The sequence below is a fragment of the Longispora albida DSM 44784 genome (assembly GCF_000379825.1).
Classification (GTDB): domain Bacteria; phylum Actinomycetota; class Actinomycetes; order Mycobacteriales; family Micromonosporaceae; genus Longispora; species Longispora albida.
Genome location: NZ_KB903837.1, coordinates 221,136 through 278,806, shown reverse-complemented (window position 1 = coordinate 278,806; position 57,671 = coordinate 221,136). Strand labels below are relative to the sequence as shown.

General features: G+C 70.4%; 46 protein-coding genes and 1 riboswitch (2 of these 47 cut by a window edge). Of the genes, 30 read left to right on the top strand and 16 right to left on the bottom strand.

From position 1 onward, the window contains the following. Positions 1 to 226: the start of a glycoside hydrolase family 36 protein gene (locus A3G1_RS0129480; RefSeq protein ID WP_018353109.1), read on the bottom strand. Its footprint begins 1,427 nt before the window's first position; only the first 226 of its 1,653 coding nucleotides appear in the window; its start codon is at positions 224 to 226; its stop codon lies off the left edge, out of view. A 1-nt stretch (position 227) separates the two neighbouring features. Next, entirely contained in the window at positions 228 to 2,231 is a 2,004-nt protein-coding gene (locus A3G1_RS0129475; RefSeq protein ID WP_018353108.1) for a S9 family peptidase, read from the bottom strand. Between the two features lie 141 nt (positions 2,232 to 2,372). Between A3G1_RS0129475 and A3G1_RS0129470 the strand changes: the two genes are divergently transcribed. Then, positions 2,373 to 2,768 carry a DoxX family protein gene (locus A3G1_RS0129470; RefSeq protein WP_018353107.1) on the top strand — a complete coding sequence of 132 codons (396 nt, stop codon included), beginning with the start codon at positions 2,373 to 2,375 and terminating at the stop codon, positions 2,766 to 2,768. Between the two features lie 73 nt (positions 2,769 to 2,841). Then, positions 2,842 to 2,976, top strand: coding sequence for a hypothetical protein (locus tag A3G1_RS42205; RefSeq protein ID WP_018353106.1), 135 nt, complete (start codon positions 2,842 to 2,844; stop codon positions 2,974 to 2,976). Positions 2,977 to 2,988: 12 nt separating this feature from the next. On the opposite strand, the gene A3G1_RS0129460 is transcribed toward A3G1_RS42205, so the two are convergent. Both A3G1_RS0129460 and A3G1_RS37420 read right to left on the bottom strand, forming a co-directional pair. After that, the gene (locus tag A3G1_RS0129460) at positions 2,989 to 3,438 is read right to left on the bottom strand and encodes a peroxiredoxin (protein WP_018353105.1); all 450 of its coding nucleotides are present in this window, start codon (positions 3,436 to 3,438) and stop codon (positions 2,989 to 2,991) included. 49 nt (positions 3,439 to 3,487) lie between these two features. Continuing rightward, positions 3,488 to 4,648 carry an alpha/beta hydrolase-fold protein gene (locus A3G1_RS37420; RefSeq protein ID WP_018353104.1) on the bottom strand — a complete coding sequence of 387 codons (1,161 nt, stop codon included), beginning with the start codon at positions 4,646 to 4,648 and terminating at the stop codon, positions 3,488 to 3,490. A 135-nt stretch (positions 4,649 to 4,783) separates the two neighbouring features. Here A3G1_RS37420 and A3G1_RS0129450 point away from each other — a divergent pair, with 135 nt between their 5' ends. After that, on the top strand, positions 4,784 to 6,205 hold the full coding sequence (locus A3G1_RS0129450) for a WGR domain-containing protein (RefSeq protein ID WP_018353103.1): 1,422 nt from the start codon (positions 4,784 to 4,786) through the stop codon (positions 6,203 to 6,205). 136 nt (positions 6,206 to 6,341) lie between these two features. After that, the gene (locus A3G1_RS0129445; protein WP_026212654.1) at positions 6,342 to 8,678 is read left to right on the top strand and encodes an immune inhibitor A domain-containing protein; all 2,337 of its coding nucleotides are present in this window, start codon (positions 6,342 to 6,344) and stop codon (positions 8,676 to 8,678) included. A 170-nt stretch (positions 8,679 to 8,848) separates the two neighbouring features. Here A3G1_RS0129445 and A3G1_RS0129440 read toward each other — a convergent pair whose 3' ends face one another. Continuing rightward, complete coding sequence (locus A3G1_RS0129440) at positions 8,849 to 9,190, bottom strand: DUF952 domain-containing protein (protein WP_018353101.1); 342 nt, start codon at positions 9,188 to 9,190, stop codon at positions 8,849 to 8,851. Between the two features lie 178 nt (positions 9,191 to 9,368). On the opposite strand from A3G1_RS0129440, the gene A3G1_RS0129435 reads away from it, so the two are divergent. The 4 genes from A3G1_RS0129435 to A3G1_RS0129420 all read left to right on the top strand — a co-directional run bounded on the left by A3G1_RS0129435 (position 9,369) and on the right by A3G1_RS0129420 (position 13,070). Further along, complete coding sequence (locus tag A3G1_RS0129435; protein WP_157641483.1) at positions 9,369 to 9,608, top strand: hypothetical protein; 240 nt, start codon at positions 9,369 to 9,371, stop codon at positions 9,606 to 9,608. A 191-nt stretch (positions 9,609 to 9,799) separates the two neighbouring features. After that, a complete protein-coding gene (locus A3G1_RS0129430; protein WP_026212653.1) occupies positions 9,800 to 11,107 on the top strand; it encodes an ABC transporter substrate-binding protein in 1,308 nt (435 codons plus the stop codon). Further along, the gene (locus tag A3G1_RS0129425) at positions 11,104 to 12,279 is read left to right on the top strand and encodes an ABC transporter permease (RefSeq protein ID WP_018353098.1); all 1,176 of its coding nucleotides are present in this window, start codon (positions 11,104 to 11,106) and stop codon (positions 12,277 to 12,279) included. Before A3G1_RS0129430 ends, A3G1_RS0129425 begins: the two co-directional genes overlap by 4 nt. Next, a complete protein-coding gene (locus A3G1_RS0129420) occupies positions 12,276 to 13,070 on the top strand; it encodes a carbohydrate ABC transporter permease (protein ID WP_018353097.1) in 795 nt (264 codons plus the stop codon). Before A3G1_RS0129425 ends, A3G1_RS0129420 begins: the two co-directional genes overlap by 4 nt. Before the next feature lie 33 nt (positions 13,071 to 13,103). Here the strand turns inward: A3G1_RS0129420 and A3G1_RS37415 are convergent, their stop codons facing one another. After that, positions 13,104 to 13,979, bottom strand: a complete 876-nt coding sequence (locus tag A3G1_RS37415) for an EamA family transporter (protein ID WP_018353096.1) — start codon at positions 13,977 to 13,979, stop codon at positions 13,104 to 13,106. Between the two features lie 77 nt (positions 13,980 to 14,056). Between A3G1_RS37415 and A3G1_RS0129410 the strand changes: the two genes are divergently transcribed. From A3G1_RS0129410 to A3G1_RS0129400, 3 genes are all read left to right on the top strand, one after another. Next, the gene (locus tag A3G1_RS0129410; RefSeq protein WP_018353095.1) at positions 14,057 to 14,539 is read left to right on the top strand and encodes a MarR family winged helix-turn-helix transcriptional regulator; all 483 of its coding nucleotides are present in this window, start codon (positions 14,057 to 14,059) and stop codon (positions 14,537 to 14,539) included. Positions 14,540 to 14,756: 217 nt separating this feature from the next. Continuing rightward, a complete protein-coding gene (locus tag A3G1_RS0129405) occupies positions 14,757 to 17,234 on the top strand; it encodes a DEAD/DEAH box helicase (protein ID WP_018353094.1) in 2,478 nt (825 codons plus the stop codon). Continuing rightward, positions 17,227 to 17,754, top strand: coding sequence for a DUF1990 domain-containing protein (locus tag A3G1_RS0129400; protein ID WP_018353093.1), 528 nt, complete (start codon positions 17,227 to 17,229; stop codon positions 17,752 to 17,754). The genes A3G1_RS0129405 and A3G1_RS0129400 overlap by 8 nt, the downstream gene beginning before the upstream one ends. Here A3G1_RS0129400 and A3G1_RS0129395 read toward each other — a convergent pair. Both A3G1_RS0129395 and A3G1_RS40950 read right to left on the bottom strand, forming a co-directional pair. Continuing rightward, a complete protein-coding gene (locus A3G1_RS0129395) occupies positions 17,693 to 19,003 on the bottom strand; it encodes a radical SAM/SPASM domain-containing protein (RefSeq protein ID WP_018353092.1) in 1,311 nt (436 codons plus the stop codon). The genes A3G1_RS0129400 and A3G1_RS0129395 overlap by 62 nt on opposite strands. Before the next feature lie 20 nt (positions 19,004 to 19,023). Continuing rightward, complete coding sequence (locus A3G1_RS40950) at positions 19,024 to 19,182, bottom strand: hypothetical protein (RefSeq protein WP_018353091.1); 159 nt, start codon at positions 19,180 to 19,182, stop codon at positions 19,024 to 19,026. 153 nt (positions 19,183 to 19,335) lie between these two features. On the opposite strand from A3G1_RS40950, the gene A3G1_RS0129385 reads away from it, so the two are divergent. From A3G1_RS0129385 to A3G1_RS39950, 4 genes are all read left to right on the top strand, one after another. After that, a complete protein-coding gene (locus tag A3G1_RS0129385) occupies positions 19,336 to 19,923 on the top strand; it encodes an ArsR/SmtB family transcription factor (protein WP_018353090.1) in 588 nt (195 codons plus the stop codon). Positions 19,924 to 20,128: 205 nt separating this feature from the next. Further along, the gene (locus tag A3G1_RS0129380; RefSeq protein WP_157641481.1) at positions 20,129 to 20,794 is read left to right on the top strand and encodes a hypothetical protein; all 666 of its coding nucleotides are present in this window, start codon (positions 20,129 to 20,131) and stop codon (positions 20,792 to 20,794) included. After that, positions 20,791 to 21,612 carry an SDR family oxidoreductase gene (locus A3G1_RS37410; protein WP_018353088.1) on the top strand — a complete coding sequence of 274 codons (822 nt, stop codon included), beginning with the start codon at positions 20,791 to 20,793 and terminating at the stop codon, positions 21,610 to 21,612. Before A3G1_RS0129380 ends, A3G1_RS37410 begins: the two co-directional genes overlap by 4 nt. Positions 21,613 to 21,949: 337 nt before the next feature. Further along, complete coding sequence (locus A3G1_RS39950; RefSeq protein ID WP_245563624.1) at positions 21,950 to 22,450, top strand: MgtC/SapB family protein; 501 nt, start codon at positions 21,950 to 21,952, stop codon at positions 22,448 to 22,450. On the opposite strand, the gene A3G1_RS41540 is transcribed toward A3G1_RS39950, so the two are convergent. Then, positions 22,389 to 23,327 carry a S41 family peptidase gene (locus A3G1_RS41540; RefSeq protein WP_018353087.1) on the bottom strand — a complete coding sequence of 313 codons (939 nt, stop codon included), beginning with the start codon at positions 23,325 to 23,327 and terminating at the stop codon, positions 22,389 to 22,391. The genes A3G1_RS39950 and A3G1_RS41540 overlap by 62 nt on opposite strands. 82 nt (positions 23,328 to 23,409) lie before the next feature. Between A3G1_RS41540 and A3G1_RS0129360 the strand changes: the two genes are divergently transcribed. Next, entirely contained in the window at positions 23,410 to 24,375 is a 966-nt protein-coding gene (locus A3G1_RS0129360) for an ATP-binding cassette domain-containing protein (protein WP_018353086.1), read from the top strand. After that, entirely contained in the window at positions 24,372 to 25,163 is a 792-nt protein-coding gene (locus A3G1_RS0129355; RefSeq protein WP_018353085.1) for an ABC transporter permease, read from the top strand. The genes A3G1_RS0129360 and A3G1_RS0129355 overlap by 4 nt, the downstream gene beginning before the upstream one ends. Before the next feature lies 1 nt (position 25,164). Here the strand turns inward: A3G1_RS0129355 and A3G1_RS0129350 are convergent, their stop codons facing one another. Then, complete coding sequence (locus A3G1_RS0129350; RefSeq protein ID WP_018353084.1) at positions 25,165 to 28,311, bottom strand: AfsR/SARP family transcriptional regulator; 3,147 nt, start codon at positions 28,309 to 28,311, stop codon at positions 25,165 to 25,167. A gap of 84 nt (positions 28,312 to 28,395) precedes the next feature. Here A3G1_RS0129350 and A3G1_RS0129345 point away from each other — a divergent pair, with 84 nt between their 5' ends. Continuing rightward, entirely contained in the window at positions 28,396 to 29,961 is a 1,566-nt protein-coding gene (locus A3G1_RS0129345) for a BCCT family transporter (RefSeq protein WP_026212651.1), read from the top strand. A gap of 56 nt (positions 29,962 to 30,017) precedes the next feature. Here A3G1_RS0129345 and A3G1_RS0129340 read toward each other — a convergent pair whose 3' ends face one another. Then, complete coding sequence (locus A3G1_RS0129340; protein ID WP_018353082.1) at positions 30,018 to 30,317, bottom strand: toxin-antitoxin system YwqK family antitoxin; 300 nt, start codon at positions 30,315 to 30,317, stop codon at positions 30,018 to 30,020. 103 nt (positions 30,318 to 30,420) lie between these two features. Here A3G1_RS0129340 and A3G1_RS42200 point away from each other — a divergent pair, with 103 nt between their 5' ends. Continuing rightward, entirely contained in the window at positions 30,421 to 30,543 is a 123-nt protein-coding gene (locus A3G1_RS42200; RefSeq protein WP_018353081.1) for a hypothetical protein, read from the top strand. 73 nt (positions 30,544 to 30,616) lie between these two features. Then, positions 30,617 to 31,465, top strand: a complete 849-nt coding sequence (locus A3G1_RS0129330) for a TatD family hydrolase (RefSeq protein ID WP_018353080.1) — start codon at positions 30,617 to 30,619, stop codon at positions 31,463 to 31,465. A gap of 191 nt (positions 31,466 to 31,656) precedes the next feature. Here A3G1_RS0129330 and A3G1_RS0129325 read toward each other — a convergent pair whose 3' ends face one another. Continuing rightward, positions 31,657 to 33,570, bottom strand: coding sequence for a beta-propeller domain-containing protein (locus A3G1_RS0129325; RefSeq protein WP_245563623.1), 1,914 nt, complete (start codon positions 33,568 to 33,570; stop codon positions 31,657 to 31,659). A gap of 254 nt (positions 33,571 to 33,824) precedes the next feature. Here A3G1_RS0129325 and A3G1_RS39170 point away from each other — a divergent pair, with 254 nt between their 5' ends. The 6 genes from A3G1_RS39170 to A3G1_RS0129290 all read left to right on the top strand — a co-directional run bounded on the left by A3G1_RS39170 (position 33,825) and on the right by A3G1_RS0129290 (position 47,234). Then, the gene (locus A3G1_RS39170) at positions 33,825 to 41,888 is read left to right on the top strand and encodes a LamG-like jellyroll fold domain-containing protein (RefSeq protein WP_018353078.1); all 8,064 of its coding nucleotides are present in this window, start codon (positions 33,825 to 33,827) and stop codon (positions 41,886 to 41,888) included. Further along, positions 41,870 to 42,199, top strand: a complete 330-nt coding sequence (locus tag A3G1_RS0129315; protein ID WP_018353077.1) for a hypothetical protein — start codon at positions 41,870 to 41,872, stop codon at positions 42,197 to 42,199. Before A3G1_RS39170 ends, A3G1_RS0129315 begins: the two co-directional genes overlap by 19 nt. 203 nt (positions 42,200 to 42,402) lie before the next feature. Continuing rightward, positions 42,403 to 44,607 (top strand): Dyp-type peroxidase, encoded by a 2,205-nt coding sequence (locus tag A3G1_RS41535; RefSeq protein ID WP_018353076.1) that lies wholly within the window; start codon positions 42,403 to 42,405, stop codon positions 44,605 to 44,607. Then, positions 44,600 to 45,010 carry a cupredoxin domain-containing protein gene (locus A3G1_RS37395; RefSeq protein WP_018353075.1) on the top strand — a complete coding sequence of 137 codons (411 nt, stop codon included), beginning with the start codon at positions 44,600 to 44,602 and terminating at the stop codon, positions 45,008 to 45,010. The genes A3G1_RS41535 and A3G1_RS37395 overlap by 8 nt, the downstream gene beginning before the upstream one ends. A 159-nt stretch (positions 45,011 to 45,169) precedes the next feature. Continuing rightward, positions 45,170 to 45,856 carry an MIP/aquaporin family protein gene (locus A3G1_RS0129295; protein ID WP_018353074.1) on the top strand — a complete coding sequence of 229 codons (687 nt, stop codon included), beginning with the start codon at positions 45,170 to 45,172 and terminating at the stop codon, positions 45,854 to 45,856. A gap of 205 nt (positions 45,857 to 46,061) precedes the next feature. Next, a complete protein-coding gene (locus tag A3G1_RS0129290) occupies positions 46,062 to 47,234 on the top strand; it encodes a L,D-transpeptidase (protein ID WP_245563622.1) in 1,173 nt (390 codons plus the stop codon). A gap of 59 nt (positions 47,235 to 47,293) precedes the next feature. Here the strand turns inward: A3G1_RS0129290 and A3G1_RS0129285 are convergent, their stop codons facing one another. From A3G1_RS0129285 to A3G1_RS0129270, 4 genes are read right to left on the bottom strand one after another with little or no spacing between them, the layout of a single operon-like run. Then, positions 47,294 to 47,893, bottom strand: coding sequence for a precorrin-8X methylmutase (locus A3G1_RS0129285; RefSeq protein WP_018353072.1), 600 nt, complete (start codon positions 47,891 to 47,893; stop codon positions 47,294 to 47,296). A gap of 60 nt (positions 47,894 to 47,953) precedes the next feature. After that, positions 47,954 to 49,267, bottom strand: a complete 1,314-nt coding sequence (locus A3G1_RS0129280; RefSeq protein WP_018353071.1) for a cobyrinic acid a,c-diamide synthase CobB — start codon at positions 49,265 to 49,267, stop codon at positions 47,954 to 47,956. A gap of 10 nt (positions 49,268 to 49,277) precedes the next feature. Further along, positions 49,278 to 49,874 (bottom strand): cob(I)yrinic acid a,c-diamide adenosyltransferase, encoded by a 597-nt coding sequence (gene cobO, locus A3G1_RS0129275; protein WP_018353070.1) that lies wholly within the window; start codon positions 49,872 to 49,874, stop codon positions 49,278 to 49,280. Between the two features lie 19 nt (positions 49,875 to 49,893). Further along, positions 49,894 to 51,798: a magnesium chelatase subunit D family protein gene (locus A3G1_RS0129270; RefSeq protein WP_051110708.1), complete on the bottom strand. Its 1,905-nt coding sequence runs from the start codon at positions 51,796 to 51,798 to the stop codon at positions 49,894 to 49,896. A 94-nt stretch (positions 51,799 to 51,892) separates the two neighbouring features. Continuing rightward, positions 51,893 to 51,977: riboswitch (cobalamin riboswitch) on the bottom strand. A 199-nt stretch (positions 51,978 to 52,176) separates the two neighbouring features. On the opposite strand from A3G1_RS0129270, the gene A3G1_RS0129265 reads away from it, so the two are divergent. From A3G1_RS0129265 to A3G1_RS37385, 4 genes are all read left to right on the top strand, one after another. After that, on the top strand, positions 52,177 to 52,614 hold the full coding sequence (locus A3G1_RS0129265; RefSeq protein ID WP_018353068.1) for a DUF4383 domain-containing protein: 438 nt from the start codon (positions 52,177 to 52,179) through the stop codon (positions 52,612 to 52,614). An 83-nt stretch (positions 52,615 to 52,697) separates the two neighbouring features. Then, positions 52,698 to 53,501 (top strand): sporangiospore maturation cell wall hydrolase GsmA, encoded by an 804-nt coding sequence (gene gsmA / locus A3G1_RS0129260; protein WP_018353067.1) that lies wholly within the window; start codon positions 52,698 to 52,700, stop codon positions 53,499 to 53,501. Positions 53,502 to 53,536: 35 nt separating this feature from the next. Continuing rightward, positions 53,537 to 56,725, top strand: coding sequence for an AfsR/SARP family transcriptional regulator (locus A3G1_RS37390; protein WP_157641480.1), 3,189 nt, complete (start codon positions 53,537 to 53,539; stop codon positions 56,723 to 56,725). A 10-nt stretch (positions 56,726 to 56,735) separates the two neighbouring features. Next, positions 56,736 to 57,671: the 5' end (the start) of an AfsR/SARP family transcriptional regulator gene (locus tag A3G1_RS37385; protein ID WP_018353065.1), read on the top strand. The gene runs 2,319 nt beyond the window's last position; only the first 936 of its 3,255 coding nucleotides appear in the window; the start codon lies at positions 56,736 to 56,738; its stop codon lies off the right edge, out of view.

Genomic DNA, 57,671 nt, shown 5'->3' with positions numbered 1-57,671 from the left:
CCCACGACGGGGGGAGCCAGCGCGGCCGGTCGCTGTCCGGCGTCCAGTACGCGACGGCGTCCGCGCACGGGATCGCCCACTCCACCCGGCCGCCGCCGAGCCGGACGACGATGACGCCGTCCTCCTCGGTGATGTCCGGGGCGGCCCCGTCCACTTCGAGCGTCAGGCCCGGCAGCGCGATGTGGACGGGGTCGGCGGCACTGGTGCCGTACGGTCGCCATACCATGTCAGCCGAGCGCCTTCCGCAGGAAGTCGAGCTCGATCAGCGCCAGGTCCTCCTGGAGCCCCGGCGGCGTCATGTGGCTCACGCCCGGCAGCATGAGGACGTTGTGCGGCTGGGCGGCACCGGTCAGCGCCTCCGACAGCCGGACCGTGTGCAGCGGGTGCACGTTGTCGTCGGCGTACCCGTGGATCAGCAGCAGGGGCCGGCTCAGCTTCGCCGCGTCGCCGATCAGCGCGTCGGCCGCGTAGCCATCCGGGTTCTCCGCAGGCAGCCCCAGGTACCGCTCGGTGTACGCCGTGTCGTACCACCGGAAGTCGGTCGGCGGCGCGCCAGCCGAGCCAGCGTGGAACACGTCCGGCCTGCGCAGCACCGCGAGCGCCGACAGGTACCCGCCGTAGGACCAGCCGCGCATCCCGACCCGGGTGAGGTCGAAGTCGGGATGCGCGGCGGCCAGCTCGTGCAGCGCGGCGACCTGGTCGTCGAGCACGACCTGCGACCAGCCGCGGAAGATGGCGCGGGTGAAGGCCGGCGACACGTTCGGGGTACCACGGTTGTCGATCGTCACGACCGCGAAGCCCTGGTCGGCCCACCACTGCTTCTTGTTCCAGCGGCGCGGCTCCAGCGCGATGTCCTGGTACCCGGGCCCGCCGTAGATGTCGATGAGCACGGGCAGCTTGGTGCCGGGCACGTGGCCGCGCGGGTACACGACGGCGGTCGGGATCTGGTGCTCGGTCACGCGGGCGAGGATCGGCTCCACCCGGTACGGGAACTTGGCGGCCAGGTCGGTCAGCGTGTGCCCGCCAGCCGTGCGGACAACACCGTCCACGGTGGCGCTCGTGACGACGATGGTCGCGCCGCCCGTGATGGCGCTGTGCACACCGGGCTGGTGTGTGAGCCTGGTCAGCTCGCCGTCCAGCGTGACCAGGAAGAGGTGCTGCTCGGAGGGGTCGCCGACGCCGGCCTCGATGACCAGCTCGTCGCCGAGGACGCCTGCGTAGCGGCGCACGTACAGCTCCGGCGGCGTGATGACCTTGCCGCCCACGGCCAGCGAGCGCGTCTCGCCGTCGATCGTGTGCAGCATCCGGCCGTCGTCGAGCAGGGCCGGGAGGCCGCCGGCCTGCTCGATCCAGTACTCGTCGGCCAGCGCGGCCCGCTGCGTCGTCTGCCCGCCCTTCGTGATCTCCAGCAGCTGGCAGTTCTGCTGGAGCCGGTCGTAGACGGTGATGATCCGGCCGTCCACCTCGGTCAGGTACGGATAGGTCTGCCGGTCCCAGATCACTTCGTTCCGCGTGCCGTCCAGCGCCACCACGTACAGCGCCGTGTCCGCGATCGGGCCGCCCACCAGCGGATACGCGAACGTGGCCACCGGCTCCTCCGGGCTGGCCGGGTCGGCGACGTGGCGGCGGCTGAGCATCGACTCGTCGGTCCGGACGATCAGCAGCGTGCCGTCGTCGAGCCACCAGTGGCCCCGGCTGCGGCCCAGCTCCTCAGCGGTGTTGAAGTCGGAGATGCCCCACCGGGCGCCGTCGTCGGGGGTGAGCTGCCCGATCCCGGTCACGTACACGGCGTCGTCCTCGACGTACGCCACCCGGCCGGCCCTCGGGCGCGGGTCCCAGGCCCGGCCGCCCGTCTCGATCTCCCGGGTCTCGGCACCGCTGAGGGTCACCTCGAACAGCCGGCCGCCGAGTGTGAAGACCGCGACCTCGCCGTCGCTCGCGTACGACCCGATCCCGGCCGCCTGGAGCCGGAGCCGCTCCCGCAGCATCCTTTCCGCCGCCGGCAGATCTTCCCGGGCGACGGGCCGGCCGAAGAGGTCGAGTGGGTCGGCGAGCCGCCGCTCGGCACCGGTGGCCACATCGACCGTCCACAGTGCGTCGACCGGGTCTGACGGGCCACTGGAACGAAGAAGGAGCAGGCCGGAGCCGCCGGAGGTCACGGTAATGGCCCGGGGGGCGCCGAAGGAGAACCGGCCGGTCCGGGCCGAGTCAGCGAGGTACTGGTCAGGCATGGTAGTGGTATATCACATACCACGAGTTAGGCTAACCTAAAATTTGCTCGGTCAAACATTGACACGGGTGACGTCGCTCGCAAGCATCTTCATATGGCGTACCTCAACAAAATGCAGGGACATGTCGTATCACTGTTCCGCATGGTGGTTGGTTTCCTGTTCGCGTGCCACGGCGCGTCCTCGGTGCTCGGCTGGTTCGGCGGATTCATGGGCAAGGGCGGCACGGTCGCCTTCGGCACCTGGCCCGGCTGGTGGGCCGGCGTCATTCAGCTCGTCGGCGGCATCCTCGTGATGCTCGGCCTCGGCACCCGGATCGCGGCGCTGATCAGCTCCGGCTCGATGGCCTACGCGTACTTCGTCGTCCACCAGGAGACCGGGCTCCTGCCCATCCAGAACGGCGGCGTCGCCTCGGCGATGTACTGCTGGGCCTTCTTCCTCATCGTCTTCACCGGCGCGGGTCCGCTGTCACTCGACGCGGTGCTGAGCCGCAGCCGCACGACGGCACCCGCGCCCGAGCCCGAGGGCGCGAGCGTCTGAGAGTTTGTCCTGGCCAACCACGGGGTATGACCTCCTGGCAGACCTGATCACAGGCCCTGCCAGGAGGTGCGCCATGTCCGCGACTGCCATACGCCACCAGCCGGACCCGCAGCCGGAGCCCGACCCGATCGAGCGGCCCTACGATCCGGAACCCCAGCCGCACGACCCCGTGGAGCCACCCAGCCCGCTGCCCGAACCGCCGCACTAGGCGCCGGTACTACTAGATAGCGCGCAGCGCCTCGAGCGCCTTGTCGGCGTGCACGCTCATCCGGAGTTCGCTCTTGATGATCTCGACGATCCGGCGGTCCTTGCCGATCACGAAGGTGTGCCGCTTGACCGGGAGCAGGCCGATGCCGCGCTTCACCCCGAACTGCGCCGCGACGGCCCCGCCCTCGTCGGCCAGCAGCGGGTAGTCGAACGCGTGCATGTCGGAGAACTGCTTCTGCTTGTCCACGGTGTCGGGGCTGATCCCGACCCGCTGCGCGCCGGCCTCCGCGAACTCGGCCGCCAGGTCGCGGAAGTGGCAGCTCTCCGCGGTGCACCCGGCCGTCATCGCCGCCGGGTAGAAGAACAGCACCACCGGGCCGTCGGCCAGCAGCGTGCTGAGCTTGCGGAGCTGGCCCTGCTGGTCGGGCAGCTCGAAGTCAGGGGCGAGGTCTCCGGGCTTCATGGCAGCAACCCTAGAGCCTCGCACCCTCAGGAACCAGGGCAGGTGACGGTCAAGACACCTCGTCCGGGACATCCGCCCCGTACAGGGCGATCAGGCCGTCGGCCAGCGAACCCCGCCAGCTCACGTAGTCGTGGCCGCCGGAGTACTCGGAGTAGTGCAGCTCGTAGCCCCGGGCCAGGAGCGCGTCCCGCATCCGCCGGTTCGCGTCCAGGATGGACTCGGCGAGGACCGACTTCGTGGTCTCCAGCGAGCCGGCCTCCAGGTACCAGCGGATCGGGCGGGCCGGGCCGTCCGCGACGTCCGCCGCCAGCTCGAAACCGGTCATCCGCTCGTTCTTCCAGCCGAAGGAGCCCGACTGGGACAGGACGGCGCCGAACAGGTCGGGGCGGCTCAGCGCCGCGTACGCCGCGAACGTGCCGCCGAGGCTCGACCCGGTGACCGTGGCCGGGGCCTCGGAGACGTGCCAGCCGGAGCGGACCCAGGGCAGCAGCCCGCCGACCAGCTGCTCCTCGAAGTACCCGGGGTTACAGGACAGTTCCTCGCTCCGCCGGGCGTTCTCGTGACCACTGTGGACGAACAGCGCCACGACCGGCGGGATGCGGCCGGCCGCGATCAGGTTGTCCAGGATCGTGGGCGCGGGAACGGTGTCGGTGACGTACCCGTCGCCGTCGAAGACGACGAGCAGCGGATACGGCGCGCCGTCCGTGGAGTAGCCGTGCGGCGTGTAGACCCAGGTCTCCCGATCGTCGTAGCCGGAGTCGTGGGCGGTCACCTTGCCTGCGGGTACAGAGTCGCCGGCGTTGACCCACGGCTGGGCCGGAGCGTCAGGCAGCTCGACGACCGACAGCTTCGTCCCGCCGGGGAAGACGAACTCCCTGGGGTTGCGCGGGTCGTGGTGGACCTGGAGCGACGGCCAGTGCTCCGGGAGCAGCTCGTTGGCCGGCGGGTCGACGAGGATGCGGTAGGTCGCGCGCAGGTTGTCCGGCAGGTCGAGGGTCAGCGACCACTCGTCACCCTCGTGCCGGGTGAAGGCCGTCTTGCTCAGGTCGGAGAAGTCGCCGAGCTGCCCCAGAAGTACTACTTGTTCTGCTTCGCCCTGCCAGGTGAAGGTCACAGTGGACATTCCGGGTGTGCCGGAGGGCTCCACGATCGGGTTCTCCAGCCGGAAACCCTTGCCGGTGGCCCCGCGGATCAGCTCGTCGGCGTTCATGCTCTCCCCGATGTCAGTATGACCGAACGATTGATGACTGAACGTCTCGCCAGTTTTACGAACCCGGCCGGCCCGCGCCATCGGCCCAACGGCCGGGAACGGGTTTGTCAGACCCCGCCGTTAGGCTCCGCGCCTATGAGTACCGAGACGACGTATCTGGAGCTGTCGGAGGACGGCGGCGGATCGCACAAGTTCTACGAGGTCGTGGTCGAGGGCGGCACGGTGACCATCCGCTATGGACGGATCGGCGAGTCCGGCCAGGTGAAGACGAGCAGCTTCGCCGACCTCACCAGGGCGAGGGCCGAGGCGCAGAAGAAGATCCGCGAGAAGATGCGCAAGGGGTACGAGGAGGCGGTGCAGGGCGTCCGCCAGCGCCGCGCCGTCACCCGCCGTGTCATCCAGAGCGTCGTGTCCACGGCTTCCAGGGCTCCCGTGCTGTGGCGTTTCCGCTCGGGCGCCTCGGCCTTCGGCATCTTCGTCGACGAGCACAAGGCGATGGTGGGCAACGAGGACGGCCAGATCTACACCCTGGCGCTCGACGGCCAGGTCACCCGGCAGTACCGGCTGCCGGACGGCGTGAAGTGCATCGTCGCCGACGACGACTGGATCTACGCTGGCTGCGACGACGGCAACGTGTACGACCTGTCGGGCAAGGCGCCCCGCGTCTCCTACGAGATCGCCCGCGACGTCGACATCTACTGGCTGGACATCCACGACGGCGTCCTCGGCGTCTCCGACGCCGGCGGCGGGATCTCGGTGTTCAACCACGAGGACGAGTTCCAGTGGCGGCGGCCGGGCAACGGCACCGGCGGCTGGATGGTGCGCTGCGACGACCTGGGCGTCTACCAGGGCCACTCCAACGGCGTCACCATGTACGACTGGGAGACCGGCAAGGAGCTGTGGCACCAGTCCACCAAGGGCGGCGTGCTGTTCGGCTGGCAGGAGGCGGAGGCCGTCTACGCCGGTACCGTGCGCAACCAGGTGCACGCGCTGTCGAAGACGGGCAAGCCGCTCAAGGTGTACCAGTGCGACGCCTCGGTCTACTCGTGCGCGACGTCGCCCGACGGCCGGTACGTGTTCGCCGGTGACAACCACTCCTCCGTGTACTGCTTCGACGCCGACGGCACGCGGCTGTGGAAGCTCGGTACCGGCTGCGGCTCGGCGTTCTCCATGCAGTACCGGGACGAGCGGCTGTACATCGTCACCACGGACGGCTCGCTGGCCTGCATCGACGCGAGCGAGGCCGCGATCAAGGCAGCCCAGGCCGGTACCGTTCCGCAGACCCGGGACATCAAGGCGCCGAAGCTCGACGCGATCCTCCCCTCGTCCACTGTGGAGACCGTAGCCGAGGCAGCAGGCGGCGTGATCGTCGAGTGCTACGCGGCGGGCAGCGAGCTCCGGATGCGCGTGGTCAGCCCCGGCTTCCAGCAGTCGTGGCGCGTCCAGTTCCCGAAGCAGATCCGCACGGCCGGCGCCCGGTACGTGGTGGACGAGGTGCGCGAGTCCGTCCGAGGCGGCTTCTACCGGGCGTATGGCGACATCCGCCGGCTCAGCTAGAACCCCGCGTTAACAGCCGCTCAACGGGTCTGGCCGGGGAGGTGTGTCGTGTGTAACATACCACCAACCCTGGCCAGGGCCTGCCTCGCGCAGGTCACGGCCCCTCCCCATCCCCCCAGGTGAGAGGACACCCCGAGTGCGCAGAACAACTGCGGTCGCGGCTGGTCTCGCGGCGCTGCTCGGTGCCGCGGCACTGACAGGACCGGCGATGGCCGGCCCGCCGTCCGCTGAGCAGGCAGCCCCCGCCGAGGCGAAAGACCAGCGGGCGCCCCTCAGCCCGCAGCAGCTCGGACAGCAGGCGCTGCGGCGCAAGGCCATCGAGCAGCTCACCTCCGGCACCCCGGCGGCCGCCCAGCGCGGCTTCGCGAAGAGCGGCGGCCGGGCCGTGCAGGTCGGCAACAGCTACGTCGAGGTCGCACAGGAGCGCAAGGACCAGATCTTCGTGGTCCTCGCCGAGTTCGGCGACAAGATCGACAACACCACCATGCACAACGGCGAGGTCAAGTACGGCGGCGCGCCCGGGCCGCTGCACAACGCGATTCCCGACCCCGCGACGCAGAACGACAACCACACGCTGTGGCGGTCCGACTTCGACCGGGCGTACTACCAGGACATCTACTTCAACCAGTCGAAGGGCGCGAACTCGCTGCGCAACTTCTACCGGGTGCAGTCCTCCGGCCGGTACGACATGGACGGCCAGGTCTCCGACTGGGTGAAGGTGCCGTACAACGAGGCGCGTTACGGCTCAGACCGCTGTTCCGACGGCGGGATCTGCTGGTCCAACTGGGATCTGGTGCGCGACTCGGCCAACGCCTGGTACGAGCGCGAGGTCGCCAAGGGCCGCAGCACCGCGGAGATCAAGGCCGAGCTGGCCAAGTTCGACGTGTGGGACCGTTACGACTTCGACAACGACGGCAACTTCGACGAGCCCGACGGCTACCTCGACCACTACCAGGTCATCCACGCAGGCGTGGACCAGACCTGGGGCGGCGGCGCCCAGGGCAACGACGCCGTGTGGGCGCACCGGTACTTCGCGTACTGGCCGTCCAAGGGTGAGGCCGGCCCGTCCGGCAACAAGAACGGCGGCACCCAGATCGGCGACACCGGCATCTGGGTCGGCGACTACCTGACCGCCGGCGAGAACAGCGGCATCGGCCTGATCGCCCACGAGTTCGGCCACGACCTCGGCCTGCCCGACCTCTACGCGAGCGAGGGCGAGAACTCGGTCAGCTTCTGGTCGCTGATGTCCTCCGCCTCGTACCTGTCCAAGGAGAACGGCCAGACCGGCGAGTTCCCCGGCGACCTCGACGCGTGGAGCAAGCTCCAGCTCGGCTGGCTGAACTACGAGAAGGCCAAGGCCGGCACGGAGTCAGAGCACGTGCTGGGCGTGTCCTCGTACAACACGGACAAGAAGCAGGCCGTGATGGTCGAGCTGCCGCCACGGCAGGTCACCACGGAACTGGCCGACCCGTTCCAGGGCGCGAAGCAGTGGTGGTCCGGCCGGGGTGACTACCTCGACGAGACGCTGACCCGTGAGCTGGACCTGGCCGGGGCCAGCACGGCCCGGGTCAACGCGAAGAGCCAGTTCTGGATCGAGGAGGACTACGACTACCTCTACGCCGAGGCCTCCACAGACAACGGCAAGACCTGGAAGAGCGTCGGCGGCACGATCAACGGTGCTCCGATCCCGGCGGTCAACGGCCGCCCGGGGCTGACCGGCCGGTCGTCCGGCTGGGCTGACGTGTCGTACAACCTGGACAGTGTCGCCGGTGGCAAGGCGCTGTTCCGGTTCCGCTACGTCACGGACACCAACACCGCCGAGAACGGTTTCCTGGTCGACGCGATCAGCGTGACGGCCGACGGCAACGTCGTGTTCAGCGACGACGCCGAGAACGGGGACAACGGCTGGGCCGCTCAGGGCTTCTCGCTGGCCGGCAAGACCGGTTCGAAGGCGCACGCCCGCTCGTACCTCGTGGAGAACCGCCGCTACGCGGGCTACGGCGCGTTCCTCCAGACCGGCCCGTACAACTTCGGCTGGTCCGGGGTCGAGGGCAAGTCGAAGCTGGTGGAGCACTACCCCTACCAGGACGGCGTGCTGATCTGGCTCTGGGACAGCTACTACACCGACAACAACACCAAGCAGCACCTCGGTGCGGGCATGATCCTGCCGATCGACGCCCGGGCCGGCGCCCTGAAGTTCGCTGACGGCTCGCTCGTCAACATGCGGGCTCAGCCGCTGGACGCCACGTTCGGCCTGAAGTACACGGACTCGATCACCCTCCACAAGGGCGGTGTCGCGACGGTGCTGAAGAAGCAGCCTCCGGTCAAGGCGTTCAACGACAAGACCGGCGTCTACTTCGACCCCGCGATCCCGCAGCTCGGGGTCAAGGTGCCGGCCACCGGCACGAAGATCGAGGTCGTGAAGGAACACGCTCAGGGCCGCGAGACCACCATCCGGGTCTCCGCAGCCTGAGTGGCATGACGAGCCTGCCGGGCGCGCGACCCCGGGCAGGCGGCAAGGCCGGGTCCGGCTCCCACCAGGCGGGCCCGGCGCACTCCCCGCACCGGTGATCCTTTCCGGTACCGGGGAACAGAGCCCCGCGAAGCCTCCGTTCGCGGGGCTTTGTGCTGCTCAGAACCCGGTTACTCCGGCAGGTTGGACCGGTCGGGGAGCACGACGCGGACCTCGGTGACCGCGCTGATCGGGACCGGCCCGTAGATGTGCGGGAACTTCTCGGCCCGGCCGCGCGCCGCCGGCTCCGGCACCACGGGTACCTCGAGCCGGAACGTGTCGATCACCAGGAGCAGCAGCTCGGTGACGTCGGAGTAGTACCGGTCGGCCACGCCGCGTACCTGGTCGGCGTAGGAGGCGTGGATGTAGCCCTCTTCCGCGAGCGTGGTCGCCCGGGTGGACATCGTGTACTCGCCGGCGGCCACGGCCGCGTCCCAGGTGCCCTGCTCAGTCAGGTGGTAGATCTCCGCCATAGCTCGCAACGTACCGGAGGGGCGGCGGCCAGGCGATCAATCCGGCGGGATGTCCGGCAGACAAGGCACATGTCATTCATGCGTCCCGATGTTCCCCGGAGGCGGTCCGCGGACAGAGGATGACGGGGCAAGGCTTTCCCACCACCTGGACCATCACCCGGAAAGGACGTGCACACCCATGCTCCGACGTGCCTTGTTCACCACTCTCGTGGCCGGCAGCCTGTTCCTCGCGGCCGCGCCGCCGGCCCAGGCGATCCCGATTCCACCGGAGCGCCACTTCAAGCTGATCACGTACTTCACGACGTCGGCCAAGACCCAGATGACCGGGCAGTTCTGGCAGTACGGCGACTGCGGGTCGCACGCGTGGGACTGGGGTTACAAGACGGCGTACTACAACGTGTACTACACGGCCTGCTGATATCCGCTGACATAACCGCTGGCTTACCGGGCCGGGCTCAGTCCGGCCCGGTAAGCCGCATTTTCGGGCATACCATCCACTGAGCACGGATGTTCGCAAGATTTGCGCATGCGTTCCAGGTAACACGAAAGAAATTCTGGGCGATAATCCGGGAGTACTCGAACGGCTCAGTCCAAACAGGAGGAAGCCTGATGAGAGCTCTCTTACGTATCGCGGCCGCCAGTGTGCTGGTGCTCAGCACCGGGGCCGCGGCCGGCTGCTCGGCCAAGGACAGCGCCGACGGCGACGGATCACTCAAGGGTCAGACGATCGAGGTCGCCGCCGTGTGGTCGGGCGACGAGCAGACGAAGTTCTTCAAGGTGCTCGACACCTTCGCGAAGAAGACCGGCGCGACCGTGTCCTACAGTTCCACCGGCAACGACATCGCCGCCGTGCTCGGCAGCAAGATCTCGGGCGGGAAGCCACCGGACATCGCGGTGCTCCCCCAGCCCGGCCTGCTCACCGACCTGGCCAAGCGCGGCAGCCTCAAGCCGGTCAGCTCCGGTACCAAGACCGCAGTGGAGAAGAACTACGCGCCGATCTGGAAACAGCTCGGCACCGGAGCCGACGGCCAGCTGTACGGCGTGTGGCTGAAAGCGGCCAACAAGAGCCTGGTCTGGTACCGGCCGGACAGCTTCACCGCCGCCGGCGTCCAGCCACCGTCCACCTGGGACGACTTCACCAAGAACCTGAAGACGCTGTCGGAGGCCGGCACTCCCCCGCTGTCGGTGGGTGGCGGTGACGGCTGGGTGCTGACCGACTGGTTCGAGAACGTCTACCTCCGGGTCGCCGGAGCCCAGATGTACGACAAGCTCGCCAGGCACGAGATCCCCTTCACCGACCCGACGGTCGTCGAGACGCTCCGGCTGCTCGGTGAGCTGTGGGGCGCGCCCGGCATGATCCCGGGTGGCCCGGCCGCAGCGCTCCAGGTGAAGTTCGAGCAGTCGGTGACGCAGGTGTTCGGCGACACGCCCAAGGCGTCCGTCGTGTACGAGGGTGACTTCGTCGCGACGAACATCCAGAAGGAGACCCGGGCGAAGGTCGGCGAGACGGCCAAGTTCTTCGACTTCCCGTCGATCAAGGGTTCCAAGCCCTCGGTGGTCGGCGGCGGGGACGTCGCCGTAGCGCTGAAGGACTCCAAGGGCGGGCAGGCGCTGCTCGAATGGCTGGCTGGCCCCGAGGCCGCCGGGATCTGGGCCAAGCAGGGCGGGTTCCTGTCCCCGAACAGGAACCTCGACACCAGCACGTACCCGGACGCGACGACGAAGGCGCTCGGCGTGGCCATCATCAAGGCTGGCGACGAGTTCCGCTTCGACATGTCCGACCTGGCACCGAGCGCGTTCGGCGGCACGCCGGGCAGCGGGGAGTGGAAGATCCTCCAGGAGTTCCTGGCGAATCCGTCCGACGTGGCTGGGACGGCGGCGAAACTGGAGGCTGCCGCCGCGAGTGCCTACAAGTGAAGCGGGCGGCCGTCTTCTGCGGGCCGGCCCTGGTACTGCTGGCAGCGCTGGTGGTGTACCCCATCGGGTACACGATCGTGCGGAGCCTGTTCGGCGGCGACGGTGAGAGTTTCGTCGGCCTGGCCAACTACCAGGAGATCTTCACCTCGCCCGAGACGCTGACCGCGCTGCGCAACAACGCGGTCTGGGTGGTACTCGCGCCCAGCCTGGTCACGATCGCCGGCCTATTCTTCGCGGTGCTCACGGACCGGATCCGCTGGGCGTCCGCCGTCAAGGTGGTCATCTTCCTGCCGATGGCGATCTCGTTCCTGGCCGCTGGTGTCACCTGGCGGATGGTGTACGAGGCTGATCCCGACCGTGGCATCGCCAACGCCGCCATCGTCACGGTGCACGACGCGTTCGCGGACCGTCCGCCCTACCCTGGCGCGCGGCTGCGTTCCACTGAGGACACAGCCGGGAGGTTCGCGGTCGTTGGCGTGCCGGCTCCGGCTGACGGCGTGCAGGCCACCGAGGGCGGAAGCGGCGTGGTCTGGCTCGACTTCGCCCCGGGCGGCGGCGGGCGTCCCGGCGTGATCGACCCGGGCGAGAAGGGCCTGCCCGGCGTCAGGGTCGAGGCGGTCCGGGACGGCAAGGTGGTCGCGGAGACGACGACCGGGCCGGACGGCAGGTACACGCTGCCCGCCGGGGACCACACGATCCGCTTGCCGGACAGCAACTTCGCCCAGCCCTTCAACGGCGTCGACTGGCTCGGGCCGTCCGTGGTGACTCCGGCGATCATCGGCGCGTACGTCTGGATCTGGGCCGGCTTCGCGATGGTCCTGATCAGTGCCGGGCTGGCCGGGATCCCCCGGGAGACCCTGGAAGCGGCCAGGATCGACGGGGCCTCCGAGTGGCAGGTGCTGCGCAGGGTGACCATTCCCCAGCTGAGACCGGTGCTGGTCGTGGTCTGGGTGACGATGGTGATCAACGTGCTCAAGGTGTTCGACCTCGTGCTGGTCCTGGCACCCGAGGCGGTGCAGGCCGACGCGAACGTGGTCGCGCTCCAGATGTGGCGGGTGTCGTTCGGCGGGGCCAGGGATCTCGGGCTGGGCTCGGCGCTCGGCGTGCTGCTGTTCCTGCTCGTCCTGCCCGCGATGCTGTTCAACCTTCGGCGGCTGAGGAGAGAAGGATGAAACGGGCTCTCGTCGTCCTCGTCGGGCTGCTGTGGCTGACCCCGGCGGCCGGGCTGCTGGTGTCGAGCCTGCGGCCGGCCCGCGCGGTGAACTCCTCCGGCTGGTGGACCTTCGGGGAGCTGACCTTCGACGGGTACGCCAAGCTGCTGTCCGACGACCGGATGCTCGGGGCGCTGTGGAACACGGTACTGATCACCGTGCCGTCCACTGTGCTCGTCGTGGTGCTCGGGGCGATGGCCGCCTACGCCTTCGCCTGGGGCCGCTTCCCCGGCCGCGACTGGCTGTTCCTGGTCGTGGTCGCGCTGATCGTCGTACCCGTGCAGGTCGCGCTGATCCCGGACGCCGAGCTGCTCGGCAACCTGGGCCTGTTCGGCTCGATCCCGGGCGTCGTGCTGTTCCACGTGGCCTTCGGGCTGCCGTTCGCGATCTTCCTGCTCCGCAACTTCTTCGTCGCCATCCCGCGCGAGCTGCTGGAGGCCGCCCGGATCGACGGCGGCTCGGACGGCACGATCTTCCGGAAGGTGATCCTGCCGCTCGGCTGGCCAGCCATCGCCTCGCTGGCCATCTTCCAGTTCCTCTGGGTGTGGAACGACCTGCTCGTCGCGCTGGTGTTCGCCAGCCCGGACTCGGCTCCGATCACCTACGCGATCCGCGAGCAGACCCGGTCGTTCTCGTCCAACATCGACGTGATCGCGCCGGGGGCGTTCCTGTCGATGCTCGTGCCGCTGGCGGTCTTCTTCGCCTTCCAGCGGTACTTCGTCCAGGGCCTGATGGCCGGCTCCGTGAAGTGATCACGTGAGCCGGCCATCGCGCCGTGCTTCCTGCTACCTGACGAGCGCCGGCTCCCGTACCTCGGCCACGGGTGCCTTGCGGGCCGGGGCCATCGCGCCCCAGACCACCGAGCCGATCACCAGCGCGGCGCCGAGCAGCTGCCAGCCGGTCAGGGCCTGGCCGAGCACCACCCAGCCGAGTACGGCGGCCACGACCGGGCTCATCAGGCCGAGCATGGACACCCGGGCCGGGGCCAGTTTCGCCACCCCGCGGAACCACAGGGCGTAGGAGAGCATCGCGCCGAAGACGACCAGGTAGCCGTAGCCGGCCAGGTTCTTCCCGTTCAGCTCGCCCGGCAGCCCCTCGACCGCGAGGGTCAGCGGCAGCAGGAGCGCCCCGCCGATCGCGAGCTGCCAGCCGGTCAGCGCGAGCAGCCCTGCTTGAGGCGCACCCCACTTGCGGCCCAGCACCGTACCGAGAGCCATGACCACGGTCCCGGCGGCTCCGGCGGCGAGCCCGAGGGTGTCGAGGACGGCCGTGGCGCGCAGGACGACCAGCGCGACGCCGATCAGGCCGAACACGCTCGCGATCAGGGTGCGGGGCGCGGGGGCGAGCCGCAGCAGCGGGTAGCTCAGGGCTGCCACCACGAAGGGGCCGAGCGCGGCGACGATGGCGCCGACGCCGCCGGGCAGCCGGTACGCGGTGATGAAGATCAGCGGCTGGAAGGCCGCGATGTTCAGGACGGCCAGCACGGCCGACTTCCACCACCAGGACCCGGCAGGGAGCTTACGGGTGAACAGGATGAACAGCAGCCCGGCCGGGAGGCAGCGGATCGTGGCGGCCAGCAGCGGGCGGTCGGCCGGCAGGAGTTCCGTGGTGATCAGGTAGGTCGAGCCCCAGATCATCGGGGCCAGTGCGGTGAGCAGCATGGCGGGCTCCGGTAGTATCTCAACGTTGAAGTAATGCGCTGACTTTAACGTTGAAAGGTTCAACATTGAAAGACCATGTGGACTTGATCACTGACCAGTGGCGGACGGAACGTCCCGAACTGGACCCCACGCCGATCGGGGTGATCGGCCGGATGGGCCGGCTCAGCGCGCTGCTCGACAAGGAGCTCAAGACCTTCTTCGCCGCGCACGACCTGGAGACCTGGGAGTTCGACGTGCTGGCCACGCTGCGGCGCTTCGGCGAGCCGTACGAGATGAGCATGGGCGCGCTGTTCGGCAACATGATGGTCACCTCCGGCGCGATCACCAACCGTGTCGACCGGATGGCGGCCCGCGGACTGGTCGAGCGGTGCGCCGACCCGGGCGACCGGCGGTCCGTGCGGGTCAAGCTCACACCGGAGGGGCTGCGCCGCGTCGAGGCGGTGGTCGGCCTCCACCTGGACAACGAGCGCCGCCTGCTCGCCCCGCTCAGCGAAGACGAACACGACCAGCTGGCCGTCCTGCTCAAACGGCTACTACTCTCCCTGGGCGATCACGCCTAGCCACGCATCAGCCGTTCCACCCCGGCACAGGTACAAAATCACGATCTTGATCTTGCTTTGGATCTTGACCTTGACCTGACCTGAGGTGGCCCGCTGAGTGCGGGGCTGGCAAGCATTCCGGACGCCCGCATACCGGTGTTGTATGCGGGTCCGGAATGCGCAGTCCAGCGTCGCACTCAGCGGGTCGGCACTACCGTGTGGCACGATCGGGGGCACTATGAGTCTCACCGATCAGATCCCGCGTGACGCCAGCCCCGACGCACTGTTCGACGCCTTCTCGGCCTGGACGGAGGGCCAGGGCCTCAGCCTGTACCCGGCCCAGCAGGAGGCGCTGATCGAGATCGTCTCCGGCGCGAACGTCATCCTGAGCACCCCGACCGGCTCTGGCAAGTCGATGGTGGCGATCGGCGCGCACTTCGCGGCCCTGGCCTCCGACCGGACCACGTTCTACACCGCGCCGATCAAGGCGCTCGTGTCGGAGAAGTTCTTCGCGTTGTGCCAGGTCTTCGGCCCGGAGAACGTCGGCATGCTCACCGGAGACGCCTCGGTGAACGCCGACGCGCCCGTGATCTGCTGCACCGCGGAGATCCTGGCGAACCTGGCCCTGCGGGAGGGCAGGGACGCCGACGTCGGCCAGGTGGTCATGGACGAGTTCCATTTCTACGCCGAGCCCGACCGGGGCTGGGCCTGGCAGGTGCCGATCGTCGAGCTGCCGCAGGCCCAGTTCGTGCTGATGTCGGCGACGCTCGGCGACACGACCCGGTTCGTGGCCGACCTGACCCGCCGGACCGGCCGGGACACGTCGGTGGTCGCCTCCGGCGAGCGCCCGGTACCGCTGCTGCACTCCTACGTGACGACGCCGCTGCACGAGACGATCGAGGAGCTGCTGAGCACCAAGCAGGCTCCCGTGTACATCGTGCACTTCACGCAGGCCGCCGCCCTTGAGCAGGCCAGCGCGCTGATGAGCATCAACATGTGTACCCGGGCGGAGAAGGACGCCATCGCCGACCTGATCGGCGGCTTCCGGTTCTCGTCGAGCTTCGGCAAGACCCTGTCCCGGCTCGTCCGGCATGGGATCGGCGTGCACCACGCCGGCATGCTGCCCAAGTACCGGCGGCTGGTCGAGCTGCTGGCGCAGGCCGGGCTGCTCAAGGTGATCTGCGGGACGGACACGCTCGGCGTCGGCATCAACCTGCCGATCCGTACCGTGCTGTTCACCGGGCTCAACAAGTTCGACGGGCAGCGGATGCGGCTGCTCAAGGCCCGCGAGTTCCACCAGATCGCCGGCCGGGCCGGGCGGGCCGGTTTCGACACGCTGGGCACGGTGATCGTGCAGGCACCCGAGCACGTCGTCGAGAACGAGAAGGCCGTCGCCAAGGCCGCCGGCGACCCGAAGAAGCTGCGGAAACTGGTGAAGAAGAAGCCGCCGGAGGGCTTCGTCGGCTGGGGCCAGCCGACCTTCGAGCGCCTCGTCGGGGCCGATCCGGAGCCGCTGACCTCGTCCTTCCACGTCAGCCACTCGATGGTCCTGAACGTCGTCGAGCGCGGTGGTGACGTCTTCGCCAGCATGCGGCACCTGCTCACCGACAACCACGAGTCCCCGGCTGCCCAGCGCGCGCACATCCGCCGGGCCATCGCGATCTACCGGGCGCTGCGCACCGCCGGGATCGTCCAGCAGGACGAGAACGGGCAGATCAAGCTCACCGAGGACCTCCAGCTCGGCTTCGCGCTCAACCAGCCGCTGTCCCCGTTCGCGGTGGCGGCGACCGAGCTGCTGTCCGCCGAGGACCCCAGCTACGCGCTCGACGTGGTGTCCATCATCGAGTCCGTCCTGGAGGACCCGCGCCAGATCCTCTACGCCCAGCAGAACAAGGCCAAGGGCGAGGCTGTCATGCAGATGAAGGCCGACGGCATCGAGTACGAGGAGCGGATGGCGCTCCTGGAGAACATCACGCACCCGCGGCCGCTGGCCGAGCTGCTCGAAGCCGCGTTCGACTCGTACCGCAAGAGCCACCCGTGGGTCGCCGACCAGCGCCTGTCGCCCAAGTCGGTCGTCCGCGAGATGTACGAGCAGGGCATGACCTTCGGCGAGTACGTCTCCTACTACAACCTGGCCCGCTCGGAGGGCCTGGTCCTGAGGTACCTGGCCGACGCGTACCGCGCGCTGCGCCAGACCGTGCCGGAGGACGCGAAGACCGAGGAGATCCACGACATCGTCGAGTGGCTCGGCGAGCTGGTCCGCCAGGTCGACTCCAGCCTGCTCGACGAGTGGGAGCAGCTGCGCAACCCTGGCGAGGAGGACACCGGCCGCCCGCCGGTGGACAGCACGCCGCCGGCCGTGACCCGCAACGTCCGCGCCTTCCGGGTGCTGGTCCGCAACGCGCTGTTCCGCCGGGTGGAGCTGGCGGCGCGCAGCCGGTACCAGGAGCTGATGGATCTCGACCAGGGCTTCGACTGGCGCACGGCGATGGAGGAGTACTTCGACGAGCACGACACGCTCGGTACCGGCCCCGACGCACGCGGCCCGGCCCTGCTGATGATCACTCAGGAGAAGGAACGCTGGCTCGTCCGGCAGATCTTCGACGATCCCGAGGGCGACCACGACTGGGGGATCAGCGCAGAGGTCGACCTGGCAGCCTCCGACGAGGCTGGCGAGGCCGTCATCGAGATCACCGCCGTCAACCGTCTTGGCTGACCTCACGTACCCCGAGGCCGGCGGCACGGCTCGTCCTGCGCTGCCGGCCGGGTACAGCCATCTGCGCGTCCGGACGAACCTCGGGCATGTCCGGCTCGCCGGCGCCGCAGAGGCGCTGTTCACGTGGCGGATGCACCGCGCCATCCCGGTCGGCGTCACCACCACGGCCCCGCGCGCCGTACCGGGAGCCGAGCTGACCGTCCACCTCGGACCGATCTCGGCTCCGTGCCGCGTCGTGTGGACGGTCGAGGAGGAGAGCCGGGCCGGCTGGGCGTACGGCACGCTGCCCGGCCATCCCGAGCGGGGCGAGGAGGCGTTCTGGCTGGAGGAGGCCGGCGACGGGCAGGTGTGGCTCACGGTCATCGCGTTCAGCCAGCCAGCGGCCTGGTACGCGAGAATGGTGAAGCCGGTCGTGCCGCTGTTCCAGAATCTCTACGCCCGGCGCTGCGGGGTTGTCCTCAGGAGACTGGCTCGCAGCCGGCCGCACGGGCGAACAGGTCCAGCCGGCCGGCCACGTTGAGTTTCAGCGGCGGGCACGGCGGCTTGCCCTCCCGCCACAGCTTCGGGCACGCGCCCCCGCACAGCGGCAGGATGCGGCAGTCCCGGCACCCGGTCTCGCCGCCGTCCAGCGCGTCGTACCAGTCGTCGAACTCGCCTTCCGGCCGCAACTCCCCCGCCGCCAGCACAGGCAGCGACGACACCGCCCGATCCTCGAAGCCGGGCACGAGCGGCTGTTCCGTGCAGGAGTAGACCCGGCCGTCCGGCGAGACGACCTCGGAATGCCGCGTGACAGCCACGCACGGCACCTGAACGGGCCTGATCGGCACCAGAGCGCACGTAAGGCCGTTCCGGTGGTAGGCGGCCAGCCAGTCCAGCTCGATCGCAGCCATCCGTTCGGCGGCGAGCCGCACCGCGCTCACGTCATTGCCCCACGAATGAATGGGCGCCGGATAGAAACTCACCTTGGGATGCGCGAGCCCCGACTCGGCCATAGCGGCGGCGAATTCTCCGGACAGGTGCGCATTGTGCTCGCCGACGTTCGTCCTGATGCGCCATTGTGGACACTCATCGCGAACAGACTGCGCGATCAGCCGCACAATGTGCCGGAAAGAGCCAGACCCATTCTTGAGTACCCGGCTCGCGTCGTGCTCGGCCTCCGGCCCGTCCACGGTCACCTCGATGGTGCCGACCCGGCAGGCACCGTGCAGTTCCGCGAGCTTGCGCTCGTCGAGCAGCGCGCCATTCGTCACGATGTACCCCGAGTAGCCGACCCCGGCCTCGTCCGCCGCCGCGATGAACCGGCGCGACAGGTCCCGGATGATCGCGTACCCCATCAGGGGCTCCCCGCCGAACCACCGCACGTGGACGTCGTCGTACCGTCCACTCCGGATCGCCGCCGTCACCCGGGCAACCAGCGCGTCCCGGTGTCCCGCCGAGGTGACACCGCGACGGTGCTCCTGCCCGCAGTACGAGCAGGCCATGTTGCAGTAGCTCGTGGGCATGATGACGAAGCCCCGCGTACGCCGCCCGGCAGCAGCGGCCACCCGGCCCGCCTCGATCACGCCAGCCGCCTCGTCCGTACCCTCGGGCACGAGCAGGCCCGCCGACAGCAGCGCCTGCTCGTCGGCGGGATGGAGGGCCGCACCGGACCCCGACAGGCGGGCGGCGGTGGCGGGATCAGCCAGGTACACCTTGGCCGTGGTGGCGTGCAGCACCGGCTGGACCAGCCGGCCGGACGGATGCCGGTAGACGATCCGGCCGACTGTCACGTATCGGCTGGGCCTCAGGGCTAGCGCTCCTGGCAGCCGGCGTTCTGGACACCCTCGCCGAAGTCGAGCATCGGCTGGACCACGGTGGTCACATCCTCGAGGAACATCCTGGTGACATGCTCGCCAGCCTGGGTAACGTGCTCCAGCACCTGGGCGACTAGCAAAGCGTCGACGATCACCTTGACTCCTGCATCACTTGACCCCTGCCCCTGGACTTGACGCTTAATGTTGTTTAAACGCGTAGTGGGTGTCAAGCGTTTGATATTCTTCACCTCCCTAAATAGTGCGCAACGGATGGGGTCGCAGGAATGGAGCCAATTCCCTCCAGGCGAGTGGTCCAGGATGTCGGCACGCTCAAGGCGCTGGCCGATCCGATCCGGCTGACCGTCCTGGAGCTGACCATGTCCGACCACCGTCGGTCGTGGACAGCCAAGGAGCTGGCCAGCGCCGTCCGGGTTCCCCCGACGAAGATCTACTACCACCTGAACACGCTGGAGCAGCACGGCTTGCTCGAGGTGCGCACCACGCGCGTGATCAACGGGATCATCGAGAAGCACTACGGGGCCGGCCAGAAGATGCTCAGCTACGAGAGCGGCCCAGGTCCGTCCGGGGGCATGGACGAGCTGATCGCCGCCATGATCGACCAGGTGCGCGACAACATCGTGGCCGGCATCCGCTCCGGGGAGATCGTCGCGGCCCGGGATGCGCCGGACGAGACCCGGGTGATCGTCAGCCACGCGATCTCGAGCGTCCCCCCAGCCCAGGCCGGCGAGTTCCGCCGGCGGCTGCTGGAGCTGGTCGAGGAGTTCCACGACGGCAACGACCCAGCCAATCCGTCCTACCAGCTCCTGATCGCACTGCACCCGGTGGCCAGTGCGCCGAACGGCTCGGGTAAGCCCGCCGAGCTTGACGAGCAGTAGTCGTTCAAATTATTTTGAACGGAGTGCCCCTGGCACTGGTGGCAACGAGATCCCGCCGGGGTCATCCCGGCTCCCTTCCCGGGATGAGCGCGACGGGGTCCAGGGACCTTGCCGCTGGTCACCAGGGGCACCACACTGTCCGGCCACGGTGGACACCGATCGGCCACCTTCTCTTTAAGCTTTCCTTTCAGTACCCTGCCGAGGCATGAGACTCCGTCGGGCCACAGTGGTCGCCATCACAGCCCTCGCCGCGTCCGGGTGCATCGGCCCGGCTCAGCCGAGCGCGGCGCCGTCCAAGCCGCCGGCCACCCTCAACGCCGCGCAGCGCGCCACCACCGAGCTGTGCACGAAGGCCCTGGAGCCGCTGTCGGCCGCGATCGGCTCCCCCGGCCCGGCCGCCAGTACGCATCAGGTGATCCCGGTGCTCTCCGGGGCCGACACGCTGACCGGGGTGTCCTGTGTGGACGCGCTCGCGCTTCCGCCCGGCGAGTCCGGGCAGAGCTCGAAGCACGCCGCGATCGTCGAGACGTACGTGCAGCCGGTCACCGGTGCCGTCCGGGCCGACGCGCTGTACAAGGCGTTCTACGGGCTGTGCAGGGCCGGGCGCGAGGACCTTCCGCAGCCTCTCGACGGCCATGACGCGCCGTCCACGACAACGGCTGGGCTGTCCTTCTACGACTGGCCGCAGTCCGCGACGCCGATGCACCTGCCGCGCTGTTACTTCTACCGCTCCAGCAAGGTACTGCTGCACGTGAAGGTGACCGTGCTCTACCCGAAGCCGGTCAACCCGCAGGCCGCCGATCTCAAACGTTCCTCGGACAGCTCCGACACGTACGCCCGGCGGCTCGTAGAGCTAGCATCGTCGATATGACGAGCGCTCCGGCCGTACTGATCACTGGTTGTTCCACCGGCATCGGCCACGCCACCGCCGCGCGGCTGGCCGCGTCGGGCAGGTGGCAGGTCTGGGCCACGGCCCGCAACCCGGAGACCCTGGCCGGGCTGGCCGAGGCCGGGGCCATCACCCGCAGGCTCGACACGACCGACGAGGCTTCCATGACCGCCGTCGCCGAGGAGATCGGCGAGGTGCACGCCCTGGTCAACAACGCGGGCTACGGCGAGTACGGGCCGGTGGAGGAGCTGCCGGCCGACTCGCTGCGCCGGTGCTTCGAGACCAATGTGGTCGGCCCGACCCGGCTGTGCCAGCTCGTCCTGCCCGGCATGCGGGCGCGCGGCGAGGGGCGGATCGTGTTCGTCGGCTCGATCGGCGGGATGTTCACGATGCCGGCCGCCGCCGGGTACCACCTGACGAAGTACGCGCTGGAGTCCCTCGCCGACGGCCTGCGTTTCGAGGTGGCGCCGTTCGGGGTGCACGTCAGCCTGATCCAGCCCGGCCTGGTCCGGACGGAGTTCGGCGACACCGCTGTGGCCGCGATGAAGCGCAACTGCGACATGGACGGCCCGTACGCGGACCTGACCGGCGGGGTGGCCGCCCTCTTCGGGGCCGTGTTCCGCAACCCGGAGCTGGGCGTCAGCGCCGACGACGTCGCCGAGCGGATCGAGGCGGCGCTGCTGGCCGGCGAGCCGCCGACCCGTGAGGTCGTCGCCGACGACCGGACCCTGCTGGACCTGCGGTCCTCACTGGACGATCGCGGGTTCGACGCCGTGCTCCGGCAGATGCAGCAGGGCTGACGTTCCCAGGTACCGGCAAACGGGTCTTGACGGCGGGGGCTCGACGATATTGACTGCTCCCGTCGATTTCTCAGCCACGGGGGCTTGCGTGAATGTTCGACCGATGCCCGCTGCCCTCCGGCCGTGATCGCCTTGTGCCCCGGCCCGGTTGGCGCGTCAACCGGGCCGGCCCATCCTGCTGTGTGGTGTTCCACAGTGCTGCGCGGGCATCATCGGGTACGGTGAGAAATCCATAGTTTTGTGTAAGAAACGGCCTGAGGAGGTGGGCAGTCATGGGCAGCAGTAGCAGTCGCGGCACCGTGTCCAGACCCGCCAGATCCTTGCGAGGGGGCCGTTCATGCAGACTTTCGTTACTTTTCTTCACGTATTCGCCGCCGCTGTCCTAGGCGCCGTCATCGGCCTGGAGCGCCAGTGGCGGGCCAGCATCGCCGGCATCCGGACCAACAGCCTGGTCGCCACCGGCTCGGCCATGTTCGTGCTGCTCGGCAGTGTCGCGCTGGGCGGGCCGACCCGGGATCCGACCCGGGTGGCCGCTCAGATCGTGTCCGGCATCGGCTTCCTCGGCGCCGGGGTGATCCTCCGCGATGGACTGAAGATCCGCGGGCTGAACACGGCGGCGACGCTGTGGTGCGCCGCCGCCGTGGGTGCGCTGGCCGGCACCGGCCAGTTCGGGCTGGCGCTGGCCGGGGCAGGCGTCGTGGTCGCGACCAACCTGGTCCTGCGGCCGGTCGGCCAGATCGTCGGCCGGGCCTCGGAGCGCCCGCGCCGGCCCCTGATCAGGAAGCGCCGGCGGCAGCGCGTGCTTCCTCCCGCACAGACTCCGCCGTCGCGGTCGTGACGACGTGCTCCAGGCATTTCTGGTACGCCAGGTCGAGGGCCTGGTCAGCCGGCACGGCGATGTCGGGGTGCACGCCGGTGCCCTCCCAGTTCGTACCGGTCACCGGGTTGATCGAGCGCGCCGTCGGCACGGTGATCTCGAAGGTCGGCGTGATCGGGAAGGCGTCGGTCGGGTGTGCCCCGCCCTTGGTCACCTCGCCGATCAGCGTCGCCCGCTTCTGCGCCTGCAGGTTGTAGGCGAACTCCTCGCCGGCCGAGAAGGTGAACGAGCTGGTCAGCACGTACACCGGCTTGCCGACGTAGCGCGCGACCGGCAGGTGCGGGAGGGTCCAGTACTGGCGGGTCAGGCCGGTACCGGCGTCGAAGATGTCGTTGAGGTGGGTCTCGGCGTCGGGGAAGAGGAAACTGTTCCAGTACTGGACGCCTTCCGGGGATCCGCCGCGGTTCTTCCGGAGGTCGAAGATCAGGGCGTCGGTGTGCCGGACCAGTTCCATCGCGGCCGCGAAGGCCGGGGCAGCCACGACCGGGTCGGCGATGCCGCGCAGGTCGATCAGGCCCACGTTGCCGGCCAGCCGCTCCACCCGGTGGATGCGGTAGTTGTCGATCCGGGTGTGCTCGTGCCACAGCGCCGTCGCCTCGGCCTCGGTCATGGCCTCCTGGAGGTCCTCCTCGCGGGTCCGGACGCGCAGGTGCTTGTCAGCGCACAGGTCGTAGAGCTGGCTGGTTAGTCGTTCACCCAGCTCGTCCTCTGTCAGCCCGTCGTACTCGCCTGCGTCCAGCCGGGCGCTGATCGCCGCTGCGGCTGCTGCCGCCTTGTCGGGAAAGATGTACTTGGTCCGGAGGAATTCGAGCGCTCCGGTCACGAGTTCGCGGGTCATGGCAGCCACGGTAGAGCCGATGTCAGCGACCTGTCAGCCGAATAACCCGGGTCTGTCAGCCGGGCGCCGCACGCTTCCCGGCATGACCTACGCGATCGAAGCACAGGGCCTCGTCAAGCGGTACGGGGACACGACGGCGCTGAACGGTGTGGACCTGGCCATCCAGGCCGGGACGGTGTTCGGGCTGCTCGGCCCGAACGGGGCAGGCAAGACGACGGCCGTCCGCATCCTGGGCACACTGCTGCGGCCGGACGCCGGGCGGGCGGTGGTCGGCGGGTACGACGTCGTGCGCCAGGCACACCAGGTCCGGCAGCTCATCGGGCTCACCGGCCAGTACGCCTCGGTGGACGAGGCGCTGACCGGCCTGGAGAACCTGATCCTGATCGGACGGCTGCTCGGCATGTCCCGGGCCGGGGCGCGTGCCCGGGCCACGGAGCTGCTGCGCGGCTTCCGGCTCGACGACGCGGCGGGAAAGCCAGCCAAGGCGTACTCCGGTGGCATGCGCCGCCGCCTCGACCTGGCCGCGAGCCTCGTCGGCCGCCCCGAACTGCTCTACCTGGACGAGCCGACCACCGGCCTCGACCCGCGCAGCCGTAACGAGATGTGGGACATCGTCCGCGAACTCGTCGCCGGCGGCGTGACGGTGCTGCTCACCACGCAGTACCTGGAGGAGGCCGACCAGCTGGCCGGCTCGCTCGCCGTGATCGACCACGGCCGGGTGATCGCCGATGGCTCGCCGGCCGAGCTGAAAGCCAGGACGGGCGCGCAGATCCTCAGTGTCCGGCCGGCCGATCCCGCCGGCGTACCGGTGGCACTGGCCGTGGTCGCGGAGCTGACCGGCGGGGTTCCGGAGGCGGCAGGCGGGACGGTCACCGTTCCCGTGTCCGACCCGGCCCTGATGCCAGCCATCGTCGCCCGGCTCGACCTCTCCGGGATCACCGTCGCCGAGCTGGCACTGCGCAGCGCCAGCCTCGACGAGGTCTTCCTCTCCCTCACCGGCCAGCGCGCCACCCCCGGCGCCCTCGTACCAGAAAAGAGCGCAGCATGACCGCCGCGACCTTCAGCCCCCGGGTGAGCCCGATCGCCGGCCTCCGGCACAGCATGACCCTGGCCTGGCGCACCCTCGTGCAGATCAAGCACAACCCGGCGGAGCTGATCGACTTCAGCATCCAGCCGATCATGTTCCTGGTGCTGTTCACCTACGTGTTCGGCGGGGCGATCTCCGGGAACACCGGCGACTACCTGACCTTCGCGCTGCCGGGCATCATCGTGCAGAACGCGCTGTTCGCCACGCTGAACACCGGCATGGGGCTCAGCACCGACCTGCAGAAGGGCGTCTTCGACCGGCTGCGCTCGCTGCCGATCGCGCGGTTCGCCCCGCTGGCCGGGCGGATCGTCTCCGACATCGTCAAGCAGTCCTGGGCGCTGGCACTGCTGCTGGGGCTGGGCGTGGTGCTGGGCTTCCGGATCGGTACCGACGTGCCGAGCGCGATCAGCGGCTACCTGCTCGTCCTCGTGTGCTCGCTCGGCTTCTCCTGGCTGGCCGTGCTGGTCGGCATGCTCGCGGCCAACCCGGAGAAGGTACAGATCTTCGGCTTCGTCGTCATGTTCCCGCTGACCTTCACCAGCAACGCCTTCGTGCCCACGGCCACCATGCCCGGCTGGCTCCAGGCCTGGGCGAAGGTCAACCCGGTGACCATCCTCGCCGACGCGGTCCGGGGGCTGTGGGTGACAGGCGGCGGCAGCGGCCCGGCCCTCCAGTCCCTGCTGTGGGCAGCAGCGCTGACCGCCGTGTTCGCCCCGCTGGCTGTCCGGGCATTCAAGCGCCGGACCTGAGCTACCTCGTCTTCGGCTTGCGGCCGTCGGTTCCCTGGGTGAGATCGTCGAGCGTGGTCGCGAGGCCACGCTCGAACGCTTGCCGGTACTCGCACTCGCCGAGCGCGTCCAGTGCGGCGGCTTCGAGTGGGGGAGCGTCCACAAGGGAGTGGTCGCGGGTGCCGGGTACGCCGATCGCCGAGCCCAGCAGGTACGCGGCCTCGGCGGGCTGGCCGGCCTTGAGGCACAGGGCCGCCCGCGTGACGAGGGTGTGCGCGACCACCGGGGCGTCCATCGAGCCCAGGGCCTTGTCGTAGGCCTCGCCGGCCAGCTCCCCGGCGAGGTTCACGTCACCGGCAGCCAGGGCCAGGAGCGCCCTCGCGTTGAGCATCAGCGCGTGGACCTGCGAGGAACCGATGCCCTGGAGGCAGGCCCGCGCCCGGTCGAGCAGGACGAGCGCGCGCTGCGGGTCGCCGGCCTGCCGGGCGACCTCGGCGCGGAGGTACTCGACGATCCCGGGCACCTCACCGGTCACCCGGTGCCTGGTGGCCTCGGCGGCCTCGGCGAAGCGCTGCTCGGCCACGCCGGGCTCACCGAGCAGCCAGTGGAGGTGACCGATCCTCGCCAGCAGCTGCGGCACGTCCTCGGTGTGCCCGAGCTCGCGGATGAGCACCAGCGCGTCCGCGTAGTACCCGGCGGCGGCCGCGAAGTCACCAGCCCGGGTCGTCAGGTCCGCCAGGCTGCTGAGCGTCAGCGACATCCCCCACCGGTCACCCACCGAACGGAACCCGGCCAGCGCGGCCTCGCAGTGGCCGATGACGTCCACTGTGCGCAGCCCGAGGTTGAGGGCAGCGCAGGAGTAGATGACGTGACCGGAGGCCCGTACCCACGGATCGGGGTCCTCCTGGAGCGCGAGGACACCGGCCACCGACGGGCCTGACGCCGCGGTCTCGAACAACTCGAAGATCGGCCGGATCAGTTTGAGCTGCCGGTGGCCCGGGTGCTCGGGGACAGCGGCAGCTGCGGTGCGCAGCAGCTGGTACGCGGTCGCGATGTCCTCGTGGCCCTCGGCCAGGTTCAGGGCCGCCATGCCCAGCGCCAGCGCCTCGCTCTCCCGGTCAGCCTGCTCCCCCGGCATGGCCAGCGCCTCGCGTGCCAGCTCGGCGCCCTCCGCTCGGTGGCTGCGCAGCCACCAGTACGAGCCGAGCGCAGCCGCCAGCCGCACGGCCGTCACCCGGTCACCGGCCGCGATGGCCTGCCGGAGCGCGCGGTGCAGGTTGTCGTGGTCGTCGTCCATGACGGACAGCCAGCTGACCTGCTCGGCGCTGCGCATGTGCGAGTCGGCTTCCAGGGCCAGGTCCAGGAAGTACGCGGCGTGCCGGGCGCGGGCCGTCTCGGCCTGGCCAGCCTCGGCGAGCCGTTCGATGCCGTAGGCGCGGATCGTCTCCAGCATCCGGTACCGGCCGCCGGCCATGACGATCAGCGACTTGTCGACCAGCGCCGCGAGCAGGTCCGGCCCGGCCCCGCACACCGCCTCGACGGCTGCCAGGTCCGCCCCGCCCGCGAACACCGCGAACTGCCGCCACAGGTCCCGCTCGGGCTCGTCGAGCAGCTCCCAGCTCCAGTCGACGACGGCGCGCAGGGTCTGGTGCCGGGGCAGCGCGACCCGGCTCCCGCCGGTCAGCAGCCGGAACCGATCGCCCAGCCGCTCGGCGACCTGCTCCGGGCTCAGCGCACGGAACCGGGCGGCGGCCAGCTCGATCGCCAGCGGCTGCCCGTCGAGCGCCCGGCAGATCTCCACCACGGCCGAGACGTTCGACGCGTCCAGCGTGAAGCCTGGCTGGACGGCGGCCGCTCGCTCGGCCAGCAGCCGCACGGCCGAGTAGCCGAGCGCCTCACTGACGTCCACTTCGGACGATGGCAGGCCCAGCGGCCCGACCGGCCACAGGCTCTCCCCGAGGATGCCCAGCGGCTCCCGGCTGGTGGTGAGGATGCGCAGCTTCGGGCAGGCGCCGAGCAGCCGGTCGGCCAGCTTGGCTGCCCCGTCGATGAGGTGCTCGCAGTTGTCGAGCACGAGCAGCAGCTCCCGGTCGGCGATGCTGGACTCCAGGCGGCTGGCCGCGTCGGCGTGCTCCTGGCCCCACCGGCTGAACAGGCTGTGCTCGCGCACCCCGAGCGTGCTGAGCACCGTGGACGGCAGCTCGGCCGGGTCGGTCACCGGCGCGAACTCCGCCACCCACACCCCGTCGGGCAGCGCGGGCAGCGCACGCCGGGCGGCCTCGGTGGCCAGCCGGGTCTTGCCGGCGCCGCCAGGACCGGTCAGCGTCACCAGCCGGGTACTGGCCAGCAGCCCGCCGACCCGGGCCAGCTCGTCGGCCCGGCCCACGAAGCTGGTCAGCCCGGCCCGCAGGTTGGTACGGCTCACCTTCGGCTCGGCGCGCAGGATCTCCAGGTACAGTGCCGACAGTTCCGGCGACGGGTCCGCGCCGAGCGTGCCGGCCAGCGCCGAGCGGACCTGCTCGTACGCGGCGAGGGCTTCGCTGGACCGGCCGCACTGGTACAGCGCGCGGATGAGCTGGCAGGCCAGCGGCTCGTGCAGCGGGTGCTCGGCCGCGAGGCCTTCGAGTTCCGGTACGAGGTCTCCGGCCCGGCCGAGCGCCAGGTCCGCGTCGATCCGGAGGTGCAGTGCCGTCAGGCGGCGCTCGCGGAGCCGGGCAGCGAGCCCAGCACCGAAGCCGTGGCCGGAGTCCGCGCCGGGCAGGCCGGCCAGCGCTGGGCCACGCCACAGCGCCAGGGCCTCGCGGAGGGTACGGGCGGCGGCGGCCGGGTCGGCTGCCAGCTCGGCGCGCCCGGCCGCGAGGAGCCGGTCGAACTGGCCGATGTCGGTGGCGGCGTGCGTGATGGCGAGCCGGTAGCCGGTCGGCTCGGCGCGGATCTCCAGCCCCGGTACGGCACGGCGCAGCCGGGAAACAAGGGCCTGGAGGGCGTTGGCCGGGTCGGCCGGCAGGTCGTCGCCCCAGACGGCTCCGGTGAGCGCGCCCAGCCCGACGACGCGGCCGGGCTCGGTGGCCAGGGCGATCAGCAGTGCCCGCAGCCGGGCGCCGCCTAGGGGCACCGGCGTACCGTCCTCGGTGGTCAGTTCGAGGGGTCCGAGCATCGCGATCTGCACGTCACCGATTGTGCCTCGCGGCTGCCGGGCGTGGCCCGGTGCGGATTGACGGCCCTGGGGTGGCCGGCCCAGTACGGTGACCGCATGGTGGAAAAGCCCAGTATTGACCGGATTGTCGTCGGGGTCTCGATGACCGTGGTGCTGGCCGTGGTCGCCTGGGGAGCGCTGTCCAGCGACACGCTCAACGACGTGTCCGGCTCGGCGCTGCGCTGGTGCATCTCGACGTTCGGCTGGCTGTTCGTGGTGGCGGCCGACGCGTTCCTGGTGCTGGCCGTGCTGCTGGCCGTCAGCAGGTACGGGAAGATCCCGCTGGGGAAGGACACCGACGAGCCCGAGTTCAGCACGCTGGCCTGGGTCGCGATGATGTTCTCCGCCGGCATGGGCATCGGCCTGATGTTCTACGCCGTGGCCGAGCCGCTGTCGCACTACGCGAGCCCGCCGCCAGCCAGCGGCGCTGCCCCGCTGACCGGGCCTGCGGCTGACGCCGCCATGCGGTACACCTTGTTTCACTGGTGTTTGCACCCCTGGGCCATCTACGCGGTCACTGGCCTCGCCCTGGCTTATGCGACCTTCCGCAAGGGACGCGGCAACCGGGTGAGCGCCGCGTTCACGCCGCTGCTCGGCGACCGGGCCGACCGGGGGCCAGGGCGGGCCATCGACCTGATCGCGATCTTCGCGACCGTGTTCGGCTCGGCCACCAGCCTGGGGCTCGGCGCGCTCCAGGTCGCGGCCGGGCTGAACATCGTGGCCGGCGTCCAGGACTCCACCACCCTGGAGCTGGTGATCATCGGTTCACTCACCGCGGCCTTCGTGGTCTCGGCCTTCTCCGGTGTACACAAGGGAGTGAAGTGGCTCTCGACGGCGAACGTCGGCCTCGCCGTCGTGCTGGCTGCCTTCGTGTTCCTGGCCGGCCCGACCGTGTACATCCTCGACGTGCTGCCGGCCTCCGCCGGGTCATACCTGGACGACCTGCTGCGGATGTCGACCCGGACCGGGGCGTTCTCCGACCCGTCCTGGCTGTCCGGCTGGACGATCTTCTACTGGGCGTGGTGGATCTCGTGGGCCCCGTTCGTCGGTACCTTCATCGCCCGCATCTCCCGGGGCCGCACCGTCCGGCAGTTCCTGATCGGCGTGCTGCTCGTGCCGAGCGGAGCCAGCCTCGTGTGGTTCTCCATCATGGGCGGATCGGCGCTGCGGCTCCAGGCCCAGGGCACGGCCGACCTGGTCTCCGAGACGAAGAAGGGCGCTGAACAGGCACTGTTCAGCCTGCTCGGCGCGCTGCCGCTCGGGACGATCACCTCGGTCATCGCGATGGTGCTCGTCGCGCTCTACTTCATCACCGGAGCGGACTCCGCGTCCCTGGTACTCGGCTCACTCAGCAGCCGGGGATCGCTGCGACCGCCCAGCGCGCTCGTGGTGGCCTGGGGCATCCTGATCGGCTCCGTCGCGGCGGTACTCCTGCTCGCCGGCGGACTCGAAGCCCTCAAGCAGGCGACCATCCTCGTGGCGCTGCCCTTCGTACTCGTGATGCTGGCCCTGTGCGTCGCGCTGCTACGTGAACTGCGCGAGGACCCGATGGCCGCCAAGGGCGCCCGCCGGACCAAGGCACACGGGCTGCCGGACGCCGTGCGGGCGACGGTCGGCGACTGAGCGGCCGGCCGCACGGTTCTCCGCCGGGTCGCGGCGGAGAACCGTGCGATCCGGATCTAGTTCACGTGATCCCTGGTGAGCCGGAGTTCGTCCAGCCTGGCGTGCTCCGGGTCGCCGGGTTCGAGCTCCCACCGCTTGCGGATCGAGCCGTCCTCGGCGAAGTGCAGGGCGAAGACGAGGATGCCGTACTCGTGGTACTCCTCGCTGATCGACCGGCCCTGCTCGTCGTACTCGCAGTCCGGCCCGTGGAGCAGGCCGTCACGGAACCAGCGTTCCCGCTTCATCGTCCCGTTGATGTGCCAGGTCCTCTCCGGACCGTCCTGCACAGTAGCCGCGCTGATGTCCTGGTCACTCATGAGCAACCGCCCTCCCGTGGTTGTACTGCCGCAGTACACACGTGTGATCTCGCAGAAAGGTTTCGGTTGACTTTCCGCAGTGCCCGCTCGTTACGATGCGGCGGTGTTCGCCATGATGCTCGCAGACAAAGCGTGGGACGACATTCCGCTGGTCAAGCTCGCCGGGCTGGGCCTGGGGCTCGCCATCATGTGGCTGGCCATCCGGAGCATCTTCGGCAAGAAGTAGAACCCCGCACGGGCGCGGGACGTAGCCGGTACTTCACCTGGCGTGCTGGGCATTTCGGGGCCTAGGGTAGGTGATGCGCATTTTCGACCCGCACCTGCACGCGTCCGCCCGGACCACCGACGACTACGAGGCCCTGCATGCCGTCGGTGTGCGCGCCCTCGTCGAGCCGGCCTCCTGGCTCGGCCAGCCCCGGACGTCGGCGGCGTCCATCGCCGACCACTTCGGAGCGCTGCTCGGCTGGGAACCCTTCCGGGCCAGCCAGTACGGCATCGCCCACCACTGCGCGCTCGGCCTCAACCCCCGCGAGGCCAACCATCCCGGCTGCGCGGAGATCCTCGCCGAGCTGCCCGGGTACCTGGGCCAGGAGCGGGTCGTGGCGGTCGGCGAGGTCGGCTACGACGCGATGACCCCCGCAGAGGACGCCGCGCTGGCCGAGCAGGTGGCGCTGGCCAGGGAGCTGGGGCTGCCGGTGCTGGTCCACCCGCCGCACCGTGACCGGCTGACCGGGCTGCGCCGGGCGCTGGACGTGGCCGCCGAGTCGGGCATCGCTCCCGAGTGGCTGGTGCTGCACCACGTGGACGAGGTCACGGCCCCGCTCGCGGCTTCGTCGGGCGGCTGGCTCTGCTACACCGTCTACCCGGACGCCAAGACCGACCGCCTGATCGCGATGCTCAGGGAGTACGGCACCGAGCGCGCCATGATCGGGTCGGCGGCCGACTGGGGCCGCAGCGACCCGCTGCTCACCCGGGCGACGGGCGAGGCGATGCTGGCGGCCGGCTTCGGCCCCGCCGAGGTCGAGCAGGTGCTCTGGCACAACCCGGTCGCCTGTTACGGCAGGTCGGGGCGGCTCCGGCTGGAGCTGGGCGAGCCCGGCGACTTCCACGCCGGCAACTCGATCCGCCGGGGCTCGGCCCCCCGCTGACAGCCGCTGTTGGCCCGCTGCCGGCCGGGGCCGGCAAGAGCACGCTGCTCGCGATCCTGTCCGGTACCGAGCGCCCCGACGCTGGCCGGGCTGTGGTCGGCGGATGCGACGCGCTCGCTGCCCGGCCGCCGGTACTGCTGGCGAACAGAGGCCGCCGCGACCAGTGAGCTGGTCGCGGCGGCCGGGGAGGGTCAGGAGAAGGTCACGGAACCCTTCTCGGCGAGGGTGCTGAGGTTGCTGGCGCGCAGGCCGGCCTCCGACACCGTCCACAGTGTGTCGCCGATGACCAGCGACCGGCGGATCTGGCCCCAGCCGTGGCTGATCCGGCCCAGCTCCTTGATGCCGGCCTGGTCGACCGACAGGCCGATCGCCTCGGAGCTGCGGCCGTAGACCGGGATCACCAGAAGGCCGGTCTTGGGCCAGTAGAGGAAGGCGTGCGGGTCGAACTCCGCCTCGGAGTGCGCGCCCTTCAGGTGGAACTGCGACAGGCGGGCAGGCTTCGCCGGGTCGGACACGTCGAACAACGACACCTGCGTACCCTGCGTGCGGCCCTGCTCGCTGGCCTCCTGCCCGACCCCGATCAGCCGCCCGTCCCCCGCCGGGTGCAGGTAGGCGGAGTAGCCGGTGATCTTCAGCTCGCCGGTGACGGCGGGCTTGGCCGGATCACGCAGGTCGAGCACGTACAGCGGGTCGACCTGGCGGAACGTCACCACGTACCCGACCGGGCCGGCGAACCGGACGGCGTAGATCCGCTCGCCCTTGCCCAGCCCGTCGACCTTGCCCGTCTCGGTGAGGTCGCCGCCCTTCTGGCTCAGCACGTACACCGCGCTCTGCGAGTTGCGCCCGGACGGGACCTCTCCGCCCCACACCCGGTTGTCGGTCGTGGTCGCGACGCGGAGCTTGCCGTCGTGCTCGGACAGCGAGTACTGGTTGAGCAGCCAGCCCGGCACAGCGCCGGCCGCGGCGAACTTCGGCCTGCCCGGCTGGGAGATGTCGAACTTGTACAGCTCGGTCCGCTCGCGCGGCTTCTCCCGGGTCTGGCCCTCCAGCCGCCACGTCCAGCGCCAGCGGTCGTCGTTGGCCACGTACAGGCTGCTGCCCGTCCCGTACACCGTCTCGCCGTCCGCGATGATCGTCACCGGCTGCCCGTCGGTGAGGCTCTGGGTCAGGCCCAGGCTGTAGACGGTCAGCATCGTCGCGCCGGAGTACGCCTCGGGGCGGCTGACCATCGCGCAGTCCACCCGGGTCTCCCTGACCTTGCCGTCGATGGTGACCCGCTGCCGGGGCAGCCAGTCCTCCGGGCCGGCCCGGTCGATCACCTTGCGGTTGGCCTCGACCCGGTCGGCGGGCGGGACGTTGAAACCGTCCAGCTTGAACTGGACCCGGGGTGCGGACTTCACGACGATCCGCGCCACGCCGCCGGACATCCGGGCATCCACATAGGACCCGTCGACCGTGAGCGTGCCCGTCACCTTCGGCTGGCCGGACAGGCTGACCTGGGTGAGCGTCGTCCCGTCCTGGTGACGGCCCGGCACCGGCTTCGCGTTCGCGTCGCCGTTGTCGTACGGCACGGCCCAGCCGCTGCGCGACATGACGAGCGCGTGGTCACCGGACAGGAACAGCTCGTCGGCGCCCCGATCCTCGAGACGCAGCTCGCCGGTCACCTTCATCGTGGCCGGGTCGGTGACCCGCAGGACGCCCCGCGTCACGGTCACGATCCGGCGCCCGTCGGTCTTCACCAGGTCGGGCTCGTCGACGCCCTGCTCGTGGACGTTCGTACCGGAGTAGTCCTCGCCCTGCTTCGGCGCCGCCCCGGAGTTCGGGGCCGCGCCCGGCGCGCCCTTCGCAATGCTGTCCTCGGCGGCCCCGCCGCGCATCGCGACCGCGCCGCCACCGAAGCCGTACGGGCCGACGGCAGCCTTCGCCGCCGACTTCAGGCTCTTCATCGCCGCGTCACACGAGTCGTACGCGACAAGCTTCAGCGTGCCCACCGGCACGCCAGGGTCACGGTACATCGGGCGGGTCTCCGCCTCGGGCGTACAGCCCGCCAGGGTCAGCCCGGCGGCCATTGCCAGGCTCAGTGTGCCCCAACTCCTGCGTCTCATGCCCGTTGGACGCAGCCGGTGGCCTGTCCGGTTCCCTGCTTCTGTGAGCATGCTCTCCGTGGAGTTTTCGACCCCGCTGGCCGAATCGGAACCGATATTTCGACCCTGCGCGGCCAAGCTGCCCGAATCTCCGCAAACCCCTGACGCTTCGGCTTATTGACCTGCGGTTTTCACTCTCGGTAACTTCTCGTCTCGCTGCTTCCAGGCCATCTCGGCTCTGCGGAAGGCTGCGTCAACGGGGAAAGGTGCACGGGGTGCGAGGCTGGAATTTCCGGCGGCTGGCTGCCGCCGCTGTCGTGGCTGTCCTGGGCGTGACCGCGCCGTCCACTTTCGACCCGGGCATGCCGGCCGCCGCCGCGCCGCCCGCGAAGCCGCAGTGCCCCGACGAGCAGCCCGGCGAGGCCTCGGCGCTGCTGACCGCGAAGCTGTGCAAGAAGAAGGTGCGGATCGCCGGGCTGACGTCCGCGACCGACGAGGTCTTCGCCAACCCTGACGGCACGAGGACCCTCCAGCGGCAGACCCGGCCGGTGCGCGCCGAGCACAACGGCACATGGCAGCCGATCGACACCACCCTGCGGTTCGCCGCAGACGGCTCCGTCGCGCCCGGCCTCGTGGGCGCCGACGTGAAGTTCTCCGGCGGCGGGGGCGGCGCTCTGGTGACGGCCGGCAAGAACGGGACGGAGCTGTCGCTCGGGTCTCCCGTCGGCCAGCTGCCGAAGCCGACGCTCGACAAGGACACGGCCACCTACGCCGAGGTACTGCCCGGCGTGGACCTCCAGGTCACCGCCAGCGCCGACGGCTTCTCGGAAGTCCTCGTGGTCAAGAACCGCGAGGCGGCGAAGAACCCCGCGCTGAAGAAGCTCGCGTTCCCCACCACGACCAAGGGCCTCACCGCGAAGAGCGGGGACGGCAAGCGCGTCGACTTCACCGACGGCGCCGGCCGCAAGGTCGTTTCCACGTCCTCGGCCGAGATGTGGGACGCGGCCTCGGAGCGGGCTTCGTCTTCCGGGAGCCAGTCGCAGCCGCAGTCGCGTTCCGGCGTGCAGGCGAAGGCGGCCCCCGCCGCGCCGCAAGCTCAGGGCAAGCGCGCCGTGATGCCGGTGGCCGCGACGGGTACCGCGATCGAGCTGACCCCGGACGCCGCGATGCTGGCCGACCCGGCGACCGAGTACCCGGTGAAGATCGACCCGCTGTTCACCTTCGGCCCGCACGGCTGGTGGTACGTGGACTCGGGCTGGCCGGGCAACCCGTACCGCAACACGGGTGAGTGGGCGCCGGCTGGCACCTACAACGGTGGCGCGAACAAGAAACGCTCGTTCTTCAACTTCGAACTGTCCGGCATGGGCAGCTACCGGTTCATCAACCAGGCGACGTTGAAGGCGAAAGAGGTCCACGCGTGGAGCTGTTCCGCCCGTGAGGTGGAGCTGCACCGGACGTACTGGGTGCCGGACAACACCTCGTGGAACCAGCAGCCGGCCTCCAACTGGTGGGTCGACAACCGCAACGTCGCCTACGGCTACTCCTCGTCGTGCCCGGCCAGCTGGGTCACGTGGGACGTCACGGCGGCCCTGCAGGACAACCAGAACAAGGGCTACACCGCGATCTCGTTCATGCTCAAGGCGAAGAACGAGACCGACGACTTCTCCTGGAAGAAGTTCGACCCGAACCTGGTGCTCGAGGTCAACTTCAACGCACGCCCCGAGGTGCTGGGCCGGTCCACCGGCGCGCTGACGCAGTGCGTCTCCGGTACGGGGCGCCCGCACCTGAGCACCCTCACGCCGCAGCTCAACACGGTCGTGGGCGACGACGACGGCGACCACGTCCGGTCCAAGGTCGAGGTGTTCCGGTCCGGCGGAGCGATCGTGTGGAGCGGCCAGTCGGACTTCGGCCCGCCTGGTACGTCACGTTCGGTGACCGTGCCAGCCGGCGTGCTGGCCGAGGGCAGCAGTTACGGCTGGCGAACCACAGCTGACGACGGGAAGACGTCGAGTTCCGAAGGCATGAACAGCGGGACATGGACGAGCTTCTGCGAGTTCACTGTGGACACTGTGAAGCCGGCCGCCCCGTACGTGTGGTCGCAGGACTACCCGGCGAACGGGCTGTGGGGCTACGGCGCCGCCGGCCAGGCCGGCAACGTCCTGATCTCCCCCGCCTCGCAGCGCTCCGGCCCGGTCGCGCGCTGGTCGTTCAACGACGGCGCCGGCGCCGTGGCCGCCGACTCCTCAGGCAGCAACCGCCCGCTCACCCTCACGGGGATGTCGTGGGCTCCGGGCCAGGCCGCGCAGGCCGTGTCCATGACCGGTTCGGGGCTGGGCACGACAACCGGGCCGGTGTTCCGGACCGACCAGTCCTACAGCATCTCCGCGTGGGCCAAGCTGACCGACAAGAACCAGACCCAGGTCATCGCCTCGGCGGACAACCCGTCCGGGACCTTCAACCCGTTCTACTTCGAGTACAACAAGTGGGCCGACCGGTGGGTGCTCACCGCGCCCGGCGCTGCCACCGGTAACCCCGGATGGTCGTACGTCCAGTCGCAGAACACGGCCCAGGCAGGCGTCTGGACGCATCTGACCGCGACCTTCGACGCGCCCAGCCGCACCTTCAAGCTGTACGTCAACGGCAACCTCGAAGGCACCAACACCAACGTCACTTCCTGGCAGGCCCAGACTCCTGGTTCGCTCCACATCGGACAGGCGAAGAAAGCCGAGCACTTCTCCGGCTCGATCGACGAGCTCAAAGCGTGGAACCGGACGCTGAACGCCGACGAGGTCGCTGGCCTGATGGCCAACACCGGCCACTGGGCCTTCGAGGAGACCTCCGGAGCCACCGCCGCCGACGCCTCCGGCTACGGCAGTTCTCTCACCCTGACCGGCGGCTACTCGCGCACTACAGGCCCGTCCGGCTCAGCCCTGGCCTTCGACGGCACCGGGCTCGGCACAGCCACCGGCGTGTCGATCGACACGGCAGCCAGCTACACCATCTCGGCATGGGCGAAGCTGACCGACAAGAACCAGACCCGGGTCATCGCAACGGTCGACAATCCGGGTGGCACGTTCAATCCGTTCTACTTCGAGTACAACAAGGGCGCTGACCGCTGGGTCATGACCGCTCCGGGCTCTGGCACGGCCGGCGCCGGCTTCAACTACGTTCAGTCGGCCAACGTCGCCCAGGCTGGGGTGTGGACGCATCTGACAGCCACGTTTGACGCCCCCACCAGGACATACCGGCTGTACGTCAACGGCAAGCTCGAAGGCACCAACAACAACGTCACGGCGTGGCAGCCTGCGACGCCCGGACTTCTCCATGTTGGACAGGCCAGAAGTGCCGAGCATTTCGCGGGTGCGATCGATGAGCTGAAGGTCTGGAACCGGGCGCTGGCCCCGGAGGAGATCATCCCTCCTGCAGACGTGGCCGCCTACACCTACCAGCTCGACACCGACACCGCCCCGAAGGAGTACGCGGCGACGGGGTCGGCCTGGGTGCCGGTCACGCCGTCCGAGGACGGGCCCCGGACTCTGACGGTGCGGGCGAAGGACAAGGCCGGCAACCTGTCGGACCCGGCGATGTACAAGTTCAACGTCGGGCGGGCCGGTCTCGTGCAGCCGGTGCAGGGCGCGAACGTGGTGTCGCGGGCGAAGCTCCAGGTGTCGGCCGACCCGTCGTACACCAAGGTCACGTTCCAGTACCGGCGCGGGCCGGGCGGCACGATCCTCGACGTTCCGGCCGCCCACCTGCGCACAGGCACGGGTACCCAGGTCACCGCACTCCCGGCGAGCGTCGCCGGCCTCGGTAGCTACGCGATCTGGAACGCCGCCGACACCCTCGGCACCGTCGGCGGCGTCGTGCAGGTCCGCGCCCGCGTCCACACCGAGACGGGTACCACGTATGACGGCGGCTGGACCACCATCAACGTCGACCCCAACGGCGACGGCGCTGCCAGCACCGACATCGGCCCTGGCAGGGTCAACCTCCTGACCGGCGACTACTCGATCGACTCCACCGACACCGATGAGCTGGGCCTGAAGGTCGGCCGCGCGTCGTCGTCCCGTGAGCCCGCCGACGGCTGGGTCAAGCAGGGCGAGCGCCTCACCCCGGCCCAGCAGCAGGTCACCGACCTCAGCGGGCTGACGGGCGGGCAGGCTGGCGTCGCCAGGGTCACCACCCGTGGCCAGGCGTCATCCACCGACTCGGCAGAGCTCAGCCCGGCCGGTGCCGACTCCTACGCCGCGCTCGGCGGCGACAACGGCGCGCTGCGGCTGGCCATGAAGCCCGGCAAGCGCTACCGCGCGACCGCCTGGATCTACGTTCCCGAGACCACCGGACTGAACCCCGCTAACGGCCGCGGCCTGCGCGTCATGGGCTTCGCCAAGGACGCCACCGGCACGTACCGCGAAGCCATGTCCACCCAGGCCGCCTGGACCGGCGCCTGGCAGGAACTCACCGTCGACCTCGACGTACCGGCCGGTGCCACGGAAGCCTTCTTCCGCCTCTACAACGGCCACACCACCGCCGACAAGAAGGTCTATTTCGACAACCTCTCCGTTCGTGAGGTCATCGCCCCCTTCGGCCCCCAGTGGCGGGGTGGCGTGGTCGACGGCACGGCTGAGCAGGAGTTCTCCAGCCTGGAGTTCCCCGAGGCCGAGGTCGTGAAGATCAATGCGGTGGCCGGCGGCTTCCTGACCTTCGCGCGCAACAACGCCGGCCAGTTCTTCGCCGCCCCGGGCGCGGAGAACTACAGCCTGGTCAAGGTGTCCGACGCCGAGTACCGGCTCAAGGAACTCGACGGCACCACGACCTCCTTCACCAAGCAAGGCGAGAAGTTCGCCGTGTCGTCGACGTGGACGGCTGACAGCAACTCGACGACCCGCTACCTCTACGACACCACCGACAACCGCTCGCTCGTCAAGCGCGTGATCAACCCGCAGGAGCCCGGCACTGGTGACTGTGCGGCCGCCACTCCGGCGCGCGGCTGCGAGGTGCTGGAGTACGACTACGCGACCGCGACCACCGCAGCGGCCGGCACGCTCGGCGACTTCACCGACCGGGTCCGCTCGGTCAAGGTGTGGACGTGGGACCCGGCAGCCGGCGCGGTCACGCCGGTCGAGGTCACCCGGTACCGGTACGACGAGCAGGGCCGGCTGCGCGAGGTGTTCGACCCGCGCCTGGCGTCCCCGTTGAAGACCAGCTACGAGTACGACGTCGCTGGCCGGGTCACCAGGGTGACCGGCGCCGGCGAGCTCCCGTGGATGTTCGACCACGGCAAGGCCGGAACCGACCCCTCCGAAGGCCGGCTGCTCAAGGTCCGCCGCTCCTACCTCACGCAGGGCACGAAGGACAGCGTCGAGGGTGAGAACACCACGCAGGTCGTCTACAACGTCCCGCTGACCCGCGGGGCCGGTGGCCCGTACGACCTGGACCACGCGGCCATCAGCACGTGGGCGCAGAAGGACCTGCCGACGGACGGCACCGCGATCTTCGGCCCGGAGAGCAACCCGGGCACGGCGTCGGCCACAGCGGCCGTGCCGGGTGCCGACGGCTACAGGTACGCGACCGTCCACTACCTCAACGCCAACGGCCAGGAGACCAACACCGCCACTCCCGGCGGAGACATCGACAGCCAGGTATATGACAAGCACGGCAACGTGGTCTGGTCGCTGGAGGCCGCCAACCGGGCAATCGCACTTGGTACCCACCCTGAGGCCGCCCGCTACGCTACCGAGCTCAACCTGCCGGCCGACCCGGCGGCCAGGGCGGCGCTGCTGTCCACTGTGAAGGCCTACGGGACGGACGGCGTCGACCTGGTCGACACGCTCGGGCCGCGCGTCCCGATGGTGCTGGAGAACGGCCTCACCGACCCGACCGGCACGAACCCGGCCCTGCCCGCCGGTACCAAGGTCCTCGCCCGGGCGCACGAAACCCTCTCGTACGACGAGAACAAGCCCGACGGCGCCGCATACCACCTGGTGACCACCGAACGCGAAGGCGCGACGGTCGACGGGTACCCGGACGCGGACACCAAGGTCACCCGCACGGGCTACGGCGCCGAGCGCGGCGGAACCTCCGGCTGGGTACTGAAAAAGTCAACGTCGACGACGACCGAAGCCGGCACGGCCTTCACCGTCTACGACGCCTCGGGCCGCGTGCTGACCTCGTGGGGCATCGGTTCCACGGGCTCCGACTCACGAGCCAAGCAGACGATCTACTACACCGCCGGCACCGGCAGCGGTGACACGCGCTGCGACAACCGTCCCGAGTGGGCAGGACAGCCGTGTGTCACCCGCTCGGGTGGCCCCGTGACCGGGCACGACCCGGCCAGGATGAGTAGCGAACTGCCAGTCAAGTTCGTCGAGGAATACTCGCGGTTCGGGGAGCCGACCCGAGTGTCCGAGTCGGCCGCGGGCAAGAGCCGCAAGACTGTCACGACCTTCGACGGCGCCGACCGGATCACGAAGGTGGAGATCACCTCGGACGAGGGCGTGGCCGTTCCGGCACTCACGACCGAGTACGACGCCAGCGGCCACGTGTCGCGGACCTTCATGGGCACCGCGACGATCATCCGCGAGTACGACGCCCTGGGGCGGCTGGTCAGCTACACCGACGCCGACGGCGGCGTGACCCGGTCGGAGTTCGACCGGTACGGCAAGCCGGCCAAGGTCAGCGACAACACCGGCTCGTCGACCTACGCCTACGACCGGGCCGCCGAACCGCGCGGACTGCTCACCTCCGTCACCGACTCGGTGGCCGGGACCTTCGGCGCGAAGTACTCCCCGGATGGCAAGCTCACCGAGCTGACCTACCCCGGCGGCATCACCCGGAGGGACCGCCTCGACGCGGCGCTGAACCCGATCGAGCGCACCTACACGCGCGACTCGGACGGGACCACCCTCTACGCGGAATCCGTTGTGGAGAACTCCCAGGGCCACTGGGTCGACCACAACTACACGGGCGGCTCGAAGAAGTACGGCTACGACGGCGTGGGCCGGCTGGCGAGCGTGCAGGAGACCGGTACTGCCGGGCAGTGCGTGACCCGGCAGTACCAGTACGACGCGCGGACCAACCGGACCGGCAAGTCCACGTACTCGGCCGCCGCCGACGGGGCCTGCCAGACCGGGACGGCCAGCGCGACCTCGTCGCACACGTACGACTCGGCCGACCGGCTCACGGACCCCGGCTACAGCTACGACGCTTTCGGCCGGACCACTGCCGCGCCGGGCGGGCTCACCAACGCGTACTACGCCAACGACCTGGTCGCCGCCCAGCAGACGGCGGACACCCGGCAGACGTGGACGCTGGACCCGAAGCACCGTTTCCGTGGCTTCACGACGGAGAAGCTCGTCAACGGGGCCTGGTCGAACGCCACGACGAAGCTCAACCACTACGGCGACGACTCCGACGAGCCCCGGTGGATCGTCGACGACACGACGCTCGGCAAGGTCACCCGGAATGTCTCCGGCCCCGACGCCGACCTGGTCGCCACGTCGTCGGCGACCGGAGACGTCCGGCTCCAGCTCGCCAACCTGCACGGCGACGTAGCGCTGACGATCGACCCGGCGGGCACGACACCGCAGGTCCTGTCGTACGACGAGTTCGGCATCCCGGCGGCTGGCCAGGCCCAGCAGCGGTACGGCTGGCTCGGCGGCAAGCAGCGGTCAGCCGAGGCGCTGGGCGGGGCGATCCTGATGGGCGTCCGGCTCTACTCCCCGGAGACCGGCCGCTTCCTCCAGGTCGACCCGGTACCGGGCGGCTCGGCCACCGACTACGACTACTGCAACGCCGACCCGGTCAACTGCACCGACCTGGACGGACGCTGGGGCTGGAAGAAGATCCTGGGCAAGGTCGCCAAGGTCGCCTCCATCGCCGCAGTGATCCCCGGCCCGATCGGCATGATCGCTTCGGGCGTCGCAGCAGTGTCCTACGCCGCGACAGGCAACTGGAAGATGGCTGCGGTCATGACTGCCGGAATTGCCCTTAGCGCTGTCGGGGCTGGCGCTGCTGTCATGGCGTACCGCGCTTCACGCATCGTCAAGGCAGCCAGAGCAACCCAGGGCATGAGCGGCGGCATCCGAGCGACTCGGGCAGTTTCCAAGCTCGCGGGTAAGAAATGGGTTCAGCGTGGCGCCACGAAGACTGTGGCAGACAAGGGCGGGACACGGCTGCTCTCGAGCGACAAACTGAGGCAGTATCGCTCGCCTGAGTACAAGAAGAAGCTGGGCACATGGCAGTCCAACTTTGAATCCCGGCCTACAGGCAAGGGGAAGATGGTCAACAATTATCACGTGACGCACAGGAAGCCCCGGAAATGGGCACCGTGGTGGTAAGTGACCTCGGGAGGTTCAACGACAAGATCGCTTTCGTGCGCACCGAAAGCGGGGAACAGGGTTTCCTGTTGGTTCATGTCCAGACGTTGTCCTGGTCCGACGGAACGGCCACAACCGGCGTGGACTTCAGCCTGGTGCTCCGCAACAGGTCTGGAGTCTGGTCGTTCAGCGATCGGGCAGATCCGGACGACGCCGATGCTCCTGCCGAACTAGCGAGCGGGCGCGTGGACTGGTATGGGCGCGTTCTCCGGGTTGAACGCTGGCTTGAGGGAGCGGAAGCTACGGCGGTGTTCAGCGAACATTTTGCCTAGCCTCGCTGCACACACTCCCCTCAGTTTCGACGGACCGGGCGGGACCTGACTCAAGGCAGGTCCCGCCCGGTCCGGCCGCAAGGTCCTCACCCTCCGGCAATCCAGGCCAATCCCGCGCAGTTGCTGGAACCAGCAGCAGGACGAAGGACGACTACCTGGCAGAATGACGCGTTCCACCCCTCGCCCCCTGGGAGGTCCCCCGCATGCGCCGGTTCGCGGTACTGCTCGCTGTCGCCGCTGTGCTGGTGCTGGCCACGCCCGCGCCGGCCGGGGCGCACACCGTCGGCGGCGTGGGGGCGACGAACTTCCGGACGACGCTGTCGGCTCTGGTACCGGGGGTGGCGGGCGCCGAGCTGCGCGTGATCGAGAACGGGAGCCGGCTGGAGCTGCGGAACACCGGGGCGGCCGAGGTGACCGTGCGCGGGTACGCCGACGAGCCGTATCTGCGGGTCGGCCCGGACGGGGTGTTCGAGAACCAGCAGTCGCCGGCGACGTACCTGAACCGCAGCCGGTTCGGCCAGGTCAAGGTACCGGCGGGCGTGAATCCGAAGAACCCGCCGGTCTGGAAGAAGTCGAGTGCCGAGCCGGTGCACCGCTGGCACGACCACCGGATCCACTGGATGCTGACCACCCTCCCCGCTGCCGTGGCCGACCAGCCGGACCAGCCGCATCGCGTGACGGAGTGGAGTATCACGATCACGCAAGGCTCGGTGACACACACCGCGACCGGCACGCTCGACTGGGTACCGGGGCCGCAGCCGTGGGGCTGGCTCGCCGTCGCCGTGGCCGGCACACTCCTCGTGGGCACGCTTGGCCTGCTCCGGCGGCCGTACCCGGCGATGATCGCGGCCACGCTTGTCATGCTGGTCGCGGACGTCGTGCACGCCGCCGGCATCGCGCTCGTGACGCCCGGCTCGGTGATCGAGCGGGTCGGCGCGTTCATCGGCGGCGACCTGCTCCAGGTGACGTGCTGGCTGGTACTGGCCGCCGCGCTGTTCTTCCTGCGCAAGAAGCACAGTGCCGGCGTGTGGCTGGCCGCTGGCGGGTCGGCCATGATCGCGCTGACCAGCGGGGTCGCGGACGCGCCCGTGCTGTGGCGGTCCTCCGCGCCGTTCGCGTGGGACATCACGCTGAACCGGGCGACGCTGAGCCTGACGATCGCGTTCGGGTTCGGTCTGCTGCTGGCGCTGCCGGTGTTCCTGTGGCGGCAGAAGCGGGTGGTCGCCGACGCCGAAGACACGGTTGCCGTGCCACGGCGGCGGGTGCTGGAGCTGGCCGGGGCTGCCGGGCTCGGCGGCGTCGCCGGAGCGGCCGTCGGCTTCGCGAGTGCGCCCGAGGGTGAGCGACCCGGGGCTCGCGACGGTGGTGGCCAGGCCGCAGCAGGTACAAAGAAGAAAATCGTCAGCCACAGCGGACCCCGGCAGGCGGGAATCACCGAACCACGGCAGGCCTATGCCTGGGTTGGCGGTTTCGATCTGGTGCGGTCAGGGCAGCCGAAGCCGCCGAAGGACCTGATCCGGCAATGGATGCAGACGTCAGCACAGCTGGCAGCCGGCGGCGCCGGCCAGACGATGATCGGCGCCGGATTGGGCGCTACGGGGCTGACTGTGACCATTGGTTACGGGCCCTCGCTGTTCGAGAAGCTCGGAATGCAGATGCCTGCCGCTCTCGAACCCCTGCCGGCCTTTCCCGGTGACGCCCTGGATCCGGCGCGCAGCGATGGCGACCTCGGGCTGGTGATCGCCGCCGATGACGCGCTGGCGGTGCAGGAGGCGGTCCGCACGCTGACCAGGCTCGCGGCCGGGGTCGCCGTGCCGCGCTGGGGCATGTCCGGCTTCGCCTCCTCGGCCGGCGGCACCGGCACGCAGCGCAATCTGATGGGCCAGCTCGACGGCACGAACAACCCCAAACCCGCTGACGCCGATTTCGCCCAGCGCGTTTTCGCGGCTGACGGCTGGATGCGCGACGGCTCCTATCTGGTCGTACGCCGGATCCGCATGCTCCTCGGCTCCTGGGAAGGCCTCGACCGCGCGGCCCAGGGCAAGGTCATCGGGCGCGGCATCGCCGACGGAGCCCCGCTGAGCGGCGGCACGGAATTCACCCCGGCCAATTTCGGAGCGACGAAGGACGGCCAGCTCGCCATTCCGGGCAACGCGCATGTCCGGCTCGCAGCTCCAGCATTCAACAACGGGGCCGCGATGCTGCGGCGCGGTTTCAACTATGCCGACGCGCCGGATGATTCCGGGCTGCTTTTCCTTGCGTACCAGGCTGATCCGCGCACCGGCTTCGTCCCCGTGCAGCGCAAGCTCGCCTCTTCCGACGCGCTGAACTCTTTCATCCGGCACGAGTCCAGCGCGCTGTTCGCCGTGCCCGGTGTGGCTGGCCTGCTGGGGGTTTTCGATGCGTAAGGCTGCTGTCCTCGTGCTTCCGCTGCTGCTCGGAGGCTGTGCGGTGTGGGGCCCGGAGGGCGGGCCCAGCGGGACCGGGCAGGCTGCTCCCTCCGCGGCGGCCAGTACTGCTGGTGAGGCCACGGCTGGCACGGACGGCGTGCAGCGGATCACGGTCACTGTGGACGATCAGCTCCGCTTCTCGCCGTCGGTGGTGCGGGCGCGGACCGGGACGATCGAGTTCACCATCAGGAACACCGGGGCGACCCCGCACACGTTCGGCGTGCTCAGCGAGCGGATCGACAACGTCAACGGCGGGGACAGCCGGACACTCCGCGTGACGGTGGACCGGCCGGGCACGTACCCGTTCCCCTGCGCCTACCACGTGTCGAGCGGGATGAAGGGGACGCTGGAGGTCCGCTGAGGACAGTGCCCGACCGCCGGCCGCACGCCCACTGCCGCTGGGCGATAGATCACTGCCGATCGGCGCATCTGCCCGCCCGGGCGAAGTCAGTCCACTGTGACATAGCTCACGCTGTATGCAACTCGCTGTAGTTGCTACATCACCCTATGGAGGTGTGCGATGAGCATCCAGATCCGGCGCCTGCTTGCCGAGGCGCTCGGCACCTTCATCCTCGTGTTCTTCGGCGCGACCGCCGCAGTCGGCGCGGCCAGCGGAGCCTACGGCTCGGCTGTCGGCTACGCCCTCGCACTCGCCCTCGGCCTCTGGCTGGTCGGCGGGGTCTCCGGCGGTCACCTCAACCCGGCCATCACGCTCGCCCTGGCGGTGCGCGGCCGGTTCGCCTGGCGCGACGTGCCCGGCTACATCGTCGCCCAGCTCGTCGGCGGCATCCTGTCCGCACTCCTGCTCTGGGGCGTGCTCGGCGCCAAGGGGGCCGGCCTCGGCGCTACCTCGCTCAACCGGGGCACCAGCGTCTGGGAGGGCCTGCTCGCCGAGGGCCTCGCGGCGGCACTCCTCGCGGCCGTGTACTACTGGGGCTACGTCGGCGGCGGCCTGTCCGGCGGGCTCGCCGGGCTCGGCACCGGCCTGGCCTACGGCACCGGCATCCTCGCCCTGAGCAGCTTCACCGGCGCCTCCGCCAACCTGGCCCGCAGCCTGGCCCCCGAGGTCGGCCTGAGCCTGTCCGGCGGGGCAGCCAACTGGGGCGAGCTCTGGGTCTACCTGGTCGGCCCGGTGATCGGCGCCCTGGTCGGCGTCTACCTGGTCGACTACGTCCTCAGGGCGAACGCCTCCTCCAACGCCGACTGACCCACGGTCTCCCGCTGACCCGGTGTCTCCCCCTGACCCCGCGTCTCCCGAGACAACGCCTCCCGCGGCACGCCGCCCTCCCGGGTACTTTGCACCCGGGAGGGTGGCTTTGCGCGCTTATGCCAGTCTATGTCCTGGTGTGATAAGCAACCCCGGCAGGGCCAGCGCCGACCGGGTACCGTAAGCCAACATGGTGGGCAACTATGTGGCTAGACGCGTACTGATCGCGGGCGTGCTGTCCGTGACCCTCACGGCTCTCGCGGCGTGTGGCTCCGGCGACGGGGACAAGAAGCCGTCGGGCAGCGGCTCCGGCGGGGGTACCGCTCCGGCCAGCAAGGCGGCCCCGGTGGACGTCGTCCCGGCCGACAAGGCCACCGGCGTCGCCGTCTCCGCCGAGATCGAGGTGAAGGGCAACAAGTCGGCCGGCGTCGAGCTGAGCAGCGACAAGGGCCCGGTCAAGGGCGAGGCGCGCAAGGACGGCAGCTCGTGGGTGCCCGCGGAGCCGCTGGCCTACGACACCACGTACACCGTGAAGGTCGGCGGCCAGAGCACCACCTTCACCACGATGTCGAAGCCGGGTAACCGGGTTTCGGTGCACCACTACCTGAAGGAAGGCGGCACCTACGGCCAGGCGATGCCGATCGCGCTGGAGTTCAAGGAGGCCATCCCGAAGGAGTCGCGCGCGGCCGTCGAGAAGCGGCTGTTCGTGACGAGCGAGCCCGCCCAGGTCGGCGCGTGGCGCTGGCAGAGCGGCACGCACCTGGAGTACCGGCCGAAGGAGTACTGGCAGCCGGGCACGAAGGTCAGCATGCGGCTCGGCCTCGGCGGGCTGCCGCTGGGTGGCGGGAAGTTCGGCCAGTTCGACGTGACGTCCAGCTTCTCCATCGACTCGCAGAAGCGTGAGCTGGTCGTCGACAACGCGAGCAAGCAGATGGTCGCCATGCTGGACGGCGCGCCGGTGAAGACGATGCCGGTCAGCCTCGGCAAGCCCAGCAAGCCGTCCTTCCACGGCAAGATGGTCATCATGGAGAAGCTGGACAAGACGGTCTTCGACTCCGGCACGTACGGCGTGCCGTCCAACTCCACCGACGGCTACCGGACCGACGTCGAGTTCGCCCAGCGGATGAGCTGGGACGGCCAGTTCATCCACTCCGCCTCGTGGTCGGTGGCCGACCAGGGCGTGCGGAACGTGTCGCACGGCTGCATCAACATGTCCCCGGAGAACGCGAAGTGGACGTTCGAGTTCACGAAGGTCGGTGACCCGGTGACCGTGAAGAACACCGAGCAGGGCCTGACCCAGGGCAACGGCTGGACGTCCTGGGACCTGAGCTGGGACGACTTCCTCAAGGGCAGCGCGCTCCCGCCGCCGGCCGGGTAACAGCCAGAGCGGAAGAAAGGGGGGTGCCGGAACCGGCACCCCCCTTCTTACCTGTCGTCTCAGATGTCCATCGGGCCGTAGATGAGCGCGTTCACCGCTGCCGCCGCGACGACGGCGCCGCCACGGGCGCTGCGGTTGGAGATGGCCGGGAGCCCGCTGTCGCGCAGGGCCGCCTTGGCCTCGGCGGCTCCGACATACCCGACGGGGAGGCCGATCACCAGGGCCGGCCGGAGCACTCCGCCCTCGGCCAGCCGCAGCAGCTCCCACAGGGCCGTCGGCGAGCTGCCCACCACCCACACCGCCCCGTCGGCGACCCGCGCGGCGGCCAGCTGGAACCCGGCGGCCGGCAGCGTGATCCCGGTGCGGGCCGAGACGTCGTACGCGGCCTCGCTGCCCATCAGGCACAGCGAGGGATAGGCGGCGATCCCGGCGGTGACGGTGGGGGCGTCGACGACCAGCGGCGCGCCGGAGTCGAGGGCCTCGGCCCCGGCGGCCAGCGCCCTCTCGTTCAGCACGAGGTCGGCAGGCCAGGTCTCGTCGGCGCTGGTGTGCATGATCCGTTCGAGGACGTCGCGGCTCCGGGGTGCCAGGCCACTGGTGTCACATGCGGCTCGTAGCCGCCGGTAGGACTCGGCTTCGATCGGGTGCGTGGTTCTCACGTGTCCACTGTAGTCGGACAGTACCGGGCATCATAAAGCGAGTGTGACCTTATCGTCACTTCAGGTGAGCACGGAACCCGCCAGCCGCCCCGCGATATCGGGCATACCCGCCCAATGCAGGTGCAGGTACGAGGCGTGCACCCCGCCCTGCACGAAGCCCTCCGGCCCCTCCCTGCGGTACCAGGCCGGGCTCGCCCCAGCCCCCGGCTCCACAGTGGTCCGGTGGAACTCGTGGCCGGTCAGCCGGGTACCGGCCGGGCCGAGCCAGCTGTCCGTCGCCGCCACGGCGTCCCGGTACCCGAGGGTCAGCCGGGGTGTCATCCGCGCCTCGGCGTCGATCACCCCGCACATCGGCGCGCCGTCCAGCGACCTCGCCAGCCACAGCAGGCCCGCGCACTCGGCCGCGACCGGCGCGCCGCTGGCTGCCAGGGCGGCCACGGCCCGGCGGAGCGGCTCGTTGGCGGACAGCTCACCCGCGTACACCTCGGGAAAACCGCCACCCACGACCAGGCCGGACGTGCCGTCGGGCAGTTTCTCGTCGCGCAGCGGGTTGAAAGTGACCACAGTGGCCCCGGCCGCGGTGAGCAGCTCGGTCGTCTCCGCGTAGCCGAAGGTGAAGGCGGGCCCGCCAGCGACAGCGATGACCCGCCCGGTCGGCGGCGCGACCGGTGCCGACCACGGCTCCACGGACAGCGGCGGCGCGGTGGCCGCCACGGCCATCACCGCCTCGGCCAGCGGATCGAGCAGCGCGGCCTGCGCCTCGACCCCGGCCAGCGCCTCGGCTGACCGCTCAGCGGCCGGCACTAGCCCGAGATGCCGCGACGGGGCGGCCACGGCGGCGAGACGCTGGATCGCGCCCAGCACCGGCATGCCCACCTCCTCGCACGCCTCGCGGAGCAGCGCCTCGTGCCGGTCGGAACCGACCCGGTTGAGGATCACCCCTGCGATCCGGGGCGCGCCGGGGAACGACCGGAAGCCGTGCAGCAGCGCCGCGATCGACCGGCTCTGCGAGGACGCGTCGACGACCATCACGACCGGGGCGTCGAGCAGGTGCGCGACGTGCGCCGTCGAGCCCTCCTCCGTGGCGCCCCGGCCGTCGTACAGGCCCATCACGCCCTCGATGACCGCGACGTCGGCCCCGGCCATCCCGTGCGCGAACAGCGGCCCGACCAGCCCCTCGCCGACCATCACCGGGTCGAGGTTGCGGCCGGGCCGCCCGCAGGCCAGCGCGTGGTAGCTGGGGTCGATGTAGTCCGGCCCGACCTTGAAGCCGGCCGGCCGGTGCCCCCGGACCCGCAACGCTGCCAGCAGCCCGGTCGCGACGGTGGTCTTGCCGTGGCCGGAGGCCGGAGCTGCGATGACGACCCGCTTCACGCCTTCACGCCTACCATTCGATGCCGCGCTGGCCCTTACGCCCCGCGTCCATCGGGTGCTTGGTCTTGCCCATCTCCGTCACCAGGTCGGCGGCGTCCATCAGCTCGTCCTTCGCGTACCGGCCGGTGATCACCACGTGGCCGCCCGGCCGGGCGCGCAGGGTCTCGACGACCTCCTCGGTGGACACCCAGCCCCAGTGCATCGGGTACGTGAACTCGTCCAGCACGTAGAAGTCGTAGGTCTGCGCGGCGAGGTCCCGCTTGATCTGCGCCCAGCCCTCAGCGGCCTCGGCCGCGTGGTCGCGCTCGTCGCCGGGCCTGGCCAGCCACGACCAGCCCTCGCCCATCTTGAACCAGTCGACAGTGTTCTTCCCGGCCTCGCCCAGCGCCCGGAACGCCTTCTCCTCGCCGACCTTCCACTTCGGAGACTTCACGAACTGGAACACACCGATCGACCAGCCGGCCGACCAGGCGCGCAGCGCCATGCCGAACGCCGCCGTCGACTTGCCCTTGCCCAGCCCGGTGTGCACGGCCAGCACCGGCTGGGTCCGGCGCTGGCGGGTGGTGAGGCCGTCGTCGGGTACGTTTTCAACCTTGCCCTGCGGCATGAGTTCTCACTCCTCCTGATTAGGCGGCCAGGGCGGCGCCACGCAGCCCGGCAGCGGAGATGTCGGACAGCACGACGTGCTCTGCGCGCAGCTGGACGGCCAGCCCGGCGGCCATGCCCAGGCGGACGTGGCCCTGTTCGCAGTCGACCACGATGCTCGCCACGCCAGACGCCGCCAGCCGTGCGGCGGTGGCGGCCGGGGCCGGGCCTGAGGTCGAACGGCCGTCGGTCACGACGACCAGCAGCGGGCGGCGGCTCGGATCCTTGAGGCGTTCCACGCGCAGCGTCTCCTCGGCGCGGCGCAGGCCGGCGTCGAGCGGCGTGCGGCCGCCCGTGCGGACGTGCTTCAGCCGGGCCGCGCCAGCCTCCACACTGGACGTCGGCGGCAGGACCAGCTCGGCCTCAGCGCCTCGGAAGGTGATCAGGCCGATCTTGTCGCGGCGCTGGTAGGCGTCCATGAGCAGGGACAGCACGGCGTCGGTCACCGCGCGCAGCCGCTGCCGGGCCGCCATCGACCCCGAGGCGTCCACGACGAACAGCACCAGATTCGCCTCACGGCCCTTGCGGACCGGCGCGCGCAGGTCCTGCGTGCCCACCGACGAGCTGCCGCGCTGCGCCGCCGCGCGCACCGTCGCCACCAGATGCAGCCCGGTCAGGCTGGGATCGGGCCGTCGCGCGCCGACCACCCGGCCATTTCTCGTGTACGCGGGCGAGCGCCGCCCCGCGGCACCCTGGCCCGTCCCCGGCACGGAGAACAGCCGGGCCTTGTACGGCTTGCCCTCGCCGTGCTGCTTGCCCTCGGGAGCCTGACCCTGACCGGCCGGCGCCTGCTGCGGCTGGGCCTGGCTGCCCTGGTCACCCTGGTCACTCCGGCTGCCCTCCGGCTCGCCCGGATCGGGAGCGCCGCCCCCGGGACCGTCGTCGTCGGGGCCATCCTCTTCGTCTTCAGTGGACGGTGGCGGGTCCTGGAGCGCGTCCTCCAGGGTCTCCTCGTCGAGGCCTGGCGCGTCGAAGGGATCACGCCGGCGGCGGTGCGGCAGAGCGAGCCGGGCGGCTGCCCGTACGTGGTCAGCCGTGACCTCCTCCAGCCCTTCCCAGGCGGCGAGCGCGATGGCTGTGCGGGCGACCACGAGGTCCGCGCGCAGCCCGTCCACGTCGAAGGCGGCGCAGACCTGGGCGATCCGCAGCAGCTCGGCGTCGGGCAGGCGTACGCCGGCCAGCCGTTCCCGCGCGGCGGCGATCTGGGTGGCCAGGGCCGCGTCGGCCTCGGCCCACTGGCCGGCGAAGTCAGCCGGGGCGGCCTCGTACGCGAGCCGCCGCCGGACCACCTCCACCCGCTCCGTGGCCTCGCGCGGCGCGCGCACCTCGACCGTCAGGCCGAACCGGTCGAGCAGCTGGGGCCGGAGCTCGCCCTCCTCCGGGTTCATGGTGCCGACCAGCAGGAACCGGGCGGCGTGGCGTACCGAGACGCCGTCGCGCTCCACGTGCGCCTCACCCATCGCCGCCGCGTCGAGGAGCGCGTCGACCAGGTGGTCTGGCAGCAGGTTGACCTCGTCGACGTACAGCGCGCCCCGGTGCGCGGCGGCCAGCAGGCCCGGCGTGTACTTCGTCCGGCCGGCGGTCAGCGCCTGTTCCAGGTCGAGCGAGCCGAGCAGCCGGTCCTCTGTCGCGCCGACCGGCAGCTCGACGAGCCGGGCCGGGGCCGAAGACGTCGCGCCGTGGCTGGCCGCGTCGGGACAGTGCTGGTACTCACGGCCGGGCGCGCAGGAGAACCGGCAGCCGCCGAGCACGTCGAGCTCCGGCAGCAGCCGGGCGAGCGCACGGACCATAGTGGACTTCGCGGTGCCCTTCTCGCCCCGGACGAGCACGCCGCCGATCGCTGGCGAGACGGCGTTGAGCAGCAGGGCCAGCCGCAGATCGGCCATGCCGACCACAGCGGAGAACGGGAAGGGTTCCACAGGCGAGGTCCTCTCCGCGGGTGTCCACGCCCGCGAATAGCAGTGTCACTGGTGGCAGCGGAAGTTCCTGACTTCTGGCAGGCCGTCGCTGCGGCGCTGCCGTTCACACAGTGGCGGGACCGTGCCGGATTCACACCGGCTTCCTTGCCTGCTGCCCGCCTCATGCTTGCCTATCGGGTCGTGTTCCGTCAAAGAGCGGCTGTCCGGTACAGAGTCATTCAGTGCACTTTGGTATATCGCGACATGGCGGGCTGGGGTTAGCGGCCGGGCGGTACGGGTAGCCGTCCATTGACCGGGCCTGATCGCCATAGGTACATTTGGCATTAATAGGAAAGAAGGTGCATCATGGCGACTCATCGTTCGCACCTGAGCCTCACGGGCATGCAGTCACCGGCCAGGGCGCTCGCTGCCGCGATCGGGGCCGTCTTCCTGCTGGTCGGCGTCCTCGGCTTCATCCCTGGCATCGTCACGGACTACGACATGCTCCAGTGGGCCGGACACGAGGGCCACGCCAAGCTGCTCGGCCTCTTCCAGGTGACCGTGCTGCACAACCTCGTCCACCTGCTCTTCGGGGTGATCGGCCTGGCCATGTCGCGCACCAGCGCGATGGCCGGGGTGTTCCTGATCGGCGGCGGGCTGGTCTACCTGGCGCTGTGGATCTACGGCCTGGTCATCGACCGGGAGACCGCGTGGAACTTCGTCGGGCTCAACTCGGCGGACAACTGGCTCCACATGGGCCTCGGCCTGGGCATGGTCATCCTGGGCCTGCTGTCCCGCAGGTAGATCAAATCAGCTAAATGAGCTGATTCGACCAAAACGCCCCCAGCCTGGGGTTACCGTGAGTAAACCCAGGCTAGGAGGGTGCCATGCGATCGATCTGTGTAATCGCGGGGGCGGTACTCGGCGCACTGGTGTCAGTACCAGCACAGGCGGCCCCGGCTGGAGGGGCCACCGCGAGCACCTGGGACATACCACTCAACATCCGCTCAGCGCCCGATTCCGGGGCCAGGCGGCTCGGCACGATCGCCAACGGCGGTCCGGTACCGGCCGAGTGCCAGGTGACCGGCCAGTGGGTCAGCGGGAAGGTCCGCAACAGCAACAAGTGGGACCGGCTGCCGTCCGGCGGGTACGTGTCGGACGCCTACGTCTCGCGGCCGGGTGCCCTGCCCGACTGCTCGTCCCTGCCCGCCGCCGGGGCCAGGCCCGCGCCCGGCGGGTTCATCGGCTCGGCGGTCGAGCCCGCCCGGTCGAGCCGGGCCACGTACGGCGTGCCGGTTTCGGTGACCATCGCCCAGGCGATCCTGGAGTCCGGCTGGGGCGGCAGCGACCTGGCCCGCAAGGACCACAACCTGTTCGGCATCAAGTGCTTCGGCTGGCCGGGCCCGATCGCCGTCAAGTGCGCCTCGTACCGCACCAGCGAGTGCAAGGGGACCCGGTGCTACCGGACGACGGCCCAGTTCCGCTCGTACCGGTCGGAGGCCGACTCCTTCGCCGACCACGGCCGCTTCCTCCGGGTCAACGACCGCTACGCGGGGGCCTTCCGGCACACGGGGAATCCGGACGAGTTCGCCCGGGCCATCGCGAGGGCCGGGTACGCCACCGATCCCCAGTACGCGCAGAAAATAGTAAACGTGATGAAAGCAAATAATCTCTACCAATACGACGTGTAGTGATCGACAGCGAGCGCTGGGTTAGCCTTTCGGCCATGCGGCTGAGCGTCCTGGGCACTGTGGAACTCCGGGTCGGTGGCGAGCCCATCGACCTGGGTCAGCGGATGGAACGGTGCCTGCTCGGTGTGCTCGCCCTCGACCCTGGCCAGCCCGTGCCCACCGGGCGGCTGATCGAGCTGCTGTGGGGCGGCAATCCCCCGGCCAGCCCGCGCAGCGCCCTCCAGGTACACGTCTCCCGGCTGCGCAAACGGCTCGCCGCCGCGCCTGCCTTCCGGCTCACCCGGCGCGGCGACGGCTACGCGCTCGACGCCGATCCGGCCGCTGTGGACGCCTGCGAGCTGCGCAGGCTGGCCGCCGAGGCCCGCGCGGCCGAGGACCTGACCGCCCGGGCGGCGCTGCTGGAGCAGGCCGGGAACCTGGGTACCGGCCCGCTGTTCGGCGAGGCGGCCACCGAGGCCGTTGCCGAGCAGTTCCGGCCGGCCTACGAGGAGCTCGCGCTGTCGGTCACCGAGCTGCGGCTGGAGACCCAGCTGGCCCTCGGCGCGCACCACGAGCAGCTGCCGGAGCTGGCCGAGCTGACGGCCCGCCACCCGCTGCGGGAACGCTTCGCCGAGCTGTACATGCTGGCCCTGTACCGGTCCGGGCGCCGCGCCGACGCGCTCGACGCCTACCACCGGGCTGGCGGGGCGCTCCGCGGCGAGCTGGGGCTGAGCCCCGGCCCCGCGCTGGAGAACCTGCACGTGGCGATCCTCCGGGACGACCCGGCGCTGGCCGCACCCGAGCGCGAGGTTCCGTCCCGGCCAGCGCCAGCCCAGCTCCCGCCCGCCATCGGGGACTTCACGGGCCGCGAGCCAGAACTGTCCGAACTGGACGGACTGCTCCCCCACGACGAGGAGGCGCCATCGGGGCTCGTGCTGGTGAGCACGGTGGCCGGTACCGGCGGGGTGGGCAAGACCGCGCTGGTGCTGCACTGGGCGCACCGGGTACGCGACCGGTTCCCCGGCGGGCAGCTCTTCCTGAACCTGCACGGCTACTCCCACGCCCCGGCGCTGAGCCCGCTGGAGGGGCTGTCCAGGTTCCTGCGGGCCCTGGGTGTCCCGGCGGAGGAGGTCCCGCTGGACCTGGACGAGGCCGCCGCGCTGTACCGGACCCTGATGGGCGGCCGCCAGGTGCTCGTCGTGCTGGACAACGCCGGCAGCGCGGAGCAGGTACGCCCGCTGCTGCCCGGCAGCCCCGGTTCGCTGGCCGTGGTGACCAGCCGTGACCGCATGGCGGGCCTGGTCGCCAGGGACGGCGCGCGCCGGATGAACCTGGGCGTGCTCAGCCCGGCCGAGTCGGCTGCCCTGCTGTCCCGGCTGCTGGGCCCGGGCCGGGTCGCCCGTGAGCCGGAGGCAGCCGCCGAGCTGGCCGGGCTGTGCGGGCACCTCCCGCTGGCCCTGCGGGTGACAGCCGCGTACCTGGCCGACGAGCCGGGGCTGAGCCTCGCCGGGCACGCAGCGACGCTCCGGGACGGCAGCAGGCTGACAGCTCTGGAGCTGGAGGGCGACGAGCCTTCGTCGATCCGGGCGGCTTTCGGGCTGTCGTACGAGAAGCTGCCGGCCCAGGCCTCGGAGCTGTTCGGGCTGCTCGGGCTGGTACCGGGCCCGGACTTCACCGCGCAGACCGCTGCCGCGCTGGCCGGTACGGAACCCGGGCACGCCGTGCAGCTGCTCGACCGGCTCGCCGCCGCGCACCTGGTGGAGGACACGGGAGGCGGCCGGTACGCGCTGCACGACCTGCTCCGCGAGTACGCGGCAGAGAAGGCCACCGGAAGCACCGAGCCGCTGCGCGGGTTGTCCCGCCACTATCTCGGCCGGGCAGCCGCAGCGGCCGAGCTGCTGTACCCGCAGATGCTGCGCCTGCCGGTCCCCGCAGAGCCGGACGTCTTCGCCGGCCCGCCCGCCGCGCTGTCCTGGCTGGACACCGAGCTGCCCGGCCTGCTCGCCATGATCCGCTCGGACGGGGCCGAGGTCGCCTGGCTGCTCGCCGACCTGCTGCGCGGCTACTTCTACACCCGCAGCGACGTGGTGAGCTGGCAGGCTGCCGCGACCGCCGGGCTGGCGGCCGCCACGGCGGCCGGGGACCTTCGCGGCCAGGCAGCCGGGCTGATGAGCCTCGGCCTCCTCCGCCTGTGCACCGGCGATCTGGCCCAGGCGATGCCGGCCTACGAGCGGGCCGCCAGCCTCAGCCGCGAGGACGGCTGGCTGGCCGGCGAGGCCGCCGCGCAGGGCAACCTCGGGCACGGGTACTTCATCACAGGCGACATGCCGGCGGCCGAAGCCTGCCTCACCCGGGCACTGGAGCTGAACAGGGCGACCGGCCAGCGCAACAGCGAGGGCCTGAACCTCAACAATCTCGGCACTGTCCATCTGCGCCAGGGCCACCTGAACCAGGCCCGCACGTGCTTCGAGGAGTCGGCGGCACTGCACCGCGAGACGGGGGCGCTCGCCGCGCTGGTCCTCCCGCTGGACAACCTGGGCACGATCGCGCTGTGGCAGGCCCGGCTCGCCGACGCCGAGGCCTTCTACCGTGAGGCGCTGGACGTGGCCTCGCAGACCGGCAACATCCCCCAGGCCCAGCACGCCCGGGTCGGCCTCGCGGAGGTCGCGCTGGTGCTGGGCAGGTACGACGAAGCTCTTGCCCTCGCTCTTGAGGCCCTGGACCTGGCCCGGCAGGGCTCGGATCCGCTGATGGAGTCGACGGCGGCAGGCTGGGCGGGAATCGTCCTGTCCGCACAGGGCAGTGACGAGGAGGCCGCCCAGCGGTTGCGCGGGGCCCTGGACGCCCTGCCGGAGGACCAGCACGGCCCGGCGCAGACCGAGCAGCTGTCCTACGCCGCCGGGCTGGAGTGCCGGGCAGGCAGGCTGGCAGAGGCGCGCTCGATGGCCGAGCGCGCGGTGGCCGGCAGCCAGCTCCCTGGCCGGGGCGTGGTCGAGTCCACGGCGCGGGCGCACCTGGCCGCCATCCTGATCGCCTCGGGTGATCTGGCCGGGGCCGCCGAGCAGGCCCGGCTCGCGGTACGGCTGGGCCGGCAGTTCGGCACGCCGCTGCGGGAGGCGCTGGGGCTGGTGATGCTGGGCCACGCGACCGGCGACCCTGCGCACCGGCGGGCGGCACTGGAGATCTACACGGCGGCCGGGGTGCCCCAGCCGATGAGGGACGATCAGTGGCCGGCTCTCCGTTAACCTGACGGTCATGCAGCTGCGGGTCCTCGGCACGGTTGAACTCACAGCTGCCGGTCGAACCATCGACCTCGGTCAGCGGATGGAACGCTGCCTGCTCGGGATCCTCGCCCTCGACCTCGGCCAGCCAGTGCCCGACGCGCGGCTGATCGACCTGCTGTGGGGCGGCGCGGCCCCGGCCCGGCCGCGCAGCGCCCTCCAGGTGCACGTGTCCCGGCTGCGCAAGCGCCTGGCCCCGGCGGAGGCCTTCCAGATCACCCGGCGCGGCGAGGGCTACGCGCTGGAGGCCGACCCCCGGCTCGTCGACCTCTGTGAACTCCGCCGGCTGGAGGCCGAGGCCCGCGCCACCGCCGAGCCCTCGGCCCGGGCCGCACTGCTCGCGCGGACCACGGAGCTGACCGGCCCTGTCCTCGGCGACTCGGCCACGGACCCGGTGATCGACCAGCTCCGGCCCGCCTACGACGAACTTCAGCTCACCGTCGCCGAACTGCGCCTCGACACCGCGCTGGCCCTCGGCAGGCACCACGAGCATCTGCTGGAGCTGGCCGAGCTGGCCGCCAGGTACCCACTGCGGGAACGGCTCACCGAGCTGCACATGCTGGCCCTGTACCGGGCAGGCCGCCGCCCGGAGGCACTCGACGCGTACCAGCGGATCACGCGGGCGCTCACCGGCGAGCTGGGCCTCGACCCCGGCCAGCAGCTCGAAGCCCTGTACGTGGCGATCCTCCGCGACGACCCGGCCCTCGCGCCTCCGGCTCCGGCGGCTCCCGCCCGGCGGGACCGGGCACCGGCGCAGCTCCCGCCGCCCATCGCGGACTTCACCGGCCGGCTGGCCGAGCTGGACCAGCTCGACAAGCTGCTGCCCCGCGACGAGGATGCCCCGGCCGGCGTGGTGCTGGTCAGCACGATCGCCGGTACGGGCGGGATCGGGAAGACCGCGCTCGCGCTG

Excerpts from the sequence above, each read along its gene's own strand:
- A3G1_RS0129475 (WP_018353108.1), bottom strand. The coding sequence starts at position 2,231 with ATGCCTGACCAGTACCTCGCTGACTCGGCCCGGACCGGCCGGTTCTCC.
- A3G1_RS0129470 (WP_018353107.1), top strand. The coding sequence starts at position 2,373 with ATGGTGGTTGGTTTCCTGTTCGCGTGCCACGGCGCGTCCTCGGTGCTC.
- A3G1_RS42205 (WP_018353106.1), top strand. The coding sequence starts at position 2,842 with ATGTCCGCGACTGCCATACGCCACCAGCCGGACCCGCAGCCGGAGCCC.
- A3G1_RS0129460 (WP_018353105.1), bottom strand. The coding sequence starts at position 3,438 with ATGAAGCCCGGAGACCTCGCCCCTGACTTCGAGCTGCCCGACCAGCAG.
- A3G1_RS37420 (WP_018353104.1), bottom strand. The coding sequence starts at position 4,648 with ATGAACGCCGACGAGCTGATCCGCGGGGCCACCGGCAAGGGTTTCCGG.
- A3G1_RS0129450 (WP_018353103.1), top strand. The coding sequence starts at position 4,784 with ATGAGTACCGAGACGACGTATCTGGAGCTGTCGGAGGACGGCGGCGGA.
- A3G1_RS0129440 (WP_018353101.1), bottom strand. The coding sequence starts at position 9,190 with ATGGCGGAGATCTACCACCTGACTGAGCAGGGCACCTGGGACGCGGCC.
- A3G1_RS0129435 (WP_157641483.1), top strand. The coding sequence starts at position 9,369 with ATGCTCCGACGTGCCTTGTTCACCACTCTCGTGGCCGGCAGCCTGTTC.
- A3G1_RS0129430 (WP_026212653.1), top strand. The coding sequence starts at position 9,800 with ATGAGAGCTCTCTTACGTATCGCGGCCGCCAGTGTGCTGGTGCTCAGC.
- A3G1_RS0129420 (WP_018353097.1), top strand. The coding sequence starts at position 12,276 with ATGAAACGGGCTCTCGTCGTCCTCGTCGGGCTGCTGTGGCTGACCCCG.
- A3G1_RS37415 (WP_018353096.1), bottom strand. The coding sequence starts at position 13,979 with ATGCTGCTCACCGCACTGGCCCCGATGATCTGGGGCTCGACCTACCTG.
- A3G1_RS0129405 (WP_018353094.1), top strand. The coding sequence starts at position 14,757 with ATGAGTCTCACCGATCAGATCCCGCGTGACGCCAGCCCCGACGCACTG.
- A3G1_RS0129380 (WP_157641481.1), top strand. The coding sequence starts at position 20,129 with ATGAGACTCCGTCGGGCCACAGTGGTCGCCATCACAGCCCTCGCCGCG.
- A3G1_RS37410 (WP_018353088.1), top strand. The coding sequence starts at position 20,791 with ATGACGAGCGCTCCGGCCGTACTGATCACTGGTTGTTCCACCGGCATC.
- A3G1_RS39950 (WP_245563624.1), top strand. The coding sequence starts at position 21,950 with ATGCAGACTTTCGTTACTTTTCTTCACGTATTCGCCGCCGCTGTCCTA.
- A3G1_RS41540 (WP_018353087.1), bottom strand. The coding sequence starts at position 23,327 with ATGACCCGCGAACTCGTGACCGGAGCGCTCGAATTCCTCCGGACCAAG.
- A3G1_RS0129360 (WP_018353086.1), top strand. The coding sequence starts at position 23,410 with ATGACCTACGCGATCGAAGCACAGGGCCTCGTCAAGCGGTACGGGGAC.
- A3G1_RS0129355 (WP_018353085.1), top strand. The coding sequence starts at position 24,372 with ATGACCGCCGCGACCTTCAGCCCCCGGGTGAGCCCGATCGCCGGCCTC.
- A3G1_RS0129345 (WP_026212651.1), top strand. The coding sequence starts at position 28,396 with ATGGTGGAAAAGCCCAGTATTGACCGGATTGTCGTCGGGGTCTCGATG.
- A3G1_RS0129340 (WP_018353082.1), bottom strand. The coding sequence starts at position 30,317 with ATGAGTGACCAGGACATCAGCGCGGCTACTGTGCAGGACGGTCCGGAG.
- A3G1_RS0129330 (WP_018353080.1), top strand. The coding sequence starts at position 30,617 with ATGCGCATTTTCGACCCGCACCTGCACGCGTCCGCCCGGACCACCGAC.
- A3G1_RS0129325 (WP_245563623.1), bottom strand. The coding sequence starts at position 33,570 with ATGAGACGCAGGAGTTGGGGCACACTGAGCCTGGCAATGGCCGCCGGG.
- A3G1_RS0129315 (WP_018353077.1), top strand. The coding sequence starts at position 41,870 with ATGGGCACCGTGGTGGTAAGTGACCTCGGGAGGTTCAACGACAAGATC.
- A3G1_RS41535 (WP_018353076.1), top strand. The coding sequence starts at position 42,403 with ATGCGCCGGTTCGCGGTACTGCTCGCTGTCGCCGCTGTGCTGGTGCTG.
- A3G1_RS37395 (WP_018353075.1), top strand. The coding sequence starts at position 44,600 with ATGCGTAAGGCTGCTGTCCTCGTGCTTCCGCTGCTGCTCGGAGGCTGT.
- A3G1_RS0129295 (WP_018353074.1), top strand. The coding sequence starts at position 45,170 with ATGAGCATCCAGATCCGGCGCCTGCTTGCCGAGGCGCTCGGCACCTTC.
- cobO (WP_018353070.1), bottom strand. The coding sequence starts at position 49,874 with ATGCCGCAGGGCAAGGTTGAAAACGTACCCGACGACGGCCTCACCACC.
- A3G1_RS0129270 (WP_051110708.1), bottom strand. The coding sequence starts at position 51,798 with ATGGCCGATCTGCGGCTGGCCCTGCTGCTCAACGCCGTCTCGCCAGCG.
- A3G1_RS0129265 (WP_018353068.1), top strand. The coding sequence starts at position 52,177 with ATGGCGACTCATCGTTCGCACCTGAGCCTCACGGGCATGCAGTCACCG.
- gsmA (WP_018353067.1), top strand. The coding sequence starts at position 52,698 with ATGCGATCGATCTGTGTAATCGCGGGGGCGGTACTCGGCGCACTGGTG.
- A3G1_RS37390 (WP_157641480.1), top strand. The coding sequence starts at position 53,537 with ATGCGGCTGAGCGTCCTGGGCACTGTGGAACTCCGGGTCGGTGGCGAG.